Genomic DNA, 57,671 nt, shown 5'->3' on the forward strand with positions numbered 1-57,671 from the left:
TATCGCGTCACATTTAAATGATACTGAACCGTTTGAACCAAATGTCTTGCGGTATCTAAATAGGCTATCAGATTATCTTTTTATGTTGGGTCGCGGTTTATCTGCACATTTAAACGTTGAAGAAATAAAATGGATTCCAGAAAAAAAATAAAAGTAACAAATTGTTAATCAGCAGAATAACAATATATCCAAAAAATAATTTATTAATAACTAGTAAAAAACTTGGATATATCATTTTAAAATTTATTTTTGCAAAAAATTAAAATTAATACCACTAACATGTATTGGACTTTAGAATTAGCATCTTACTTAAGTGATGCACCTTGGCCAGCTACCAAAGACGAATTGATCGATTACGCAATTAGAACCGGAGCTCCACTAGAGGTTGTAGAAAATCTACAGTCTATGGAAGAAGAAGGCGGTGAGATTTACGAATCTATCGAAGAAATTTGGCCAGACTACCCAACGGAAGAAGATTACCTCTGGAACGAGGACGAATATTAAAATATTAACGTAATAACATTAAAAAAGTCTCATTTGAGGCTTTTTTTTTACTTAATTTTGAACTTGAGTGACAGCATTACTGATTATGTTGTTGATTATAGTTCATTCTGTCATGTTATTCCGCTAAAATACCTTTGGTATGGTTATAGCATAGATTAAAAAAAATAATTTACCGTATGAGTTTTTTAAATTCTGTTTTAAAAGTTTTTGTAGGCGATAAGGCTAAGAAAGATGTCAAAGAGCTACAACCTATCATAGATAAGATTCATTCTTTCGAAAAAGAACTTGCTAATCTGAGCAATGATGAAATTCGAAATAAAACCCTTTCTTTCAAAGCACAGCTTAAAAATGACACACAAGTCATTAATGATAAGATACAAGCCCTTGAAGTTGAAGTAAAAAACTCAAAGGATATTGATAAGAACGAAGATATCTACGCAGAAATTGACGGACTGAAAAAAGAAGCTTACGAAATTTCTGAAAAAACCTTAAAATCAATTTTACCAGAAGCTTTTGCTGTGGTAAAAGAAACTTCTAAGCGTTTTGCGAATAATACAACCATAGAAGTTACTGCTTCTGAATATGACCGGCAACTTTCTGGAACTAAGGATTATGTTTCTTTAGAAGGAGATAAAGCCATCTGGAAGAATTCTTGGAATGCTGCAGGTAAAGAAGTTACTTGGGACATGGTACATTATGATGTGCAACTTATTGGAGGTATTGCTTTGCATGAAGGTAAGATTGCAGAAATGCATACGGGAGAAGGTAAAACCTTAGTGGCTACTTTACCATTATATTTAAATGCCTTAACCGGTAACGGAGTACATCTAGTAACTGTAAATGATTACTTAGCCAAGCGTGATAGCGCGTGGATGGCTCCTATCTTTCAATTTCATGGTATTACCATAGAATGCATTGATAACCACCAGCCAAATTCTGACGGAAGACGTGCTGCTTATAATGCCGATATTACCTATGGTACCAACAATGAATTTGGATTTGACTACCTAAGAGATAACATGGCGCACACGCCAAGTGATTTGGTGCAACGTCCTCATAATTTTGCTATTGTTGATGAGGTGGATTCTGTTTTAGTGGATGATGCACGTACACCATTAATTATTTCTGGTCCTGTGCCCAAAGGAGATATTCAAGAATTTGATCAATTAAAACCTAAAGTAAATGATATTGTTTCTTTACAAAAGCAGTATTTAACTGGCGTTTTAGCAGAAGCAAAAAAGCTAATAGCCTCGGGTGATACAAAAGAAGGTGGTTTTCAATTATTAAGAGTACACCGTGGACTACCAAAAAATAAAGCATTAATTAAATTCTTAAGTGAAGAAGGCGTAAAGCAATTACTTCAAAAAACTGAGAACTATTACATGCAAGATAACAACCGTGAAATGCCTAAGGTAGATGAAGAGCTATGGTTTGTTATTGATGAAAAAAATAATCAGATAGAGCTTACTGAAAAAGGGGTAGAACACATTTCTGGTGAACAAGATCCTACCTTCTTTTTAATGCCAGATATAGGCGGAGAAATTGCTAAAATTGAAAATCAGCATCTTGATGTTGAAAAAGAAGCGGAGCTTAAAGAAGAACTTTTCAAAGAATTTGGTGTTAAAAGTGAACGTATACATACATTAAATCAACTATTAAAGGCCTATACTCTTTTTGAAAAAGATGTAGAATATGTAGTAATGGAGAATAAGGTAATGATTGTTGATGAACAAACAGGTCGTATCATGGACGGTCGTCGTTACTCAGACGGTTTACACCAAGCAATTGAAGCTAAAGAGAATGTAAAAATTGAAGCAGCAACGCAAACCTTTGCTACGGTGACTTTACAAAACTACTTTAGAATGTATAATAAGCTTGCCGGTATGACAGGTACAGCTATTACAGAAGCAGGAGAATTTTGGGAAATCTACAAACTAGATGTTATGGAGATCCCTACCAACAGACCTATTGCTAGAGATGATAGAAACGATTTGATTTATAAAACAAAACGTGAAAAATACAATGCAATTATAGACCAAGTAACAGAGCTTTCTGCTGCAGGTAGACCGGTCTTAATTGGTACAACTTCTGTAGAAATTTCAGAACTTTTATCACGTATGCTTAGTATTCGTAAAGTACCACATAATGTACTGAATGCTAAAATGCATAAAAAAGAAGCAGATATCGTTGAAGAAGCTGGTAAGGCTGGTATTGTTACGATCGCAACAAACATGGCTGGTCGTGGTACTGATATTAAATTATCAGATGCTGTTAAAAAATCTGGTGGTTTAGCCATTATCGGTACAGAACGTCATGATTCACGTCGTGTAGACCGTCAGTTAAGAGGTCGTTCTGGTCGTCAAGGAGATCCAGGAAGCTCTCAATTCTATGTCTCTCTTGAAGATAACTTAATGCGTTTGTTTGGCTCTGATAGAGTTGCTAAAATGATGGACAGAATGGGCTTAGAGGATGGCGAAGTTATCCAACATTCCATGATGACAAAATCTATTGAGCGAGCGCAGAAAAAAGTGGAAGAGAATAACTTTGGCGTACGTAAAAGATTATTAGAGTATGATGATGTAATGAATGCACAACGTGAGGTTGTTTACAAACGTCGTCGTCATGCCTTACAAGGAGAACGTCTAAAGGTAGATATAGCCAATATGATCTATGATACTTGCGAGGTTATTGCAGAAACCAACAAAAACGCAAGTGACTATAAGAACTTTGAATTTGAATTAATTAAATATTTCGCTATTACCTCTCCTTTAACAGAAGAAGAGTTTTCTAAGAAGAGCGTACAAGAAATAGCTTCTTTATTATATAAGAACGCCTACCAACATTACCAAGATAAAATGGAGCGCAGTGCTACTGTTGCTAACAGGGTAATTAAGAATGTGTATGAAGATGAGGCTAATAAATTTGAACGTATTGTAGTTCCTTTCTCTGATGGAATTAAAACGTTTAATATTGTTACCAATTTAAAAGAAGCATATGAAAGCGAAGGGAAGCAATTAATTACAGATTTTGAAAAGAACATCACCTTAGCAATTGTTGATGATGCTTGGAAAGTTCATTTACGTAAAATGGATGAATTAAAACAATCTGTACAACTTGCTGTTCACGAACAAAAAGACCCTTTATTAATCTATAAGTTTGAAGCTTTTGAATTATTTAAAGGGATGATTGAGAAGGTAAATAAAGAAGTTGTAGCATTTTTATACAAAGGAGAAATCCCTAATGGAAATGACACAAACATTCAAGAAGCCAAAACAATTAGTGAGCCTAAAGAAAACTTAAACGTTAGTAAAGAGGAAGTTTTAAATAGCGATGAGCTTGCTGCACAGAACCGTGCTGTAGGTCAAAATCAAGGAAGCAGACCTTCCATTACGGAAACAATTACGCGTGAAGCACCTAAGATTGGGCGTAATGACCGTGTAACTATTAAAAGTGTAATGTCTGGAGAAAGCAGAACTGTAAAATTTAAACAAGCAGAGCCACTTCTTTCAAAAGGAGAATGGGTAATTACAGAGCATTAATTTTTATATAAATCATATTCTAAAACGACAGCTTATTAAGCTGTCGTTTTCGTTTTTAAACAAATTTCATTTAGAGTTTTACATAAGATTCTTTGTATTTTGATGGTATTATAGAGAAAATACTTATCTTAATGCTTGGAAATTCCACCTGTTAAGGAAAATTATTAGCAGTAAAACTAAATAAATGGCTCACCAACAACGCCTTAAAACCAAAAAAAACCTCATTTTAAGAGTAAATTACATTTCCTCTGCCCTATCATTAGTGTTTGGTTTCATGTGTATTTACTTCCTAAACATTACAGAAGTAATTCCGTACGTGTTTTTTTTATTTTCATTATTAAACTTAGCAAACACCTTTGCCTTTAAAAAACACCAGAACTTATCCTTGATGTATAACGTTACATCACTCGTAACTCTGTTTAGCTGTATTGTTATTACCTTATTTAGTGGAGGTATAAACAGCGCATTTATTTTTGTCTTAGGTTTAGTTGCTTTTGCCGGCTATGTAACCACAAAACGCTATGGAGAGGTTTACCTTTATAGTGCTTTCATTATTGTTACCTTAATCTATTTTCAATCTATCTTAAGTCTTCCTTTTGTTAGGAATGTAGTTCCCGAAGCTTCGCAAGATCTTTTTAATTTTATTAGCATTCTATTCTCCTTATATATACTAGGTGGTGTATTTGGTAAGATATTAGTAAAAACACATTATAACTTATACCGATCTAAACTCGAAGTTGAGCAAAAAGTACGTGAGAAAGAAACACTTATTAAAGAGGTGCATCATCGGGTAAAAAACAACTTACAAACCGTATCCAGTCTTCTAAGCTTACAAGCTAGAAACATGAAAGACGAGGAGATGAAGAAAATGATTAAGAGTAGCCAGAATAGAGTAAACTCCATGGCTATGGTTCATGAAATGTTATACATGCGTGAAGATTTATCAAAAATTGAATACAAATCTTATGTAGAAGAATTAAGTGATTATCTTGTACGATCTATAAAAGGCACCGATAATAGAATAAAAGTAGCTATTGACATTATTGATATAAATCTTGGAATAGATACAGCAATACCCTTAGGGCTGCTTATTAATGAAGCCATTACAAACTCTTTAAAATATGGTATTAAAGATAATGGTGAAGGAGAGATCAGTATCGCTCTTAAGAAAAGTCAAGATGAAAAAGATTATGTTTTAAATATTGGTGATAATGGTGATGGCTACGAAGAGAGTATTACACCACAAACTACTACATCACTTGGATTAAAACTTATTTACAATCTTACAAGACAACTGCAAGGTTCTATATTAAAAGATTGTACTAAAAAAGGAACCAACTATATTATAACCTTCAAGGAAATTGGTCAAAACTTCCAACCAATCGGATAAGCCATTTACTTTCTAACGCTTATTTACCTTCACTTTTAAAGGCTTTAACATTTTAGCCGTATTTTTCGTAGCTGCCATTATAGCAACAACAATAGATAAAGAAAATACTAGTACTACTATAGATACCATCATAATTACGCTAATTTAGATTTGTTTGCTTTGGTATAAAAAGATAATTCTTTTTTTACTTTATAATTTCTATCCATATATAAACGCGCAATTTTCGTTTCATTACTATTTAAGGTAGTTTCTACAGTTGGCGTCACTAAAACAACGTTTGCTGTTTGTGTAGCTACTTTTGCTTCTTGTGCTTGAGCAAATAGACCTATAAAAAGAACAAATAAAATAGTTAAAATAGATTTCATGACTTGGGTATTACACTGTAAAGGTACTACCAACTTCAAGTGCATTTCGTCGATTTTCGCCCAATACCATGTATCTATCGGTGACTGTAAATTATCTAGATGTAAAGAACTTTTTGTTCGTCAACGGTAATTCAACTAAAAATAACTCATCGTAATAATAGGTACTTTATCGGAATACTACCCTCTCCTGCAGCACTAATCAAATTTATAATAGAATAATAAATAGTTTTTTCATTTATCCCCTTTTAATAAGAACCTCAAGTAAGAGTCTCAAATTTTCAACATCAAGAAACTATATCTGTTAGATTAAAATCCATGTAGCAGTGCTATAAGAAGTAAATCAGATTAATTATCGAATAACGAATACAAACACGATCTTAAACAAAAAAAGATTCCTTATTAGGAATCCTCAGAACAAAAGTTCCTATAAAATTTAATTTTCTAATATATGGACGGTACTATTTTTTACTTCCAAGAAGCATTTGCTTCATTCTTGAAGCCGTCGCTATATTCATTCTAATAATATTAAAGAACGTAAATGCTATTACTACTATTAATGATACTTCCATAATTATGCTAATTTAGTTTTGTTGGCTTTTGTATAGAATGACAATGCTTTTTTTACTTTATAATTTCTATCCATGTATAAACGAGCAATTTTTGTTTCATTACTATTTAAGGTAGTTTCTACAGTTGGCGTCACTAAAACTACATTTTCTGTTTGTGCAGCAACCTTCACTTCTACTTTAGCATCTTGTGCTTGAGCAAATAGACCGATAAAAAGAACAAATAAAATAGTTAAGATAGTTTTCATGACGTATGTTTTATACTGTAAAGATACTACCAAGCCAAAGCGTATTTCGTCGGTTATCGCTCGATATCGTTTATCTATCGACGAATGGATCATATTGTTATGTGAACAAAACCGGAAGAGATATACGGTATAAAACTAGACTTCTATCATCGTATTTATTGGTATTTAAACGATGCTTTAAAACTCAAATAATGGCCGACTAGTACCAAAAAATCAGGTTTATTAGCCATTTTATCGCATTGAAATACGATATACGCTTAGTAGCGTTAAAATAACTACATAAGAGTTACATCTCATGGCGTACTACTTTAAAATAAAGTAGAAAGATAAAATTGCGTAAAGTTGAAGCGCTTATAAAAAAGTTGGTAAGTTAATGAACGCTGGTTCATTGATTGTAAAAAAAATCGGGACGAATAAAAAACCTTTAATTATGCTAATTTAGTTTTGTTGGCTTTTGTATAGAATGACAATGCTTTTTTTACTTTATAATTTCTATCCATATATAAACGAGCAACTTTTGTTTCCTTACTATTTAAAGTAGTTTCTATAGTTGGCGTTACTAAAACAACATTTTCTGTTTGTACAGCAACCTTCACTTCTACTTTAGCATCTTGCGCTTGAGCAAATAGACCGATAAAAAGAACAAATAAAATAGTTAAGATAGTTTTCATGACGTATGTTTTACACTGTAAAGATACTACCAAGCCCAAACGTATTTCGTCGGTTTTCGCTCGGTATCGTTTATCTATCGACGAATGGATCATAACGTTATGTAAACAAAACCGGAAGAGATATGCAGCAATAAAATAGCCTTCTATCATCGTATTTATTGGTATTTTAACGATGCTTTAAAACCCAGTTAATAGCCGACAGTAACGGAGACTTAGGTTAATTAGCTATTTTATCGCATTTAAATTCGATATACACTGAATAGCGTGGAAATAATTACATAAGAGTTACATCTCATGGAGTAATACTTAAAATAAAGTAGAAAGATAAAATTGTGTAACGTTGAAGCGCTTATAAAAAAGTTGGTAAACGCATGAAGAATAGTTGTAAAAAAAGTGGATATGAATAAAGAACCTATAATTATGCTAATTTAGATTTGTGTGCTTTTGTATAAAAAGACAATTCCTTTTTTACTTTATAATTTCTATCCATGTATAAACGAGCAATTTTCGTTTCATTACTATTTAAGGTAGTTTCTATAGTTGGCGTCACTAAAACAACACTTTCTGTTTGTGCTGCAACCTTCACTTCTACTTTAGCATCTTGCGCTTGAGCAAATAGACCGATAAAAAGAACAAATAAAATAGTTAAGATAGTTTTCATGACTTGGGTTTTACACTGTAAAGGTACTACCAAGCTAAAGTGTATTTCATCGATTCTCGCCCAATACCGTTTATCTATCGGTGAATGTAAATTATCTAGATGTAAAGAACTTTTTGTCCGCTAACGGTATTTGAACGATTATTCTGTCACCGTAATTATTGGCATTTAAACGGTATTCCTATGACCCTATTTTTAATAGAAGATTAGGATCAGGACAATTATTGCTATAAAACTCCAAATCATTACCATTACATACCCCTGGATAGTCTCCGAAATAAGCTCCAATAGAATTTATAATTTGAAAATGTAGGTGTGGTGCATAATTAACATTGATATCTGGAGTCCCTAAATAACCTATACAAGCTCCTGCTTTAAAACGAGCTCCAACTTCTAGATGCCTAATAGTCTCTAAAGACAAATGCCCATATAAGGTATAGAAGGTTACTTTATTAAGGTTATGCTTCAAAATAATCGTAGGACCATAATCTCCCACAGTATCATTATTCTTAAAACTATGAACTATACCGTCTATAGGAGCTAGTACTTTAGTACCTGCAACACACCAATAATCTATTCCTAAATGAATATTTCTGGCGGTATGTTGTTCTTTAGAAAAGCTAGACTTATCAGCATACAGATTTCTTTTTTCTAAATACCCGCCATGAGCAACTTTGGCATTGTTTGCAGAAAGGATCGAATCTATATACTGTTGACATTCATTTGGATCCGTAATAGCGATATTATTTAGTAATTGATTGGTCGTAGATAAATCTAAGGCACAATATTTAGCCAAAGGGATACTTTCATCCAGAATAGGAATACTTGTTTTAGAATATTCTATTAATACGTTCTCTAATTCACTCATATCATTAACTACAAAAAGCCTATTTTAACCCAAGAAGTAATAATTTAATAATTAATTAACAACTTGCACAAGAGGTTATACGTAAGTAAATTTAAAGGTATCCCACTAATAATAAAAAAACAATATGAACTATTTGAAAATTACTTTTATTGGACTCTTAGCGCTAGCCACCACCAGCTGTCAATCTAAGACAAGAGAAACTAAGAATACTCCTATAACTACTGAGGCTTCCGCTCAAGATTTGTCTTCTTATGAAACTGCCTATTTTGCAAGTGGTTGTTTCTGGTGTGTAGAAGCTATTTTTGAAAGTGTAAAAGGTGTTAAAGAGGTTGTCTCTGGTTATTCTGGAGGAAAAGAAAAAAATCCTACCTATGAGGCCGTTGGTTATGGTAGAACAACACATGCAGAAGCCGTTAAAGTTTATTACAATCCTAAAGAAGTAAGTTTTGAAACCTTAGTAAAGGTATACTTTGGCTCTCATGACCCAACAACTGTAGACGGCCAACGTCCTGATATGGGAAAACAATATAGATCAATTGCCTTTTATAAAGATGATCGTGAGAAAAAAATTATTGAAGCTTATATGGCTAAATTAAAAAATGATAAGATCTATAATAAGCCATTAGCTACAGAGGTTACCAAATTTGAAATCTTTTATGATGCAGAAGATTATCATCAAGATTATGAAAAAAAACACCCTGACAATTCTTACATAAGAGGTGTATCAGTGCCAAGATTAAAGAAATTTCAAAGTAAATTCCCAGAGTTAATAAAGAAAAATTCTCATTAAACTATTCTAAAACTACGGTACTATACTTAGCATTGATTCTTAGGTTTTTAGTCGTGTTTTTCGAAATATGATAGCCTCTACTCAAGGTTGTCCTATCATTTTTGGTTTTCACTAAATGTAGTATACTAGGTGCTATTAATTTAGAATTCTCCCCATTTACAGTAATTGTAAATGGGGATATTGGTAGTTCACAACGAAGCGTTCCGTTTTGCACAGAAACATCTATAGCTGAGAAATCTTTATTTATTTCATGAATAGCTAAAGATCCAAAATTATTTTCCGCAAAAATATTCTGCAACAAATGCCCTATAATAACTTCTGATGATGTTGCACTTAGAGTAATATTCTTAGCGGTATTTATAGACACCTTATCAGAATAACTCACTTTTAGCTTGCCATAATTCCAATTTTGAATATTGATTGGCGAATATGAAGCATCAATTTGTGTTTGAGCACCATCAATACTATTTGCGTATAAACCGGCATAGGCAAAAGTTCCTTGAATATTTTTAGTATTTTCTGCAAGCTTAACTTCGCCATGACGTACATTTAATTTAAGAGTTACTGACTTAGGCATTTTTATTTTAATGTACTTTTTTACTTTTATTTTAGAATTACTACCCTGTGCATTAGATGACTGGTAGTATACATTAGGCATCGTTAAGTAGCTAAATGATGCCGAATCATTAAGAATAGTATCTATTCTTCTACCTGTAAATTGGTGCTTTTTATGTTGCGATTTGTCTTTCAACGCTTCAAGCAGCGCTCCTCTCCTCTCTTCATACTCTGCCTTACGCTCCTCTAAGAGTTCCTTCCTTTCTTCCAATTCACCAAAACGTTCCGCACGTGCAGCGGTCAATCTTGCCCTGCGCTCTTCATAAGCACTTTCTCTAGCACTCATCATTTCCTGTCTTATTTTTTCTGCCTTATGCTTTTCGGATTCTACCTTTTTTTCCAATTCTTTAAAGGCTTTCCTATCTTTTTCAGAAAAGCCCTCATCAAGCTCTTTTTGCCACTTTTTCATATAAGCATCTCCCTCTTTTTTAAAGGCTTCAAAATTAAATTCTGGAACATTTATTCTAGGAATTTCAGGGAATTCAAGAGAATCTAGCATAAATGTCAGTTCTTCTATTTCTGGCAATTCTTCTATTTCCGGTAATTCGAATTCATTAAAATCCCATGAACTTTTAAATCCGCCTGGAGCATGAAGCGTCGTCCAAGAATTCTGCGCTCCCGAAGCAATGTTTATTTGACGACTATTCCCCGTAATATTTAATTCATTTTGCTTGAAATACTTTTCCATATCTTTTGGAGAAGCCCCTTCTATAGCGATTACTACTTCAATTTCTACTTGGTCTTTGTTCCATGTTTCAAACTCAATATCCGTATGTGATGTATTGAGTTTTATAATGGCATCCTTATTTACATTATAATTTTCAATATACGTTTTAGTTTGCTTTTGTGCCGCTGCAGAAGCCACGGCAAAGAGAAACACTACTAGTAACTTATATGCTGATTGCTGTTTCATTTTTTGATGATTTTAATTCGATTAATGTATCTTTTAGTTTTTGCAACAACCGTAAACGCAACTGTAGATTTTGAATTAATGCAGAAATAGTTTGATCATTTGGCCCTATGGTATTTAGTTCTTTATTCAAACGCTGATATTCAACATTTAATTCCGCCAATCGTTCCATGAATCCATCTACAAGATCCTTATTCTCCTGAGAAACCTCTAACTTTGCCAACTCTAAATTAATGGTAGCCAAGTAGTAATTCTCTACTTTTTTAAGATCCGGAGATAAATCTCCTAAGGATATTTCTTGAACATCAGTTTTTGAAGCTGATTTTACTAAGGTGGTACCTTCCTCAGGTAGCCCTACTTCTTTGTTTACAAAGAAATATACCCCAATGCTGATCAAGATAAACAGTGCTGCTGCAATTTTCAGAAAAAAGAGTATAGGTCTAGGTTTACGTTCTGGAAATTCTTGATGCAAGCGTTCTGAAAAGCGCGCTCTATGTCCAGAATTTAGCCTAGGCTTCTTTTGCTCTTCGGCATCCTTACAAAGCGTTCTAAGATCTTGATTCATATTCTTTCTTCTTTAATTTATCTTTTAAATAAGCTTTACCTCTCATTAATTGCGTTCTACAAGTGGTTTCTTGAATACCTAAAACCTGAGCAATTTCAGCATGATCATATCCTTCTAGTAAGTAGAGCAGTAACACATACCTATATTTCTCAGAAATAGTATGTATAGCCGTCCGCACTTCTTCTATCGTAATTGACGCTTCTATGTTCCAATCTTCATCTTCAACCACAAGTATCCTATTTTCTTCTAACGGAACATGCTCCGTGCGCTTTGCTTTTAGAAAATCTATACACTTATGAACTACAATTGTTTTTAACCATGCACCGAATGTTACCTCTCCTTTAAATTGATGAATTTTTTGAAAAGCTTTAATAAATGATTCTTGCAAAACGTCTTCTGCATCATCACTATTTCGTACAAATCTCATCACTACGCAAAACATACCATCACAGTACTTATCATAGAGTTTCATTTGCGCTCTACGATCGTTAGCCTTGCATTGCTCAATTAAATCTGTTTGGAATTTTAACAATTTTTCCAAGTTAGTTTATAGTTGTTGTTATCTTAAAGACGATGACTTTATTGCAGTGTTGCAAAAAAGTTTAGATTTGTTTTATAAAATTTTCTGTTTTGATTCAAAATACAATTAAAAATGACAAAATTGAGCTGACGGTTCTTGATTTTGGTGCTATTATTCAAAAGATAATCGTAAAAGATAAATATGGGACCCCTACAAATATGGTGGTGGGTTTTGATGAACCAGAAGATTATTTAAGCAACCCTATGTTTTTAGGTGCTTGCATAGGGCGCTATGCCGGAAGAATCTCTCAAGGGGGATTTTCACTAGATGGTAAAACATACTCTATTCATGAAGAAGACGGCGTTCATTTACATGGCGGAATTGCGGGTTTTAACACAAAAACATTTGAGGTAACTCATATGAATCACGGCACGAAACCTTTCATCCAACTTTCTTATGTAAGTGAACATTTAGAAGAAGGTTATCCCGGAATTTTAAACGTAACCGTTACTTATACGTTAGATGATGATGCACTAATCATAACACATGAAGCGAGCACCGACCAAAAAACAGTAGTTAACTTAACCAATCACTCCTATTTTAAATTAGATTCTACAGAAGAGGTAAATCATTATACCTTACAATTAGATTGCTCAAAGGTTTTAGCTACTCATGACAATCTTATCCCTACTGGAGAATTAATAGAGGTATCTAAAACAAAATATGATTTTTTAGAACGTACACCACTAGCAAACACACGACTAGATACTCCATTTGTAATTGATAAGCGTCATGAAATTTGCGCATCGGCCTATTCAGAAATTTCAGGTATTACGCTGGAAGTAACAACCAACCAACCGGCAGTTGTAATTTACACTCCGGAAACAACAGGTTCTATCTGTTTTGAAACTCAAAATTATCCTGACGCTCCCAATCATCCTAATTTTCCATCAAGCGTGCTAACACCTGAAGACACCTATTATAACCAATCTACTTTTAGATTTAAAGTATAAAAAAAAGCCCGTATTAACGGGCTTTCCTATTATAATCTGATTTATCAACCTGCGTTATTCATCTAAAAGCAAATTAAGATTTACGGTGATATTATCTCTTGTAGCTTTACTGTAAGGACAAATTTCATGAGCGGCATTGATTAACTCCTCTCCTTTTTCCTTATCTACTGTTGGTAAATATGCGTCTAAGGTAGCCTCAATATTAAAACCGTCCTCATCTTTACCAAAACCAATAATCGCAGTAACACTAAAATCTCCTAAATCATCTACTCCATTGTCCTTAGCTACTGCTTGAAGGGCACCAGCAAAGCAAGTTGAATATGCGGCCGCAAATAATTGTTCTGGATTTGTATATTTCTCTTCAATAGGATCTCTTCCATTTGGCATTTTCACATCTAAATCAATCAATCCGCCTTCGGTTGTTACATGACCAGATCTACCACCTGTATTTGTTGCACTTGACTCAAATATTGTTTTCATTTCAATTTATTTTAACGTTTAAGACCATAATATACTAATAGAAGAAACGCTTACGAAAAATGAATTATTAAATTTGTGTGAATGTTTCACAAAAAACCTTATTTTCCTAAAAATCACGTATCATCTCTTTGAAAAAAAACAATAAAATATCTGCATTTGAAGAAAAAGAAGGAATACATCTTACCGATGTTTCTAATGAAGCCTCTATTGCTAAAATAAAAAACTTTAGAAAAAGACAACCTTCAGTAGCTTCTCTAATTCAAGGAATACGAGATGGAGATAAAACAGCCTTAAGCAGAGCCATCACCTTAGTAGAAAGTAAAAATAAAACGCATTTAGTGCAAGCAAATCAAATTATTGAAGCTTGTATTGCAGATAAAAAAAACACCTTACGTATTGGCATCACAGGAGTTCCCGGTGTTGGTAAAAGTACTTTTATTGAAGTCTTGGGTAAATATCTTACGAATCAAGGAAAAAAAGTAGCTGTTTTAGCCGTAGACCCTACAAGCTCTTTGAGTAAAGGAAGTATTTTAGGTGACAAAACTAGAATGGAAGTTTTGGTAAGAGATGAAAATGCTTTTATAAGACCCTCTCCCTCTGAAGATTCTTTAGGAGGTGTCGCTAGAAAAACAAGAGAATCTATTATTCTATGTGAAGCTGCTCATTTTGATGTTATTCTAATTGAAACTGTAGGAGTTGGCCAAAGTGAAACAGCAGTTCACGGTATGGTAGACTTTTTTTTACTCTTAAAGCTTGCCGGAGCAGGAGATGAATTACAAGGTATAAAAAGAGGTATCATGGAAATGACCGATACCATTGTGATTAATAAAGCGGATGGCAAAAATAAACAAGCTGCGAATCTAGCAAAAATAGAATTTACTCGGGCGCTACATTTTTATCCTCCAAAAGAAAATGGTTGGGTGCCTAAAGTACTACAATGTTCTGCTTTAGAAAATGAAGGTATTTCTGAAGTATGGCAGACCATTCTAAACTTCAAAGATGCTACTGCTGACGCTATCTATGACAAAAGAAAATACCAGAATAAGTTTTGGCTTCTACAAACCATAGAAGATAATTTAAAAATGCAGTTTTATGAAGATACTGCAATACAACAGCAGCTAGAACAACTTACTACACTGGTAATGAACGCCAAAGTGTCTCCGTTTGTTGCTGCTGAGCAATTGCTGGCCTTACATCAAAAAAAACTTAAATAAAAAGCATAAATTTGCAGCTTCAATTTAATTACTATGACTGTTTTAACTGATGCGCTTCTTTCTATTGTTGTTCCTTTATATAACGAAGAAGACAATGTTGTTTTGCTTACGGAGAAAATCCATGAAAGTTTGGTTGGTTACAACTATCAAATTATCTACATCGATGATTTTTCTAAGGATGCCACACGCATGGTTGTTAAAAAAATGAATGATCAAAAAGTTCACTTAATAGAATTGAAGAAAAATTATGGCCAAAGCTTGGCATTGGCTGCAGGTATAGATTATGCCGAAGGAGATTATATTATCACTATGGATGGTGATTTACAAAATGATCCAAGCGATATTCCCGAGATGTTGTCTTATGCTATTGAAGGCGAGTATGATTTAATTACTGGTATTCGTCAAAAAAGAAAAGATTCTCTAGTTAAGAAAATCCCTTCTAAGATTGCCAACTTTTTAGTAAGACGTGTCACCAAGTTAGACATTAAAGATAATGGTTGCGCTTTAAAAGTTTTCACAAAAGATATTGCGAAGGACTTAAATTTGTACGGTGAAATGCATCGTTTTATTACGCTATTAGCACATTTAGAAGGCGCACAGATAAAGCAAGTTCCTGTAAAACACCATGCTAGGCATGCAGGAGTTTCTAAATATGGTTTAGAAAGAGTATTTAAAGTTATTGCCGATATGATGTTGTTATTATTCATTCGTAAATACTTTCAAAGACCCATTCACTTATTTGGAATATTTGGTGTTTTACTAATGCTTTTAGGGGGCTTAATTAATATCTACTTATTAGTGATAAAATTAATGGGCGAAGATATTGGAAATCGTCCTCTTTTAATTTTTGGTTTGATGTTTATTCTTGCTGGGATACAACTATTCACTATAGGAATTGTTATGGAGTTATTAATTAGAACCTACTATGAATCTCAACAGAAGCGACCATACCGAATTAAAAAAATTCTTGTAGGTGATAAAGCCCAATAAAAAAATAGTTACAGCACTTAAAATTAGTATAAGTGCCGTATTACTCTATTTTGTTTTTACAAAAATTAATTACACAGATGTTTTTAGTACGTTAAAAAAAACGAACCCATACTACTTAGGCTTGGCTGCGCTTTTTTTTATTATTTCTAAAGTAGTTTCTGCTTATAGAGTCAACCTCTATTTTCACTTATTACATGTATTCTTGACTCCTTTAAGTAATTTAAAACTGTACGCTTTAGGTATGTTTTACAATTTGTTTCTACCAGGAGGTATTGGTGGCGATGCCTACAAAGGATACATAATTAAAAAAGAGTTCCCAGTAGACACTAAAAGAATTGTAGCTGTATTGGTATTAGATCGTTTAAGCGGTTTGTTATTACTTTTTATATACGCATGCCTACTTATTACTTTTCTAGATGTAAGCTTCTTAAACGCTATTGAAATCTATGCTGTAGCTGCAATAGTTTTAAGTATCGTCGTTTTTTATCTGCTTACTAAAAAGTTTTTCAACTATGTGCTTCCCATTTTTTGGAAAACATTTGGGTATTCTGCTTTGGTGCAATTAGCACAATTAATAAGCGTCTTATTTATATTAAAAGCATTGAATTTTGAAAGTAATACGGTAGCCTATCTCTTTATCTTTCTTATATCGTCTATTGTATCTGTAATTCCGTTAACCATTGGCGGAATAGGAAGTAGAGAATTAACTTTCTTCTATGGAGCAACGCTCTTAAATTTAGATGAGAACACTTCTATAAGTATCAGTATGGTATTTTTCTTAATTACAGCAGCCGTATCTTTTATAGGAATATATTACCACTTTAAAAGACCTAAGCTACAAACCAAGTCTTAATTCACAATATGAATCAAATATTTGTGCTTAATTACTTTCTTGCGTGTCGCAGGATTTAAAAACCTACCCTGAAGTCTAGTTATTCTAAAATCATCCACTTCATATTGTTGATCCCAGTCAAAACCAATATCTCGAAGTTGCAGTAATTCTTCTTCCGAAATATACACCCATGAATCTTCACTATCTTCCAAAGCATCTACTTTAGTGATTTGAACAGGTTTCTGATTGTAAAAATCTAAAGACCATGTGTGTTCTTCCGTTAGTTTAAAAATTTTATCTACTGGAATATCATTCTTAGAAATTACTTTTGCCATAGCAGAACCAGCTTGATATTCTAATAAATTAGGGTAAAAGTGAAAATTTAAAACTGAGTTAATCAATACAGAAGCTAGCGCAGCGATAGTAACAATCCTAATGGCATAAGCTTCTCTTTTTAGTGTGAAATAGACGCCAATTACACCCGCTACAGCAAACAAAATATAGGATATAAGAGACTCAAATTCGAACACGTAAAAGCAAAATAAGGAAACTACCACGAAGATAAGGCCGAATATAAAATACTGAACCCCTAAAATAATTTTTATCGTTTTATCCTGAGAGTGTACATTTAAACTATGCAAGTATGAGGCAGTAAGTATCGCAAATAAAGGAATTATAATGTTTAAATAATGCGGCAATTTAAATTGTGCAAAACTAATTAGTATAAAAATTAAGGTAATACCTCCTAAGGTTAGAAATTCATATTTAGGCTTATAGGCAAACTTGAGTTTTATAAATGTCTTTACTCGACAATAATAAGCGACCAAACCTATTACCGTCCATGGTAAAAATACCCACAAAAAGGTATGAAAAAAGAAAAAATAATCGCTACTGTTTTTTCCAATTCCTTCACCACTCATGCGTTCAAAACTTTGTTCCCAAAGAATAAAAAATATACCGCTCCTATTGCTACGGCCACGAATAATTTTTTCTGGATGTAGATCAAACTGAAGGTAATATGCATATAATATTGGTCCAATAGTTATTGCAAAAACTACAATAGCCACAAGAACACGCCAGTTTATAAATTGCATCCATTTGCGGGTATATGCCAAATGGCATAAAATAGGTAGTCCTAAAACAACCAAAGCTATTTGGCCCTTTGTAGAAAAAGCTATCCCAGCCCCAAAAGCTCCTAAGACAATATTTAAAAGAGAATTTTTATTGATATAACTAGTTAATTGCCAGAGTGCAAAAATTGTAAACCCCGTTAAAACAGCATCTGTTCTAACATCTATTACAGATAAAACAATAGTTTGAGAGGTAAGAAAAATTAGTGCGGCAGTTTTACCTACATACTCATTATACAACAATTTACCAAGACCGAAGCAACTATAAGCCCCTAAGAAAATGGCTAGCATTCCTGGAATTCTGTACGCCCAATCATGAAGCCCAAAAATTTTAAAAGATAATGCCGCAAGCCAATAGTGCATGTGTGGCTTATCTAAGTACTCATTAGTTCCTTTTATTAAATTTATAAAATCGTTTTCTTGAACCATTCTCATGGCCATTACTGCAAATTGCGCTGAATCATTTTCAAACAATGTAGAAAATAGTCCCGCAATATATACGACACTTATAAGAAACAATAAAAGCCAATACCTTGTATTAGATATCATAAACTAATCTTCTGAGTTGCAAATATATACAACTTTATAAATAACCAACTAAAAATGAAACCAATTACACCACCTGTTAGTACATCTAATGGAAAATGGACTCCAATATAGATGCGACTGTATGCCACTAAAAACGCCCAAAAAAGTAGTAAATAACCTATGAATTTAAATTTTTCTTTTAATAACGATCCTAAAAATAGGGCAATCGCAAAAGAATTAGAAGCATGAGCAGAAAAATAACCATATTGACCTCCACAAGATTTTTTAACCAAACGCACCAAATGCCCAATCTCTTCATCGTGGCAAGGCCTTAAACGTTTAAAACCATACTTAAATAGATTTGCAACTTGATCTGTAACCGTTATCATTAAGGCAACTACAACGAGTAAAATAAGTGTTTTCTTTAAACCGTAAGATTTATAAAAAAGAAAAGCTAATACTAAATAAAGCGGAATAGAACTCAATTTATTGGTAATAAACAGCCAAAAGGCATCCCAATTTGTAGTTCCTAAATGATTTAATAAGAGGAAAAGATTTTTATCGTATTGTAAAAGCTCTTCTAGCATCTGAATTATTCTTCGTAACGAGCTACCTCTCTATCATAAAAAGCTGTTGCCTGTTCTATAAGGTTCTCAGCTTCAGATTCTAATTCGTTCTCATCGTCTGCCGTAAAATCTTCTAGCCACTCTACTTCATCGTTCTCCAGATTAATGATAAACCTTGGATACTCTGTATGTATTACGAATATTGCGGTTGGGTAATCTGTATTATCGCCTAATAAGAATTTAGGAAACTCCATAGTTATTTTTTTAAGGGTGTTAAAAATACAATTATTTGATTGAAATTGATCAACTTATAGCTTTTAAAAGAAAATTATACTGCGGCTATTTTCTTTTTTGTTTGGGTATTAAATCTAATATATAACAAGATTGCAGAGGCTGTTAAGCCTGCTAATAAACCTATCCAAATACCTGTACTTTTTAATTCTGTATACAAGCTCAAATAATAGCTTGTTGGAAACCCAATCATCCAATAGGCAACAAAGGTTATAATCGTAGGCACTTTTACATCCTGCAAGCCTCTTAAAGCTCCTAATATGACAACTTGTAATCCGTCTGATATCTGAAAAATAGCGGCAACAACTAAGAGCTGCGCTGCTATAGAAATCACTTCCATATTATCTACCTGATTGGCAACATCATCTACATTTAAGTATATAGTGGGTAGCCACTGATTAAAAATAAAGAAGATTGCTGCAAATACAATCTCCAACAAAAATGTTAAGAAAAATATCGAAATTGCTATACGCCTTAATGATTTAAAATCAGACAATCCTTTTTGGTTCCCTACCCGTATCATAGCGGCAACACCTAATCCCATTCCTACCATGAATGTCATACTAGAAAGGTTTAATGCTATTTGATTTGCGGCCTGATGATTTTTTCCAAGTACGCCACTCAACCAGACGGCAGAAGTAAAAATTCCAACTTCAAAAAACATTTGTAAAGCCGAAGGAAAACCAAGGTTTATAATTTTACTCATGACTTTATCCTCCAACTTGGCAAAATTAAAGCCTGTAACGTAGTCATGAAATTTCTTTTTACTACGTAATAGAAGCCAAATAAATAAAACCATAATCACCCGAGAAGCCAGCGTACCTATTGCTGCACCTACAATACCCATTTTAGGAAATCCTAGATTACCAAAAATTAAAAGATAGTTTAGTGTTATGTTCACCACGTTTGCTATAATCGTAGCATACATAGGATATTTAGTCTGAGACAGACCTTCGGAGAATTGCTTAAATGCTTGAAATATAATTAAAGGCACTAATGACAAGGCCACTAGATCTAGATACGGTAAGGCTAATTCTACGACCTCTGGAGGTTGCTTCATTAAATACATAACCGGTTTGGCTAACATAATGACCCCAAATAAAAGCAAGCCTAAAATAGTACATAGTATTAACCCATGTTTCAAGGCGCTTTTTCCGTCTTCTTTTTTTCCTGCAGCATCTGCTTCTGCCACTAAAGGGGTAATTGCCGTAGAAAATCCAATTCCTAAAGACATGGCTACGAAAACAAAACTATTTCCAAGAGATACCGCTGCCAATTCTGCCGTACCCAACTGCCCTACCATGATATTATCTGCTAGTTGCACAAAAGTATGCCCCAGCATTCCCATAATAACAGGAACCGCAAGAGTCAGATTGTATTTAAATTCTTTAGTATATTGCTGTAACAAAGGGCTATTTATTTATTGGGCGGTAAAGATACGTGCTTCCTTTTTCTAATTCTTTGAATTAAAATTCTTTATTTAAATTTTAATGTTTTTTAGCTTCTTCCCAGAAAACATCCATCTCTGCCAAGGTCATATCCTGTAATTCCTTACCCAAAGTTTTTGCTTTACTTTCCAAATATTGAAATCTTCCTATAAATTTCTTATTTGTACGTTCCAAGGCATTTTCTGGATTTATTTTTAAGAAACGTGCGTAGTTGACCATCGAGAAAAATACATCTCCGAATTCTGCCTCCATCGCATCGGCATCTTTCTTTTCTACCTCTACTTGCAGTTCTTGTAATTCTTCTTGCACTTTTTCCCAAACCTGCTCTGGTTTTTCCCAATCAAAACCAACTCCAGCAACTTTATCTTGTATTCTACTTGCTTTGACCAAGGCAGGCAATCCTTTAGGAACGCCTTCTAAAACGCTAATTTTCCCTTCTTTTAGCTTTAGTTTTTCCCAATTCTGTTTAACTTCCTCTTCATTTGCTACTGTTACATCGCCATAGATATGTGGGTGTCTATGAATTAATTTATCACAGATTTCATTAGCCACATCGGCAATATCAAAATCATTGGTCTCACTTCCAATTTTTGCATAAAAAATGATGTGTAGCAACACATCTCCTAGTTCTTTTTTTACTTCTTGTAAATCATTCTCCAGGATAGCATCTCCTAATTCGTAGGTTTCCTCTATAGTTAAATGTCGCAAGGTTTCCATGGTCTGCTTTTTATCCCACGGACATTGCGCCCTTAATTCATCCATTATCGTTAGTAAGCGATCAAATGCTTCCAATTGTTTTTTGCGCGAATTCATTATACTATGTTCTTTATAAGGTACTTACTCTGGCTTTTACTGTATTGTATTCTTGAACCATGTCTTCAATAATATTTTTTGCGGGTTTAATATCATGAATTATAGCAGATACCTGACCTATCTCTAATTCGCCCTCCTCCATATCGCCTTCAAACATGCCGCGTTTTGCACGCGCTCTTCCTAACAAAGTTATCAAGTCTTCTTTGGTTGTACCTGCTACATACTTGGCTTGTATATCTTCATAGAATTTATTTTTAAGCAGACGTACAGGAGCCAGTTCTTTTAATGTTAAATGTGTATCTCCTTCCTTAGCTGCAACTACGCTATCTTTAAAAGATTGGTGAGACGATGCTTCTGTACTCGCTACAAAACGACTCCCTACTTGCACCCCATCTGCTCCCAAAATCATTACCGCTAACATAGCATTTCCAGTAGCAATACCACCAGCAGCGATCAAGGGTATTTTAATTTTTTCTTTGACGGAAGGAATAAGTGTTAATGTTGTGGTTTCATCTCTCCCATTATGACCACCAGCTTCAAAACCTTCGGCTACAATGGCATCTACACCCGCTTCTTGTGCCTTTAAGGCAAACTTTACGCTACTTACCACATGTACTACGATAATGCCTCTTTCTTTTAAAAAAGAAGTCCATGTCTTCGGATTACCAGCAGAAGTGAATACAATTTTTACTCCTAGTTCTATAACGATATTCATTAGTTGATCTAGATCTGGATACAGCATAGGGATATTCACCGCAAAAGATTTATCTGTTGCTTTTTGGCATTTAATAATATGCTCACGCAAGACCTCTGGATACATAGACCCCGCACCTATAACTCCTAGACCACCCGCATTAGAGACAGCAGAAGCCAAACGCCAACCGCTAGCCCAAATCATCCCTCCTTGTATAATAGGATATTGAATATCAAATAATTCTATTAGTCTGTTTTGCATCTTTTATGAAATTACACCTGAACCTATTAGATCATCTTTTAAATACCAAGCTACAAATTGACCTTCGGTAATTGCGGATTGTTTTTCTTCAAAATCTACATACATTCCCCCTTCAACCTTATACAAGGTTGCTTTTTGCAACTCTTGGCGGTAACGTATACGTGCCAGCACTTGCATAGAATCATCCGTTTGAAGCGCTAGATCTGTTCGCACCCAATGTAATTCTTCATTTGAGACAAACAAAGTTCTTCGGTACAAGCCTGGATGAGTTTTACCTTGCCCTGTATAAATGACATTTTCATCAACATCTGTTTCTATTACGAACAAAGGTTCTTTAGTACCACCAACATCTAATCCTTTACGCTGCCCTTTGGTAAAATAATGCGCCCCTTGATGGTTTCCTACAACTTTTCCGTCTGTTACTTGATAGCTTGGCTTTTTAGAAAAATAAGCCAATTCTTCCTGCTTAGAAGAAAACTCAGAAGGCGCTGCATCAAATTGCGAAATCGTAGAAGGTACTTCTACAATCACCCCTTTTTGTGGTTTCAACTTTTGTTGTAAAAAATCTGGCAACCGCACTTTACCTATAAAGCAAAGCCCTTGCGAATCTTTTTTATCTGCCGTAATCAATTCATTTTCCGCAGCTATTTTACGCACCCCTGGCTTTAACAACTCGCCTATAGGGAAAAGTGTTTTTGCCAACTGCTCTTGTGATAACTGACACAAAAAGTATGATTGATCTTTATTAGGATCTTTCCCAGCCAACAATTGATACGTTTCTGAACCATCCTTATTCTCAATGGTTCCTTTTCTACAATAATGGCCTGTTGCCACAAAATCTGCACCCAATTGCAGCGCAATTTTCATGAAAACATCAAATTTTATTTCTCGATTACAAAGAACATCAGGGTTTGGTGTACGCCCTTTAGCATATTCATCAAACATATAATCAACGATACGCTCTTTGTATTCTACACTCAAATCTACCGTCTGAAAAGGTATTCCTAATTTTTCAGCAACAATCATCGCATCATTACTGTCTTCTAACCAAGGACATTCATCTGATATGGTTACCGTATCATCATGCCAATTTTTCATAAAAAGACCAATCACCTCATACCCTTGCGCTTTTAATAAATACGCGGCAACACTAGAATCAACACCACCCGAAAGGCCTACAACAACTTTTTTCATTTTTTAAATAAATAGGAGCACAAAAATACAAAATTAGATGCTCAAAAACACGTACTCGCAGGCTCAGTTCCTAATTTCATTTCTGTTCCTTTAATTTAAAAGAGACAAGAATCCGATTAAACAATTCATGTTATTTTGTTAAACTTTTATTAAAATTAGTTAAACAAACGCAACCTTTTCAAAAACTTCTATCTTTATATTGTTTAACATTTAACTCATAACATTAAACAATAATTTAAAATTAAACATTTATGAAAACAAATTTCAAATTCAAATCCGTATTTTTCGCCCTATTCTTATTGACTTTTATTGTAGCTTGCGATGATGATGATTCCGATAATCCTGTAGTACAAGAATCTACTACTATAACAGCACTAGCTATTGCAGATCCAAACTTATCTAGTTTAGTAGCTGCACTTACTGCTGCAGATGGCGGATTACCGTCTGTATTACAGGGCGATGGACCATTTACCGTATTAGCACCAACAAATGAAGCGTTTGATGCCTTTTTGGGTGACAATTCTTTAGAGGACATCCCAACCGATGTATTGACACAAGTATTATTAAATCATGTCATTAGCGGTAAGATTGAAGCTGCAGACTTAGCTGCGCTTACTGCTGAAGGAAGCTACTATGCTTCTACGCTAGCAGATGGAGCCAAAGCAGATACTAACATGAGTATTTATTTTGAAACAGAAGGCGCAGTTACCTTTAATGGAATTTCTGAAGTTATCGATGCAGATATTCAAGCAAGTAATGGTGTAATTCACAAAGTGGATGCTGTTATTACACTACCTTCAGTTGTTGATTTTGCATTGGCAGATGATCGTTTTTCTTCTTTAGTTACTGCTTTAACAGCCGATTCATCATTTGAATATGTAGGCGCTTTAAGCACAGCAAATGGTACTGCACCAGCACCGTTCACGGTATTTGCACCAACTAATGATGCCTTCACTGCGCTCTTAACGGATTTGGAATTAACACAATTGAGTGAAGTTCCTGTGGCAACACTACAAACAGTTCTAGAATTACATGTAGTTCCTAGTGCCAATGTAGTTTCTTCAGAATTAGCAAGCTTAGACGGTCAGGCAGTAGCCACACTAGGAGGTAGTGACATTACTATCAGTGCATCACCAGCTGGGATTGTAGGACCAGGGGAAGATACTACTCTAAATCCTATCGTCATTGCAGATGTACAAGCATCTAATGGAGTAATACATGCTATTAGCAGGGTTATTAGATAATACTTTAGATACCTTATTGGTATTATATAACAATATAGCAAAGAGGCTTACTAATATAATTAGTAAGCCTCTTATTTTATACCCTATATTTTTATGTTACAACACCAAAGGTTTATTTAATATACAGAAATGGGCATTTGGCAACTATTATTTTAAAAAACTTAGTCTTTGTCGCATCTTTGAAGTCCCAAATCTTACCAAACAAACCGCAATAAAAAAGCTCCTAAGCAAGTATAAACTTGACTAAGGAGCTTTTTTTATTTGTAACAAATCTAGCTTACTTTTTTCCTGTATTTTTCTGAGCTTCTGCCTGTTCCATCATCTCACGCATTTTACGTTGGAATTTATTTTCTTTCTTAGGCTTCTTCTTATTCTCTTGAATTTGTGCATGTATTTTTGCATCATCAATAATGAAATTCTTGATCGCTAACATAATAAATATAGTAATTAAGTTAGAGATAAAGTAATACAAACTCAATCCACTAGCATACCCGTTGAAGAATACTAACATCATTAATGGAGAAAGATACATGATAAATTTCATGTTTGGCATTCCCGGTTGTTGTGTCATATTCTGTCCTGTAGTCATCATCATATAAAAGAAAATTGCAATAGATGCTAGAATTGGAAACAAACTAACATGATCACCATACACAGGTATTGTAAATGGCAACTGCGCTATTACATCATAAGACGATAAATCATCTGCCCATAAAAATGGCTTTTGACGTAAGGCAAAAGAAGTTGGAAAAAAACTAAACAGTGCATAAAAAATAGGCATCTGAATTAATGCTGGAATACATCCACTTAATGGACTTACCCCTGCTTTGCTATTCAGTTTCATGGTCTCTTGCTGCTTTTTCATAGCATTGTCTTTGTATTTCTCATTGATCTCTGCAATTTCAGGTTTTAACACCTTCATTTTAGCTTGAGATAAATAGGATTTATACGTTACTGGAGACATGGCCAAACGTACCATTATAGTCATAATGATAATCGCTATCCCTGCAGGCAACATTCCACTTAAAAAAGTAAATAACGGAGTAAACACATACCTGTTAATCAACCCAAAGATTCCCCAACCAAAAGGAATAGAATCTTCTAAATTTAATTCTTTGTATTGCGCCAATACCTTTACATCCGTAGGACCATAATACCAGTTCATTGCATAGCTTAATTCACCTCCTACTAATTTCAGTGGTGCTTCAGAAGCATAATCTTTCATATATTTTTGCGTATGCGACTCATCTTCTACTAAATTCTTAGAAGATAGGTTTGCGGTTGCAAAAGGAGTATCCGTGACTAATATAGAACTAAAGAAATGCTGACGGTATGATAACCATTCCACATTCTCTTCCGTTTCATCATCCTCATCGCTACTATCCGACAATTTACTAATCTTACCATCCTCATGGCTGTAGGTAAGTCTTGTGTATCTGTTAGAGTATTTTATACTTTTAGAATGACGAATTGCTTTTAGTTTCCAATCTAAATTAATTGGCTTTTGAGCATTAATGATACTATTTAATCCTTGAGATTTTATAGAGAAATCTACCAAATAATCATCTGGTTTCATCTCATAACGATACTCTAAAAACTGATTCTGAGAAACCTTAGCTTTCATAGAAAGCACTTGGTTATCACCACTTGTAGTTAAAGAGGGTTCAAAAAATAAATCAGCAGTATTTAAATTGCGATTATCACTAGTAGAAAAATTTAAAGCAAATGAAGCATTACCATCTTTTACTAAGTAAACAGGAATAGAATCATAGGTATTAAAATTTTTCATTTTAGCCTCTATAATCTGGCCTCCTTTGTTGCTTATAACTAAATAAACAAGACTATTTTCTAGAACCGTAGTTCCTTCTGAAGGCTTTGTAAAACCAAAGGCTCCAATGGTACTTTTATAATTTGCTACAGCCGTAGAATCCTGTAAGTTTAATACTGGTGCTTTTTCTATTTCGGTATTTGTTTCAACTTTTTGCTCCTGAGCTTTAGCATCAATTAGCTCTTGTTCTGCTTTTTTTGCGGCTACCTCCTCATCTGATGGCTGATTTTGCCAAAACATAAAAAGTAATATTCCAAAAATTAATACAAAACCAATTATCGACTTAACGTCTAATTTCTTTTCTTCCATTTATCACTATTAAATAAATCTAATGCTATTGTTGCGCATTTCTATTTTGAACCGGTGCAAATATAGCCCCAATTCTATTGTTTGTGCCATAGTGGCAGGTAATCTTATATTTTATGATCTAATGCTGCTTTCACAAAGCCAACGAATAAGGGATGCGGATTTAATACCGTACTCTTATATTCTGGGTGGTATTGTACACCAACAAACCATGGATGGGTAGGAATTTCTACAATCTCTACAAGTCCCGTTTCTTTATTTATCCCAGAGGCTATCATTCCTGCTTTCTCTATTTCTTCCTTGTAATCGTTATTAAATTCATAACGATGACGGTGACGCTCTGATATTTCTGTAGCCCCGTGGTAAATTTTACTAGCAAGACTTCCTTTTTTCAATTCACAATCCCAACTCCCTAAACGCATCGTACCACCTTTATTGGTAATATTCTTTTGCGCTTCCATTAGGTTAATAACAGGATGCTCTGTACTCTCTAACATTTCTGTAGAGGTAGCATCTGAATATCCTAATACGTTTCTAGAAAATTCAATTACAGCCATTTGCATTCCTAAACAAATACCTAAAAACGGAATTTTGTTTTCTCTTGCGTATTGTACTGCTTTGATCTTACCCTCTATTCCTCGCTCTCCAAAACCAGGCGCAACTAAAATTCCGTTTAACCCTTTTAATTTAGCCTCGAAATTTTTATCGTTGATGTGTTCTGAATGAATAGAACGTACATTAACCTTTACTTCATTTACAGCTCCGGCATGAATAAAAGATTCTAAAATAGATTTATAAGAATCTTGTAATTCTACATATTTACCAACCAAACCAATAGTAACTTCATGTTTAGGGTTTTTATGTTTATTCAAAAATTGATTCCATTGATCAAGGTTTGGTCTTGTAGTATCTGGCAAACCTAAACGTTGTAAGGTTACCGTATCTAAACCCTCCTCTTGCATTAAAATAGGCACATCATAAATAGTAGATGCATCTATAGATTGAATAACAGCTTCTCGTTTTACATTACAAAACAAAGCCAATTTATGCTTGATCTCATCAGAAATCTCATGCTCTGTTCTACACACAAGGATATCTGCTTTAATACCGCTTTCCATCAAAGTTTTAACGGAGTGTTGTGTAGGCTTCGTTTTAAGCTCACCAGCAGCAGATAAATAAGGAACTAATGTTAAGTGAATTACGATACCATTGGTATCTCCTAATTCCCAAAGTAATTGGCGTACCGCTTCAATGTATGGTAAAGACTCAATATCACCAACAGTACCTCCTATTTCGGTAATCACGATATCATAATCGCCACTTTTACCTAAAATTTGGATTCGCTCTTTAATTTCATTGGTAATATGAGGAACAACCTGTACTGTTTTACCCAAAAACTCTCCTCTACGCTCTTTTTCAATAACACTCTGGTATATTCTACCTGTAGTAACATTGTTTGCTTGAGAAGTTGTAGAGTTTAGAAAACGCTCATAGTGGCCAAGATCTAAATCGGTTTCTGCACCATCATCAGTCACATAACATTCCCCATGTTCATAAGGGTTTAATGTACCTGGATCAACATTTATATATGGATCTAATTTTTGGATGGTAGTTCTATAGCCTCTGGCCTGTAATAGTTTGGCTAAAGAAGCTGCAATAATACCTTTACCGAGCGAAGAGGTAACCCCACCGGTTACGAAAATATATTTTGTCTGTGACATGAAGCGTTAGGTTGTTTTCTTAACGCAAGCAAAAATACAAATTGCTACCACATATATTGCTTATTGTTTAGGAAAATCTTTCTGAATTTTATAGATAAGACCTTCTAAGCCATTTATTTTAATCTCCGTCATGGCTTTTAATAAGTCTCCTAGCTTACCTTCAGGAAATCCTTTCTGTTGAAACCATATTAAATACGGCTCTGGAAGCGCTACCAAATAGCGGCCTTTATACTTCCCAAACGGCATGCGATAATGCGCTAACTCTATAAGCTTATCTGTATTTGGTTGTATTTCCATGAAAATAACGGATTTAAAAACTTTTAAAAGTGAGGTGTAAACTTATTGTTTTAAAAATAGAAAACTTCAAATTTCAGGAGCAATTTCACGAATACTTTCTTATCATTTATGCAAAAGAATTTTAAAATGATAAAAAGATGTACGCTAATTTTATTAAATGTCTAACTTACATTTATTGATTAAAATACTATATATTTGATTCTTATCACTTAAATATTGGAAAATGGAAAGACGTAAATTCATTGGAACTGCTGCTGTTGGATCATTAGGTATTGTTTCTTGCCAAGCCGCAAGTACCCCTATAAATTCTGAAAAAAAAGATTTTGTTTTGAAAAACAATATTAATCACAGCGTTTGCCATTGGTGTTTTGGTAAAATTCCATTAGAAGATTTTTTAATTACGTTAAATGAACTGGGTGTTAAAGCTGTAGATTTAATGGGACCAAAAGAGTGGCCTCTATTAAAAAAATACAACATTCACTCCACCATGTGTAATGGTGCCGAGATAAGCCTTACTGAGGGCTGGAATGACCCACAGTACCACGAGGTATTAATCAAAAATTATTCTGAAATGATTCCGAAAGTAGCCGAGGCCGGGTACACCAACCTCATCTGTTTTAGCGGAAACCGAAGAGGAATGGACGATAAAATAGGGTTACAAAATTGTATTGACGGACTATCTAAAATAATGCCCTTAGCAGAGAAGCATGGCGTAGTTATACAAATGGAGTTATTTAATCAAGTGAACCATCCTGATTATATGTGTGACACCTCAGCTTGGGGAATTGAACTTTGTAAAGGTTTAGGGTCTGAAAGTTTTAAATTACTGTATGATATTTATCACATGCAAATTCAAGAGGGAGACATCATCAGAAGCATTCAAAATAACCATCAGTACTTTGGTCACTACCACACTGCTGGAGTTCCGGGAAGACATGAAATTGATGAATCTCAAGAGTTATATTACCCAGCAATTATGAGAGCTATTCTTGCTACTGGCTATACGGGGTATGTAGCTCAGGAATTTATACCTGAAAGAGAAGATAAAATTGAATCTTTGAAACAAGGATTTCTAATTTGCGATGTTTAAAACATTGCAAATTAGTTGCTCAATAATTTCTGAAGTTTAATCTGCCAAGCTTCTTGCTGGTCTCGGTTACGAGAAAAATTAGTTTCAGAATCATACAGATTCTGAAACTCATTGAGCTCTTTATTGATTTGATTGTAAATGGCTTTTACTTCCGCTTTTGCCTTATCAGTAAAGCTTGCCTTATTCAAGCGTTCTAAAAATTTCCTGGCATATAACTCTGTAATATCAAAATGCAACTGCTCATGCTTCAAAATTACATCATTACACACCTCTGGCCGGTACCAAGATTCCTTAGGATAGAAATGTGATTTTACTTCAAAATTTATTTCCAGAGCAGCATCATTTTTACGAAGCGTAGAAAAACTATAGGTTAACCCGCTTGCCGTTACCGCTGCAGCCCTAGTATTCGTAGGCTCCCCTTTAAAATCTGCCCAACTTAATTTGACATCTGGATTCCATAAAATGATGTCTTCATCTTGCGCTGAAAGCGGCAAAACAAAAAAGAATAAAAACGCGGATAAAATTTTTATAAATCCCAATGATATGTTATTACTTTTTCAATATCTGGATGCAAACTAAAATGAACAGGACAGGTATTTGCTGTATGCTCTAATATTTTTCTGTTTTTATCAGAAATAGCATTTGGCAAATGTAGCTCTACTTCTATCTTAGAAATTCTTCTAGGATCTATTGCCATATGTTTTGTCACTGCCGCTGTAGCACCCTTTAAATCTACCTCTAGGCCATTTGCTTTAATACCCATCATAGTCATCATACAACTTGCTAAGCCTGTTGCAACAGTATCTGTGGGCGAGAATGCTTGCCCTAATCCATTATTATCAACAGGAGCATCTGTTGTAAATTTATTTCCGGAAGCCATATGCTCACAGCTATTACTTAATGCTCCTAAATAGGTAACTTTTGATGTCATCTTTTAATCTAATTGTTTAATCCACATTTCGTCATACGCCATGATATAACTGGAATGATTGCGGTATCCTGCAGCGCCCTCTCTTGTGTAATTGAATTTATTTGCACTATACTTTGTTTCCCCAACAAATTTTGAAGCTTCAAAAAGATTTTGTTTGTATGCCAATTTTAATAAAACATCAAACGTAATATCAAAACCTCTACGTGCAAATTTATCTGGAGATTTCCCTTTGTTCATTCTCTTATAAGCAGCCTCAAAAGAATCAGCCTTATCTTCCCCATCAACAGAAGGATAAGTGAATGATAAATACGAAAGGTGTGTATGATTTATTTTATCACTGTCAAAAGCTTTTCCTTTATTCGTGGTAAATACACGGATTTTTCTTTTATCAGTAATAGAAGCATTCAATACAGATACTACACTGTTAATAGTGTTTAACTGATCTGTTTCTAAGAAAACCCAATTCTCTTGACTGGAAGAGAGTAAAGCTACAATCTTATTTTTCATTGCATATTTCTCTACCAACTGTAAAGACTTTGCATTTGGAAATTCTTTAAGAATCACTTCTTTTGTTGCTTTATGCTCATCATCAGCAATAACCACTATATTTTCTGTTCCTACATTCTCTTTTACATAAGAAAACATATGCTTCATCAAATCACTATCAGAAGGCACTGTATAAAATACATTAGAAAGACTAATATCGCTTTTAGCTGGCAACGGTGCTATCACTGGAATTTGGTTTTGCCCTACACGAACCGCAACCTCTTGTAAGGACTGAGAATCTAAAGGACCTATTATAGCATCCGCATTTTTAAGTTCTGGCTTAGCCAATAATGCTCTAGTTTTTTCAACACTTTTCTCGGTATCAAAAACAGATACATTCACATTTAATCCTAATTTTTTAATAGAATCTAATGCCACCAATGCCCCACTATAGAGCCCTAGGCTATAATTAGCATCTTTTCTTTTGACAATAGCATCACTAGCAGCTGTCTTATTACTCACATCTATCATATCCAACCTAAACGGTAATAATAACACCAAGTTGGGTTTTGTTGCTAAATTCATTTTACTAACAAGATCTACATTCTCGATAATTAATGAGTTTTTTACTTCAAAATCTCCATCACTATCTTTCGGAATTTTTAAAACCATTCCTGCTTTCAAACCATTTTGCAGCTCCGGATTTAAAGCCAATAATTCTTTGTACGAAAGTCCTAATTTTCTATTTAAAGAATACTCCCCTTCACCTTGTTTTACTTCATAGAAATTAAAATTCTCCGTATCAACCGACTTTTTATCCGTTTTTTTCTGAGGTATTCTAATCACCATACCTTCTTGCAAGCCTCTATCTTTGACTTCAGGATTTAAGGCTTTAATTTCTGCTTCGGTAGCTCCAAATTCTTTTTCAATACTATAGAATCCTTTTTTTGCCGGAACGGTGTACGAAATAAATAACTGAGAAGTTTGATCTGCAATAGTACTACCTGCTTTTTTAGGCAAACGCAATTCCTGACCCGATGCCAAATAGGTATCTTCTTTTGATAGGTCTGGATTAAGCACCAATAAACTATCAATAGTAATACCGTATTTGTTTACGATAGACCATCTGGTTTCTTTTGGTTTTACTGTATACATTTCAAAAAGATCACTATTAAAAGGATTCTCCTCAGGCTTCATCTTTTTGAATTTAGGAATTTTTAACGTCATTCCTTTTTTCAATTGCACAGAATACAATTCTTTATTGTATTTCTTGATAGCATCCTGGCTAACATCAAATTTTTCTGCTAGTCTAAATAGATTATCTTTTCTTTTAACCTTATAAGAAATAAAACTTGTAGGCTCTTCTTGCACAAGTATAACCTCTCCTGCTGTAGCACCACCCGCTGTCTTGACAGCAACTCCAGAAGATTCTGCTGCTTTAGCATCTAAAGGAATAATTAAAATGGTACTGGGTTTTAATTCCGCTACATTTTTTATTTCTTTATTTAAGCTTAGAATACGCTCTGGTGTTGTTTTATACTGTGTAGAAATACTATGAATAGTTTCTCCTTTTTTTACAGCATGTGTTGTAAATTTCTGAGCTACTGCCGAAAAGCTTACCAACATAAACAATAGTGTTGGTAAAAAGTATTTCGCGAATGGTCTCTGCATCTTTCTTTATTTTCTTTAGTATTGATCCTCTATAATTGAAGCTCCAAAAATTACACTTGTATAATCCTGTTGCTTCAATAAATGTTTACTTCAAATTATTAGTACTCTAATTTTCTATTCTTATTCCCACTCAATAGTTGCTGGTGGTTTTGAACTAATATCATACACCACTCTATTGACACCTCTAACTTTATTTATAATATCATTAGATGTCTTTTGCAAAAACTCATAAGGTAAATTTACCCAGTCAGCAGTCATACCATCCGTACTTTCTACAGCACGTAAAGCTACACATTTTTCATAAGTTCTTTCATCGCCCATTACTCCTACACTATTTACAGGTAAAAGCATGGCTCCAGCTTGCCAAACTTTATCATAAAGTCCCGCTGTTTTTAAGCCGTTAATGAAAATAGCATCTACCTCTTGTAAAATAGCCACTTTTTCTCGTGTAATATCTCCTAAGATTCTGATGGCTAAACCAGGACCAGGAAAAGGATGTCTACCTAACAATAAAGGGTCTAAGCCCATACTAGCTCCTACTCTTCGTACTTCGTCTTTAAACAACATACGTAACGGTTCTACCACACTTAATTTCATAAAATCTGGTAATCCCCCTACATTATGATGACTTTTAATAGTTGCCGATGGTCCACCCGTTGCTGATACAGATTCAATAACATCTGGGTATATTGTACCTTGGGCTAACCATTTTGCATCCTCTACTAAATGAGATTCATCGTCAAATACTTCAATAAAAACACGTCCAATTATCTTACGCTTCTTTTCTGGATCACTCTCTCCTGTCAACTCATCCAAAAAGCGTGCCGAAGCATCTACGCCTTTAACGTTAAGTCCCATTCCTTCATATTGCTCCAATACACTAGGGAATTCATCTTTACGCAATAATCCGTTATTTACGAATATACAGTGTAAATTTTTACCAATTGCCTTATGCAATAGCATTGCAGCTACAGAAGAATCTACCCCTCCTGAAAGCCCTAAGATGACTTTATCCGTACCTATTTTTTCTTGTAATTGTGCAACGGTAGTTTCTACAAATGAATCTGGCGTCCATGTTTGGGCCACCCCTGCAATATGTACTAAAAAGTTTTCTAATAGTTGCTTTCCATCTTTAGAATGATAAACTTCTGGATGAAACTGAATTGCATAAGTCTCTTCTCCTTCTAATTTATATGCGGCATTCTCTACATCATTAGTACTCGCCAAACGTGTAGCGTTTGCCGGCAATTCTTTAATTGTATCTGAGTGACTCATCCATACTTGACTACCAACATTGATAGCATCAAAGAACGGTTCGTCTGTTTTAATAAATGATAAATTAGCTCTACCATATTCTCTGGTATTTGAAGGCGCTACATTACCACCTTGAAAATGTGCTAGGTATTGCGCTCCGTAGCATACTGCCAACATCGGTTTTTTACCTTGTATTTGTGATAAATCAGGATGTGGTGCATCTTCTGCTCTCACAGAAAAAGGAGAACCAGAAAGTATCACTGCTTTATAGGTTGATAAATCTTCAGGAAGTTTATTGTAAGGCTTAATCTCACAAAAAATATTAAGCTCTCTAACTCTTCTAGCTATGAGTTGTGTGTACTGAGAACCAAAATCTAAAATCAGGACGTTATTTTGCATCCGCAAAAATAGTAAAATGTAAATTTTAGAAAAGGTTCTTTTCGTTATATTTATATAAAAATTTCCAACACCCTTTTTTTAAGCCTCTTATCTGCCTTTTTTATCAGACAAAAAACATCTTTAAACTAAAAATTCTTCATATGACAACAGCAGTATTTTCCGAATTAAAAGATGAGTTACAAAAAGGTGTAACGGAGTATGGACACCCTTTTAGATTGGGCACCCTAGGTACTGTGGGCCTAGACAAAATGGCCCGTTTACGAACTGTAGTACTACGCGATTTTTCTGAAGACTTAGAACTGAGTTTCTTTACAGACAAACGATCTAAGAAAGTAACTCATATTATTGAAAACCAAAAAGTTTCCATTTTACTCTATCATCCTGAAAAAAGAATTCAATTAAAGATTGAAGGCAATGCATTCATAATTAAGAACGATAAAAAAATAGCTAAGTATTGGAATCAAGTTAATGACAATGCTAAAAAAGACTATACCACAACAATAGCTCCTGGTAGTGCTATTGAAAATTTGAAGGACATAGATTATTTAAATAACGAAAACCATTTCTGCATCATTACTATTGAAGCGCATAAAATTGAATACTTAAAACTAGACCAACCCAATCATATAAAAATTAGATATTCTAGAGAAGACAACCATTGGAAAGGCGAATTTCTAGTACCTTAATGCATCGTAGCCAATATATCTAAAATATCTTTTTCCGTAGTATCTGGATTGATGAAGCAAAAACGAGCGACCGTTTCAAATTCATCTCCATTTTTCCATTTTGTAGGAGTAACTAATGCAAATCCTTTTCTGTGATTCTCATAGGTCCAGTTTCTATAGTCATCAGGAGTCCACCCTTTTCTTCTAAAAAGCACACAAGACAAGCTAGGTTCCCGAACCAATTCTACATGCTCATCTTTTGTAATAAACGCTCCTGCGGTATTAGCTAACGTAATTCCACATTCTACAGCCCACTTATATTTTTCTACACCATGCATTGCTAATGAAAACCACAAAGGCAGCCCCCGCAATCTTCTTGTTAGCTGTATTTGATAATCGGACGGATTAAATCCGTGTGCACCTTCATCTTTGAAAATTTCAAGATATGATCCTTCTTGCGAATGTGCAGCCTTTGCAATTTCTGGGTTTTTATATAAAATAGCACCACAATCATACGGAGAGAAAAGCCATTTGTGAGGATCTATCGTGATACTATCTGCTTTTTCTATCCCCTTAAACAAATGACGCACTGAATCTGCTAACAACGCACCACCACCATATGCACCGTCTACATGAAACCATAAATTTTGATTTTCACAAAAATCTGCTATACCGTCTAAATCGTCTATAATTCCTGCATTTGTGGTCCCAGCAGTCGCTACTACCGCAAATACACGCTCTTGCTTCTCCTTTGTTAATTGTTGAAATAAACCATTTAAATCTCCTGCATCCATTCTTTCTTCAGAAGGGACTAAGAGTATTTCTGCATCCATAACTTTAGCCATGGCTTTTACAGAAGAATGCGCTCCTACAGAAGCTATAATAATTCCTTTTCTATCATTATTTATCGGATCTTGTCTCCAGTTTTCACGCGCAGCTACCATTGCGGATAAATTTGCGGCTGTTCCTCCACTCGTAAAAACTCCGAAAGATCCTTCTGGCATGCCGGTTAAAGAAACCAACCAATGCATGGCTTCATTCTCACAAAAAATACCTCCTGCTCCTTCCATCCAATAAGCACCATGAATACTGGAGGCAGAAGTCACCAAATCAAACATTATAGCTGCCCTGGTGGGTGATGCCGGTACAAATGCTAAATGCCTAGGATGATCTATAGGCACTGTTGCTTTCACTAGAACGTCACGAAATAATTGAAATGCTTTTTCACCACCAATACCTTCAGAAGTAATTGTTTCCCCTACCAAAGCCTTTAACTCTTCTTCTTTTTTTGGTTGCCCAAGTTCTGGAGATGTTTTTGTAATTCTATTAATTACATACTTCATGACATCCAGAGTCATTTCAACTAATTCTATATCAATGTTGTGCATTTTGAAATTTTTAATTGTTGCTGGTTATTTACTCCGAGCATTTTAAAAAATAGATTGCCTGTTTACGTCTTCCAAAAGCCAAAATACTATCTTGAGGATTTTGATTCTTTAATTGCTCTTTACCAAGCTCTACCTCTACCGTTGTTTTTCCTTGCAATTTAAATTCTGGTAAAGAAAAATCATCCATGGCATATATTTCTCTACCCGTATTTAATAATCTGATGTTTCCTGCATAGGTAACATTAGGAAGGACCCAAATATCTTTAGGGTATTTTGAATTTAAAATTTCTGATATTGGTTGAAATCCAAAATGTACATCGGAAGGAATATTAAATATTTTTTCAACGGGTGTTCTTATCGTCTGAATCCCTACAACTACCAAAAACAAAATAAAAGTTATACGCTCTATTTTTTTAACATTCTTAAAATCAATCACCTTCATCAGTAAAGGTAAAAAAGGCAATAACAACGGCAGAAACCAACGTTCTTCGGTTTTATTAACGCCCATCATCACAAAAAATAAAAATATAATGATGATCTGTGCAATCATCATTTTAAACAACCAATCTTGTTGAGCAAATTTTAAATCTATTTTTTTTCGCCATTTTAAAAGAAAAATCAACACAAATAATGGTGCAATAATTATAATAATGTTTTTAACCATCGCAATAATAGGCGATAGAACTGGAATACTATTCTTGCCTTCCATAGACGTTTTTAAATCTACACTAGACTGAAGTTCTTGTAGGTAATTTTGATTTCCTAAAAGCCAATTAAAATGAGGTGCCGCAATTAATAGCGCTGGAAAAATCACCATCAAAATCCGCGGATTGAGCAGCACTTGCCTTACCTCTTTATCAATTAATATAGTTACTCCTAAACCACCTAATACAAAAACATAATTATACTTACTTAAAACACCCAAACCAATTACTATACCTAATAAAAGATAATTAATTAACGATTTTTTCTGAATTAATTTTTGGATAAGAATATAGGTAATAATGATAAGTAAGCACAGAAGGGAGGTATGCGATAGTCTTCTAAACGTAAAATCTATAAACACCGGAACTAGCGCTAATGAAAATACCACCAAATTTGATTTAGACTCAGATTTTAAATAAGATAAACTAAACCTAAATAAACATACTAAAATGAAGGCAAAAATAATAGCTCTCACTATGGAAAAAGAAAGTATTTGAACTCCTAAAATAGCATTAACTCCATATTGCAACCAAGTATATAGTGGTGGCTGATCATCATAACCCCATCGCAACCACTGCGAAAAATAAGCCTGTTCTGCATCTTCCAACTCCATGGCGCTCTTCATAAGAGATACCGCTATTATAGCAATAAAACTTACCATAGCAATAATACGGTTTCTACTGAATAACGTATTTGTGATCATAGGTTAATTAAATTCAAGAATCGTAAACTCTTGGCTTAATGGCTTCAAATTTTCTACCAAGGCAGGAATTAATTGATCCCCATATTCTAAATAGAATTGCGAAAAATTTTGTTGACGCTCTTGTAGTGATTTGTTCGGGAATAAATCATTTTGTATTTCCGTTATTCGAATCACATGATCTTTTAGTTTACGTTTCTGTGCTTTCAGCAAGCGTTTTTCAAGATTCTCTAATCCTTTTACTTGCTTTACCTCTTGTGCCTTTACGGCTCCTAAAAAACTTTGATCTGTTTGTGTAGCTAAATCATATAGCGCTTCAAACTGAACTTTCAGCAATTCTTTCTGAGGCGAAAAATCAACATCAATATTAGATATGGCTCTAATCTTTTTATTAATAAAGGTATTCTGTTTCAAAAACAAATCTGAAATATTCAAATCTAACTTGGCTATCTTTTCGCTTTGCTTTCCCGTAACCAATAAAGCTGAGTTTCGCAGAAGTAACATAGGAAAAGTAACACCAACGGTATCAAAATAAGCTTTAAGCTCCAACCAATAAGCAAGCTCTCCCCCTCCGCCAATATAACACAAGTTTGGAAGTATTACTTCTTGGTATAACGGTCTACAAACTACATTGGGAGAAAAGCGTTCTGGACGATTTTCCAATTCTGTTAATACCTCATCTTTTGTAAACGCAATGTTAGTATCATTTACGAAGTAGACACCTTCCTTTTCTATGATTCGCTCACGAACACCATCAATAAGATAAAAATAATTAATTTCTCTAGGATTCACCTGAATGCCATAATTCTCTGGCAAAGCATTTAAGGCCTCTATAGTAGTACTTACCGCTTTAAATGATTTCTCTTCTACTAAATCTGATTGAACGTAAGGTTTTAATAAGCGTTTTAAGGCCGCGTCATCTCCATCAACAATAACCAATCCGTAGTCTTTGAACAATTCATTTGCTAAAAAACGTGTGGCCTCCGTTAAATTTGCATGATTTAAATAGGCATTTGCAAAAAGAGTCTTGAGGTACTCTGCATTTTTACCACCTCCTAGTTCCGCAGCTAATGTTTCACTCAATAATTCTAGTCCTTTAGTATCTAAACGGCCTACACCACCAGATGCATCTTTATTCCACTGAATTTTCTTCCCGTTTAGGGTAAAGTAATTAATTTCATCAAAATCATGATCTTCCGTTGCCATCCAATAGACAGGAACAAAATTATACTGGGAATGCTTTTTTTGTAATGCCTTGGTAAGGTTTATAGTTGCAATAATTTTGTATAAAAAATACAAGGGTCCCGTAAACAAATTTAATTGATGCCCAGTAACTATAGTAAATGTATTTTCTTCTTTTAAACTAGCTATGTTCGCTTTAGTACCCGCACTAGTTTCAATCTGAGCATATTGGTTTGTTAATGCTTGTGAAAGAATTTCTCTATGGCTACTCGGAAAGTTTTTCTGCTTTTCAATGATTTGCGCTTCAAAGTTTTCAAAAGCTGGAAATCTATTATAAAACGGTTTTAAGGAGTCTACTTCTTCTAAATAATCACACATTATTTTTGAAAAATACCCAGTTTGTTTGAATGGAATACCATCAATCTTCATAATTCTATTTAAAAATGGTTGTAAAGGTAAAATTCTTAAAGCATACCAGAATCTAAAAATACGTTAAGAAGTTAAATTTTCTAGCATAAAATAATTTTTATATCCCTTATATTTCTTCTTTAGAATAATGTTAAATTTGAGTAAAATCAAACGAACACCACATGAAAAGAATTTTAGTCGTACTTTTTTTAACTGCTTACATTGCAACCAACGCTCAAAATATTAAATCTCCCTCAGAATTTTTAGGCTACGAACTAGGCACCGAATTTTCTAGACATCATGAAGTTATAGCATATTACAATTATTTGGCACAAACTGTTTCTGAAAGGGTTTCACTAAAACCTTATGGCAAGACCAATGAAAGAAGACCTTTAATGCTAGCCTATGTGTCTTCTGCTGAGAATATGAAAAATATTGAAACCATACGCACTAATCACCTAAAAAACACAAGAGGGGAAGGCAATACTGAAATAGCCATTGTATGGTTAAGTTACAATGTACATGGCAATGAAAGTGTAAGTACTGAAGCTTCAATGCAAACCATTTATGAGCTTTTAACCAAAAAAGCATCTTACTTAGAAAATACCGTGGTTATCATAGACCCCTGTATTAATCCGGATGGCCGTGATCGTTATGTGAATTGGTATAATGAAAACAGAAATACCCCAAACAATGTTGATCCAAAAAGCAAAGAACATCATGAGGGTTGGTTAAATGGTAGAGCTAATCATTATATGTTCGATTTAAATAGAGATTGGGCCTGGTTAACGCAGGTTGAAAGTCAACAACGTTTAAAAGTATACAACCAATGGCTACCGCATGTACATGTAGATTTTCATGAACAGGGCGTAGATTCTCCTTATTATTTTGCCCCTGCGGCAGAACCTTATCACGAGGTAATTACTAATTTTCAAAGAGACTTTCAAGTGACTATTGGTGAAAACCATGCTAAATATTTTGATGAAAACGGGTGGTTTTATTTCACTAAAGAAGTCTTTGATCTTTTCTACCCTAGCTACGGTGATACCTACCCATTGTATAATGGAGCAATTGGAATGACTTACGAACAAGGTGGTAGCGGCCGTGCCGGATTAGGTATTTTAACTCGCAGCGGGGATACCTTAACGTTAAAAGATAGGATTGCACACCATTTTACCACAGGCATATCTACTGTAGAAGTTGCATCTGGGAATGCAAAAAAACTGAATGAAGAGTTCAAAAAATTCTACACCAACAAAAATTTTAAATATAAAAGTTACGTATTAAACGGTGATAATGACAAGATAAAAGCTTTAACCCAATTACTAGAACAACACGAAATTGAATACGGATGGTCTGATGCTACTACGGTCAAAGGATTTGATTACGGTAGCGGTAAAACAAAAAGCAGCAAAACAAAAAATGAATCATTAGTCGTCTCTACGGACCAACCAAAAGGCACTTTAGTCAAAGTTTTATTTGAGCCTAATGCTAAATTGAGTGACTCTTTAACTTATGACATCACAGCATGGTCTTTACCTTATGCATACGGACTAGAAGCTATTGCTTCTGAAACCAAAGTGAACTCTACTAAAGCCGGCAGTATTTCAGATACATCAAACACTATAATTACAGAAAATACATATGCTTATATAGGTACTTGGAATGGCATGAACGATGCTCGTTTTTTAGCCAATCTTTTAAAAGAAAATATTAAAGTAAAATTTTCTAAAAAACCTTTTAGCTTAGAAGGACAAAAATACGATAGAGGGAGTTTAATTATTACGAAGTCTGACAATCGGAATAAAAAAGATTTTGCCATCAAACTTTCTGAAATTTCCAAGAAACACGCCAAGCAATTGACACCTACTTCTACAGGGTTTGTAGATCGTGGTGACGATTTTGGGTCTAGCTCTGTACACTTAATAAAGAAAAATAATATAGCAGTTCTTACCGGAAAACCAACAAGCACTTTACAGTTTGGCGAAGTATGGCACTTTTTCGAGCAACAATTAAAATACCCGGTTACGGTATTAGAAAGTGATTATTTAAATGCCGAAGATTTAGAAGAATATGATGTATTAATCCTCCCAGATGGTTGGTATGGAAGTTTTATGAATAATAACATCCAGAAAGAATTGAAGGAATGGGTGAAAAATGGCGGTAAACTAATTGCTATGGGTGGTGCTATTGAAGGACTCGAAGGCAAAAGTGGATTTAGTATAAAAAGTAAAAAAACAGAAAAAGACAGTACTTTAATTGAACATCTAATTACGTATGAAAACTCTGAACGAGAAGGGATTAAGGATTTAATTACGGGTGCTATCTTTAAAACAAAAGTAGACCATACAAACCCTTTAGCCTTTGGCTATGGTGATAGTTATTTTACGTTAAAATTAGGAGATGATTCTTTTGAATATTTAAAAGAAGGCACCGCAGTGTATTTAGAAGAAGAAACAACTCCTGCTGCAGGATTCGCAGGTAGTGAAGCTAGAAAAAGAATAGCGAATACCCTTGTATTTGGCACTGAAAATTATGGCCGTGGTCACGTAGTTTATATGGTAGACAACCCTTTGTTTCGAGGATTTTGGGAAAACGGAAAATTGTTTTTCGCAAATGCCTTATTTATGGTCGACTAACCAAACCCTATTTCAATAAAAAAGAGCGTTGCAATGCAACGCTCTTTTTTATTGAAATAGAATAATTTTTAATACCTAGCGGAATCTAGATTAGATTCTTCGCCGTCTTTAGTGATTAGTTTCACTTCATCAAAGCCCATCAGTTTAAATTGCTCAAACTGCGTCGCGGCGTCTCCAACTACGATATAAGCCATTTTATCTTGATTAAGCAACTTATTAGCTAAGGCTTTATGATCTTCTAAGGTCATAGTACGAATAACATCTTCTTCTTTTTCTATATAGTCTGACGCTAAACCATATTCACTCATCTCTTGTAACATTCCCAATAATGATCTTTGAGTTTCAAAACGACGTGCATTTGATTTAATTAGAGCATTTTTAGTAAAGTCTAGGTCTTCTTTAGAAATACCTTCTTTATACTTTGCGATCTCATCTTTAAAGATCTTAACAGATTCTCCTGTAGTATTTGTACGTACGCTAGATGATGCTGTAAATGTTCCTGGAACCTTACTTCCACTAAACCCAGAACGAGCACCATAGGTATACCCTTTTTCTTCCCTTAGAATTAAGTTTACATTCCCTGAAAATGATCCTCCTAATTTATAATTCATTACTTCTGCAGGGAAGAAATCTTTATCTGTTCGTGAAAGTCCAATATTACCAATACTAATAACAGACTGTTTTGCATCTGGTATATCAACAAAATATAAAGAAGCCTTATCTCTAGTGTTTACGATAGGATATTCTGGAATAGTCACCTCTTTTGCTGCCCAACTAGTTTCTAATTCTTTTAAGGTTTCTAAAACAGTAGCCTCATCAATTTTTCCAACAACATGCATACTACTAATAGATGGTGAAAAATTATTCGTATAAAAAGTTTTTAAATCAGCTATAGTAATCGCTTCTACCGAAGCCGCTGTACCACTGGTTGGGTAGCTAAAAATATGATCCTCTCCATAAAGTATTTTCTTATACACTCTATCTGCTACGGTATTAGGATCTGCATCTGAACGTTTAATCCCATTAATCGTACTCGTTTTAATACGCGAAAATTCTGCCTCATCCCATCTAGGTTCCAAAAGAATTTCTTTTACCAATGCCATAGTTTTATCAAAATTACGAACCAAGGTGTTCCCTCTAATAATAATTGCTTCATTGGTCGTATACATGTTTATGCTAGCTCCAAGCATTTCAATTTCTTCCTCTAGTTGTTCTGGAGTCTTATTTTTAGTTCCTTCCATTAGAATATCTGTCATTAGATTTGCGACTCCATTCTTCTCCATGTCATCCAAAAGATGGCCACCATCTATTCTCAAACTAAAATTAACGGTTGGTATTTCGTTCTGCTCAATACCGTACACTTTAAGTCCGTTTCCTAGAGTAGATGTCCAACTTGCAGGCACATTTAGCGTCGGAGTTTCACCTTGATTGGGTGCTATAGAACGATCTATTTTAGAAGGCGTTTTTACAATTTCTTCAGAAGTTTCTTCAATAACTTTGGTAACATTCTCTTTAATTTCCTCTTCAACGACAGCTGCTTTTGTAGAATTTTCTGCAATTAATTCCATCTGCCCCTTAGGAACAAAACTAGTAATAACAAAAGGCTTATCTTTTATATACGTTTCATATACTCGCATGACATCTTCTTTGGTCACCTTTTTAATGTTTTCAATATCCTTCTCTATAAATCCAGGATCACCAGCAAATGTATTGTATTGCGCTAATTGAAATGATTTTCCTAAAACACTACTGATACCATTATAGAAATCTGTTTCTAATCCTGCTTTAATACGTTCTACATCCCGATCTGTAATACCATCTTTCTCAAAACGAGCAAAGGCTTCGAACATTCCTTTTTCAATATCATTTAAACTCTTACCACTATTAGCTGTTACGGTTACATGAAATTCTCCAGCAAGTACTTGAGAATTATTATAAGCATAAAAACGTGAAGAAAGTTCTTTCTCTTTTTCTAACACCTTATACATAGGTGCTTTTTTTCCATTAGAAATCAATTCTGATAAAAAGTCTAAGGCATATGCGTCTTCTGTATATTGGTAGGTAGTGGGCCAAACCATATTTAACTGGGCCGTATTAGCGAAATTATCTTCATGATATAATCTCACCGTTTCTGCAATAGTGACAGGTTGAGGCTCTAGAGGCGCTACTTCTTGCCTTCTTTTAATCTCCCCAAAATATTTCTCTACTAAAGCCTTTGCATCTTCTTTTTCAAAATCTCCTGCTAAAACCAAGGTCGCATTATTAGGCCCATAGAATTTATCATAAAATTCTTTTACATCTTCTACAGTAGCATTTTGTAAATCTTCCAATTCTCCAATTACCTGCCAGTTATAAGGGTGGCCTTCTGGATATATATTCTTATCTAACACCCAACCTTCATGCCCGTAAGGATTGTTATCTACCCGTTGTCTTTTTTCATTCTGTACTACTTCTTGCTGATTATTAAAAGCCGATTCGGTCACTGTATTAATCAAATACCCCATACGATCACTCTCTAACCAAAGCACCGTTTCCATAGCATTCTTAGGTACCACTTCGTAGTACACCGTACCATCTTTCCAAGTACCTCCATTTAGGGTTCCACCAGCATCCTGAATTTTTTTAAAAAATTGATCTTGAGGAACATTTTCCGATTCTTGAAAAAGCATATGCTCAAAAAGGTGTGCAAATCCAGTTCTTCCTGTTTTTTCTCGGTTAGACCCTACATTGTATTGAATAGCTACAGAAACAATAGGGTCACTTTTATCTTGATGTAGAATTACATCAAGTCCGTTTTCCAATTCATACTTTTCAAATTCCACAGATAACGTTGCTGCATCTTCTTTTGGAACTTCTTGTTTTTCCTTACATGAAGTAAATGTTAATGCTGCTGCAAATACACTTAACATAGAATAATTAAAGAGTTTTTTTGTTGTCATTATAATAGTTTTTAGTCTCTCTAAAGATACAATTACAAGACCTCTAAATTCAAAATATTCTGTTAAAACACGCAATAAGCATCTGAAAACAGGCGAGTTATGAAACAAAAAAAAGCGAACCCTTTTGAGGTTCGCTTTTTTACTATTATATAATTTATAGACTATTTAGCCACATTCACCGCTCTAGTTTCGCGGATTACGGTTACTTTAACCTGACCAGGATACGTCATATCTGTCTGTATTTTTTGAGAAATTTCAAAAGATAATTCTGCCGCTTTATCATCAGTTACCTTTTCTGATTCTACAATAACACGTAGTTCTCTACCTGCTTGTATTGCGTATGCTTTTTGCACACCACCAAAACCAAAGGCTATTTCTTCTAAATCTTTAAGACGCTGTATATAGGAATCTAATACTTGTCTTCTTGCACCAGGTCGTGCGCCACTAATAGCATCACACACCTGAACAATTGGAGCAATTAAGTTTTTCATCTCAATTTCATCATGGTGAGCTCCAATAGCATTGCATACATCTGGCTTTTCTCCAAACTTCTCTGCCCATTGCATTCCTAAAATAGCATGCGGAGTTTCCATCTCTGCCTCTGTGTTAGGAACTTTACCTATATCATGTAATAAACCAGCTCTTTTAGCCATCTTGGTATTTAAACCAAGCTCTGCTGCCATTACACCACAAAGTTTTGCAACTTCTCTTGAGTGTTGTAGTAAGTTTTGCCCATAAGAAGAACGATATTTCATTCTACCTACCGCTCTAATTAATTCAGGATGCAATCCATGAATTCCTAAATCGATAACCGTGCGCTTTCCTATTTCTACAATTTCTTGTTCTATTTGCTTTTCAGTCTTTTTAACGATCTCTTCAATACGTGCTGGGTGAATACGCCCATCTGTCACCAATTTATGAAGGGACAATCTAGCTACTTCTCTACGTACAGAATCAAAACAAGAAAGAATAATTGCCTCTGGCGTATCATCTACTACAATCTCTACTCCTGTAGCTGCCTCTAAAGCTCTAATGTTACGTCCTTCACGACCAATAATTCTACCTTTTACATCGTCTGACTCAAGGTTAAATACAGACACACAATTTTCAACAGCCTCTTCTGTTCCTATACGTTGAATTGTGTTTATAATGATTTTCTTAGCCTCTTGTTGGGCTGTTAATTTAGCCTCCTCCATGGTAGACTGCATGTAGGACATGGCATCAGATTTTGCAGTTTCACGAAGTGATTCTAAAAGCTGCCCTTTAGCCTCTTCTGCAGATAAACCGGAAATTACCTCAAGCTGTTGTACTTGATTTTTATGCAACTTATCTAATTCTGACTGTTTCTTATCAAAAAATTCATTCTTATAAGAAACCTCTTTAATCTGCTCTTCTAATTGATCGCTAAGTTTTTTATTTTTTGCTAATTCACTACTAATTTGAGACTCTTTATCTCTTGTTCTTTTCTCAGCTTCACCAATTTTTTTATCCTTGGTGTTAATTACTTTTTCATGCTCTGCCTTTAATTCTAAAAACTTTTCTTTAGCCTGAAATATTTTATCTTTCTTAATATTCTCTCCTTCTACATTGGCATCTCTTAATACCCTTTCAGCCTCTTTTTTTGCACTCTGTATGGTTTTAGAGGCTTTCCCTTTTTCCATAAATTTTGCAACAGCAAAGCCAATCGCTACACCAACCAACACTGCTATTATCCCTATTGTTATACCATCCATAATTTTAACTATTTATATAAAAAAACCCACATTGGGTCGAAGTTTTGTACAAACTCCAAAAAAACAAGTTTAGGGCTAACAAATTGCTCAAGGGTCCTGGACTAGCAGGCATGCTTTTACAACTTAAACTCACCCTTTTTAAACAATTTAACGTTGAGTTTGTCAAAAATAATCACCAATGTGGGTAGTAATTTTATTTATTTTAAAGAACGTATTTACTTTATTTTACACTTAGCTTTTCAGAAACCAATTCATCTAAGGCCTTTAATTTTGCCGTGACTTCCGTGGTATCTTCCATTTGTTCAATACTGCGTTGTTCTATCTTAGAAGCAAATTGCAAAGCACACATGGCCAAAACATCTTGCTTGTCTCTTACTGCATAATTACTCTCAAAATTCTTTGCAAGCTGCTCTATATTTTTAGCCGCTTTACGCAAACCTTCTTCCTGACTAGGATCTATCGTTAAAGGATAAACTCTATCAGCAATAGAAAGTTTTATTTTGAGCTTTTCCGCCATGATATTGTTACGTATTATTCAGACAATTGTGCGATACAATGATCTAATTCTCTGATTAATGTATTTATTTTAAGCTTAGCTTCCGTTTTATTCGTATTACTACCCAGCATCGAATTTGCTAGCTTAAGAGAATTATATTTTTCCTCCCAAACAACAAGCGTATTATTAGCGTCGATTTTTTCATTTTCTACGTTAGCAACCTCTTCTTGTAATTTAATGTTCTCTTGCTGCAAAAGTTCTAACTTGTGCAGTAACTTACTAATTTTGTTTTCTAAAGAGTCTACTATATCTACTAATTCACTCATGTGCAAATAGCAATGCATTTTACACAAAGTTAACACACATCTTAAGACTTCCCAATTCTTTTTTTAAATATTATTTTTTTTGCGTCTTTTTTACAAAAAAGTATGATCCTTCATTTTTTAACACAACATTGTTTTCACGTTTTAAAATGTATTAATTACTTTCGTACCACAAGTTATCTTAATTATGAAAGCAACCATATTTGGTTTAGTATTCCTATTTATTAGTACAGCATTTTCTCAAGAAAATTTTCCTCAAGATGCATTTAGATCTCCATTAGACATTCCGCTGGTATTGGCAGGAACTTTCGGCGAATTAAGAAGCAATCACTTTCATAGTGGTATTGACATAAAAACACAACAACGAGAAGGTCTAAAAGCTTATGCTATTGCTGACGGAACCGTTACGAGAATAAAAGTATCTTTATGGGGCTACGGTAAAGTAATTTATATTGCACATCCTAATGGATATACTTCGGTTTATGGACACTTGCAAAAATTTTCTCCTAAAATAGAAGAATACATCAATAAAATACAATACAAAAAACAAGCATTTGAAGTAGAAGTATTTCCTGATTTTGGCGAGCTTAAAGTAGATCAAGGAGAACTTATTGCCTATACCGGGAACACAGGAGGCTCTTCGGGACCACATTTACATTTTGAGATTAGAAGTAGTGTTTCTGAAAAACCAACGAATCCGTTATTATACGGTTATGATATTAAAGACAATACTGTACCGGTATTATCAGGACTTTATGTTTACCCATTAAGCAAAGACAGCCAAGTAAACCAAAGTGCTAATAAATTAGAATTAAAATTTTCTAAGCAAAGCGACGGGAGTTTTCTTGCTGAAAAAGTATATGCTACAGGAACCATTGGTTTTGGCATCAATTCTTTTGACAGGCAAGACTTAGCTGCCAACCAAAATGGCTTATATCAAGTGCAGCAACTAGTCAACGGAAAGGTCTACACCGATTATGACTTAGAATCTTTTTCTTTCGGAGAAACGAGGTATATTAATACCTTAATAGATTATCAGCATTTTGGAAGATACCGTCAGCGCATTCAAAAATTGTTCAAAACGCCACGTAATACCATGAGTATTTATAACGAAGTTTATAATAATGGCGAGATAGATGTGGCAGAGGGACTTAGTTACAATGTTGAAATTTTAATGAAAGACATTGAAAATAATACCACCAAAGTGGTAATCCCGGTAGAAGGAAAAAAGGAAGTTTTAAAAATCTCAAAAAAAGAAGATAAGACTGCGAATTATTTAGTAGCCAAAAAACCGAATACTTATGATTTGGAAGGAGCACAAGTTTATTTCCCTTCCAACACTTTTTACGAGGATTTTTATATCGATTTAAAAAAAGGAGCAGATACGGTTACCATTCATAATAGCACCGTTCCTGCACATCAGAATTTCACCATTACTTTTGATGCTGCTAAATTTTCCCCAGAAGAACGAAAACAATTATTTATTGCTCGTTTAGATAGCAGACTGCGCCCTAGTCATATGACCACATACAAAAGAGGTAATACCTTTTCTACACGTACCAGAAATTTAGGAACTTATACTATTGCAAAAGATAGCGTTGCCCCGAAGATCCGTGCCACCAATTTTAAGGAAAAACAATGGTTAAGTAATTACAAATACCTGAGTTTACAAATTACGGATGATTTAAGCGGAATAGACAGCTACTCTGCTACCTTAAATGGAAAGTGGATTCTTATGGAATATGAACCAAAAAAGAATACCATTACCTATAACTTTGATGCTAATATCCTAGATCAAAAAGAGTGTAACTTAGAAGTTGTGGTAACAGATAATGTAGGAAATAGCACTACCTTTAAGAGTTCATTCTACAGAAAATAGATTTTGAAATGTATTAAATTCTTTTGTTTACTTTTATTTCCAGTTATTCTACTCGCCCAAAAAGCAGTGATTACTGGGGTTATTTTAGACGCTACTAATGTACCTCTTTCAAACACTAATGTCCGTACTGCTACAAAAGGAACCATCTCTGACGAAAATGGCTTTTACTTTCTAGAGGTTGATGCTGATCAGCAAATCAACATTAGCTTTTCTCATGTTGGTTATAAAAATGTGATTTTAAAAAAAGTACTTCTTAGTACAAATGAAACTTTTGAATTTAATCCGGTTTTAAACACCGCTATTACTCAAATAGATGAAATAACCATTACAGCTTCCGGAAGAAAAACCGTAGACGCTATCACCACAATTGAGCCCGAAATTATCCGACTGCTACCAGGGGCAACTGCAGGAGTAGAAAATGTATTAAAGCTATTACCAGGAGTGTCCTCTAACAATGAGTTAAGTACACAATACAATGTACGCGGGGGTAATTTTGATGAAAACTTAGTCTATGTAAATGAAATTGAAGTATACAGACCATTTTTAATACGATCTGGTCAGCAAGAAAGCTTGAGTTTTATCAATAGTGCTATGATTCAGAATGTAAGCTTTTCGGCGGGAGGTTTTCAAGCAAAATATGGAGATAAACTCTCATCTGTTTTAGACATCACCTATAAAAACCCAGTTTCTTACGGTGTGCAGGTAGATGCAAGTTTATTAGGCGCCAATGCCACTATAGAAACCAGTGGAAGAAATAAAAAATTAAGTACTATAACCGGTGTGCGATACAGAGACAATAGTTTACTGATAAACTCACAAGAAACAGTAACGAATATTAATCCGGTAGCTTTTGACTTTCAAACCTATGAGAGTTATACAATTTCAAAAAAAATAAATATTGGCTTTTTAGGGACGTTTTCGGTAAATGATTATCAAAATAAGCCTAGCGCAAGAACTACAAATTTTGGCACCTTAAATGATCCCAAATCATTGACGATTTTTTACGCAGGCCAAGAACACAATCAATATAATACGGCATCCGGTGCTTTAAAAGTTACTTACCATCTCACTGAAAACACAACACTTAAATTTATCCCATCACTATACCATACTGTAGAAGAAGAATCTTCTAGTATTATTGCTCAATACCAGTTGGGCGACTTAAATTCTGATTTAGGCACAGTGTCTAACACCAAGAGCTTAGGCACACAACTTAATAGCGCTAGAAACACCTTAGATGCCTTAATCTTTAACCTAGAACACAAAGGTATTTACCATAAAAATACCAGTAAATTAGAATGGGGCACAAAATACAGTCACGAGGATATTAGGGACCAATTAAGGGAATCAGAATTCTTAGATTCTTTAGGTTTCTTAGTAAGACCCAATACGAGCGAGTTTACCAATAATGAGCCCGACACACCTTTTAATACTCCTATAACTGCTTTAGAAAGTGTAAATGCCACCAATTACGTTCAGACAAATAGATTATCTGCGTATCTACAGTACAGCAAACAGGTTGATTGGCAATCTAATGCACTATACTTAAATATAGGAGCAAGGACGCAACATTGGTCTGTTTCTGGTAAAAATATAGCGCGCAATGCTCAAACAGTTTTCAGCCCTAGAGCACAAATAGCATTTAAACCCAACTGGGAAAAAGACATGTTTTTTAAAATTGCAGCTGGTGTATATCACCAACCGCCATTTTACCGTGAGTTTAGAGATTTGAATGGCAGAGTAAATCCAAATGTAAAAGCACAGAAATCTATCCATACCGTCCTTACCAATGAATATAGCTTTATGCTTTGGAATAGCCCTTTTAAACTTGTAAGCGAAGCCTACTACAAAGATTTAAGTAATGTAAATACATATACTGTTGAAGATGTACGGATACGCTATGCCGCAAACAATAATGCCAAGGCCTATGTGTATGGTACAGAATTTAGATTAAATGGCGCCTTTGTACCTGGAACAGAATCTTGGGTAAGTCTTGGTTACATGAAAACAGAAGAAAACAGCGACAATCGCGGATATATCGCTAGACCCACAGATCAACGCATAAAAGTAGGCGTTTTATTTCAAGATTACATTCCTTCTATACCCCATGTAAAAATGTATTTAAACTTGGTATACAACACGGGTCTCCCTGGCGGTTCTCCAAACAATGCAGACCCGTATTTATTTAATAGTAGATTAAGAGATTATAAACGGGCAGATTTAGGAATTTCCTATACTTTTGTTGACGAAAACAAACAAGCATCCAAAAATAGTTGGCTTAGTGGTTTTAAAGAACTGTCTGGCGGATTTGAATTATTTAATTTATTCAACAACCAGAATTCGATAACGAACACATGGGTTCGTGACATAGACACAAAACAACAATTTGCAGTGCCTAATTATTTAACAAGTCGGATTTTAAATTTAAAAGTTCGCATGCGATTTTAGAACCAGTACAATGAAAAAATTAAGTATCATACTCGTATTATTTATCACACAGTTTTCTTTTTCTCAAAAAGATATTTATGAAAGTCCTAAATTTAATGAGCTTTCTAAAGATCATAAGGAATTAGCCATTTTACCTTTCTTTACAAATTTAGATTTAGAAGAAACTTTATCGAAAGAAGAAAAAAAGGCTTTGGAACAAAAAGAAGGTTACGCAGTACAAGATGCTCTTGAGATTTACTTTTCACAACCTAAAAAGAAAAAGAAATTTACGGTAGAGTTTCAGAATACTAAAAACACCAATGCTATTCTTGCTCAGAATAACATTAACTATGATAACATTGATATCTATAGCATCAAAGATTTATGTAAGATTTTAAATGTTGATGGGATTATAAGCGGAAATACACATTTAAATATTTTATTATCAGATGGCATTCCTACGGAATTTAGTTTTATGGACTATATTTTAGGTGAAGCCGATTATGGCCGAATCGGTATTAAGATAAGTGATGGCGAAAGCGGAAAACTGTTATGGCGATACGAAAAGAAAATCAATAAAAAATCTGGTAAGAATACCCGAGATTTAATTGATCTAATGATGAAACAGGCCACAAAAAAATTCCCTTACGATACCGAAAGAGTTAAAAACAAGAAGCAGAATTAATTTTCGGCAAAAGCTTTTAGTTCTCCAATAACATAATCTAAGTCGTCTTTAGTCGTATATTTCGAAAATGAAAAACGAATTGACGGCTTTTTCATTTCTTCAGGACTCAAAATCTCCGTAAGTACGTGTGATCCTAAATCACTACCAGACTGGCAAGCACTTCCTTTAGAACAAGCTATACCTTTAATATCCAACTGAAATAAAAGCATCAGAGATTTTTGCGCATCAAAAGGTAATCTAGCATTAACCAAAGTGTAGGTACTCTTTTCTAAATCTCCTGAGTGTCCATTAAATTGAACTTCTGGCAAAGCTTTTTTAAGTTGCTCTATAAAGTAAGATTTCAAATCTGTAACATAGGCCTTTTCTTCCGCTAGATTATCATATGCACATACAAACGCTTCTTCTAAACCAACAATATTATGAAAAGCTTCGGTACCTGCTCTAAAACCACGCTCTTGTGACCCTCCAAAAATCATAGGTTTTAAACCAGAATTTCGCCTAACAAAGGCAAAACCTATACCTTTTGGTCCATGAAATTTATGTGCTGCTGCTGTTAAAAAATCTGCAGAGACCTGCTGAACATCAAAAGGTAAATGCCCTAAAGATTGCACGGTATCTGAATGAAACAGCGCATTATTAGCCTTACAAAGTGTTGCTATTTCTGCTAATGGAATAATATTCCCTATTTCATTATTTACATGCATTAAACTTACCAATTTCTTGGCATCATCTTTTTGCAACAAAGCTTCTAAATGTGATAATTTAGGATTACCATAGGCATCTAAATCTACATAAGATACGGTAATCCCGTATTCCTTTTCAAGCTCTTCTACGGTATGAAGTACCGCATGATGCTCAATTTTAGTAGTTATAATTGTGGTTACTTGTGCATCGCGCACAGCGCAACGCAAAATCATATTATCAGCTTCCGTACCTCCAGAAGTAAATATAATTTCAGAAGGATGAGCATTGATGTATTTAGCAATAGTTTTTCTGGTTCTCTCTATAGCTGTCTTTGCCGTACGACCAAAACTATGGGTAGAAGAAGGATTACCATAGCATTCTGCCAAAGCATCCTGCATTTTTTTGATAACAGATTCTCTAACCTGTGTTGTAGCCGCATTATCTAAATAAACTTTTCGCATTCTCTAACATCTAATAAGGGGTGCTAAATTAAAAGAATTAAATTTTATTACACCCCAATTAGGAAATAATTAGCGTGATAAAAAAATGAATTAATTCGCTTGAAAAAAAAGTTCCCCTTGTAATTTTATTGCTTTTCATAAAATGAACATAAACCACTAGGTAATTAGCAATTAAAACTTGTAAATTTGAAGCAGGATAATAAATTAAAATTTGGTAATGAAGAAGCTATATATTGTTTTTATATTCATATTCATCTCTTCTTGTGATGATGGTGATTTACAAATTGAATCTTTAGATTTTGATGACGTAAGTGTACAAACCTGTACTGCTATTGATATTGCACAAGCTAATACACTTTTCAAAATTAATGATGATGAGTCTTTAATTCTTATTTTAGGCGCTAATGTTTTAACCCAAGAAGAAGGTTCTATTACTGTAGAATTAACAAGTTCTACAAGCTCTACCATTGTTTACAGGTTATTTTCAGATACCGTAACTAGTGATTATTTTTGTGATGACATTCCTCCAAGCACCCCAACAGTACTTGACGAAATTACAGCTACCGAAGCTACACTTACCATTACCACTACGTCTACAGGAACTGTAGATGCTCCAGAATATGAGCATAACATACAACTGAATACCATTAGTTTAATTACGAGTAGCAATCAACGAATTACAGATTTAGCGGTTGAGGAATTTGGAACTGTTACTTCCAACTAACTGTTTTGATAAATATAAATTTCAGTAGCACCTAACCCGTACTTCTGATAATCTGCATCGTAGTATTTTACAGCATCATATCTACCAAACAAGTAATGTAGTTCTTCTTTAAGAACTCCTTGTCCTACCCCGTGGATAAATACTACTTTTTGTATTTTTTTCCGAATAGCAAATTCCAATTGTCTTTTAGCGGTATCCAATTGTATGTTTAACATATCATAGTTAGACATGCCTCGTTGCGATGGGACTAGATTATGGATATGCAAATCTACTTCCATCTTGGGAGCGCTTCGTTCTTTTGGCTTAACAAGCTGAGAATTTCTTTTTTTAGGGATTGCTTTTTCAGATTTAATTTTTGCAATTTCAAAGTTAGAAACGGTAAGATTACGATCGTCTATAATTTTAATTAGCTCTGATGGTTGGTATATCAGCAGAAATCCATCATCACTTAAAACCGTAATTTTATCACCCTTCATTTCTTTAATGATACCTGTGATCGTATCATCCATAGCTTCTACCCTATCATCAATTTTAAAAGACATATTATAATTCTTTTGATTTTTCCTCAGGTTCTTTCCAAGAAGTACTGGTCTTATAGGCACCAAACATTATGAAAACAACACCAATAGCTAAGGCATATTCTTTCACGATAAACCTAGGGCCATACCCCATAATGAGAGCCCCCATTATAATTAAGATAAAATAAATGATTTGTTTTATTTTCATTGGTTAAAAATAATAGTAATTTTCGGCAAAAGAATTCAATTTAAAGTAAAAAATGCAGCTGGCAACTTATATTTTAAAATTAGACGAGTACATGCTCCCGTGTTTTAGTAAAAAAATATTGGGTGTTGACTGTCCTGGCTGCGGTATTCAACGCTCAGTTGCGTTAATTCTTCACGGAGAATTTGGAGCTGCTTTTAAAATGTACCCTGCCATTTACACCCTGTTATTGCTTTTTGGTTTTTTGCTTTACAGCAGCTTTTATACCGTAAAATATTCAAATAAAATAACAATAACTTTAACAACTATTACAGTATTTTTGATTTTGATTAATTACATTTTAAAATTCACATAACTAACAACTAAACCTTTTTTTAAATTATGGAACAACAAAAATTACCTAATGCAACAATGATAATCGTTTTAAGCATATTTGGTTATCTATGCTGCTGCCTTGCAGGAATTGGAATTATCCCATCAGGTATCGCTTTTTTTATGGCAAATAAATCACAGAAAATATATGAAGAAAGTCCAGAATTATATGATAACTACGGAACTATTAAAACTGGTAAAATTGTTGCAATTATTGCATTAGTTTTAAACGTTCTTATGGTTATTAGATGGATTTATGTTATTGCAACTGGTGGATTTGACACAATTCAAGAGCAATACGATGAAATGATGAGACAAATGGAAGCTGCACAATAAGAACTTATGCATCAACAATCGTTACCCGGATCTAGTGAAGCCCTAACTTATGGGATTCTATCTATTGTATTGACCCTATTTTGTTGTGGTCCCTTTGGTGCTATATTTAGTTTCCTTGGACTTTCAAGTGCTAAAAAAGCGCATCGGATTTATGCGGAAAGCACTGGTGAATACACAGGGTATGAAAATTCTAAAACAGGGAAGATATTATCTTATATCGGTTTGGCTATAGCGGCCATTTACCTTTTGTTTTTCCTTTTATACTTTGGCGTTATTATTGCTTTTATCGTTGCTGCAGCAGCAGACGGAAATTTTTAATAAGAGAAAACACTTTAAATCAAAAAATCCCGAGGCAAAAGCTTCGGGATTTTTTTTATTAAACAGTGAAAATATTATTTTTCAAACTTCTGAAGTGTATTGGTAATAATGGCAACACAATCTAACAATTGCTCTTTAGTCATAACTAAAGGCGGTGCAAAACGAATGATGTTTCCATGCGTAGGCTTAGCTAAAAGTCCGTTTTCTTTCAAAGCCATACAAATATCCCAAGCCGTTGAGCTCTCTTCTGTATCATTAATTAAAATAGCATTTAACAACCCCTTACCACGTACCGCATTAACGATAGAACTAGTAGGAATAAACTTGTTTAGTTCTGCTCTAAATAATTCTCCTAAATCAAAAGCATTCTGCGCAAGGTTTTCATTTTTAATAACCTCTAATGCTGCAACGCCAACCGCCGCTGCTATAGGATTACCACCAAAGGTAGAACCGTGATTTCCTGGCTGTATTACCCCCATAATAGCATCATTAGCTAAAACGGCAGATACTGGATACGCACCACCAGATAATGCCTTTCCTAATATTAAAATATCAGCTTTTACTTCTGGAGTACCACTACAATGCTTGTCTGCACAATCGCAATTACCACAAGTAGCCAAAAGCCTCCCTGTTCTTGCTATACCAGTCTGTACTTCATCTGCTATAAACAATACATTGTGCTTTGCACAAAGTGCTTTAGCGTCTTTCAAATAATTCTCGGAAGGCACATAAACCCCTGCTTCTCCTTGAATTGGTTCTACTAGAAAGCCTGCAATATTTTTATTCTGCTCTAAAACTTCCTCTAAAGCTTTTAAATTATCGTATTCTATTTTTAAGAATCCGTCTATGTAAGGTCCAAAATTCTTACGAGCAACAGGGTCATTAGAAAATGAAATAATTGTAGTAGTTCTTCCATGAAAGTTATTCTCACAAACCACAATCTGTGCTTGATTTTCTGGAATTCCTTTTTTCTCATAAGCCCATTTTCTACAAA

At 34.3% G+C, this 57,671-nt stretch carries 54 protein-coding genes and 1 other RNA gene (2 of these 55 only partly in view); 20 read left to right on the forward strand and 35 right to left on the reverse strand.

Features of this window, described 5'->3' with window-relative positions:
• The 4 genes from BLQ19_RS13685 to BLQ19_RS13700 all read left to right on the forward strand — a co-directional run.
• Positions 1-151: the 3' portion of a cob(I)yrinic acid a,c-diamide adenosyltransferase gene (locus BLQ19_RS13685; protein WP_074538717.1), read on the forward strand. 422 nt of this gene lie to the left of the window's left edge; the window shows 151 of its 573 coding nt (coding positions 423-573); its start codon lies beyond the left edge, outside the window; the stop codon is at positions 149-151.
• Between the two features lie 128 nt (positions 152-279).
• Positions 280-504, forward strand: a complete 225-nt coding sequence (locus tag BLQ19_RS13690; protein ID WP_013551418.1) for a DUF2795 domain-containing protein — start codon at positions 280-282, stop codon at positions 502-504.
• A gap of 176 nt (positions 505-680) precedes the next feature.
• Positions 681-4,043, forward strand: a complete 3,363-nt coding sequence (secA, locus tag BLQ19_RS13695) for a preprotein translocase subunit SecA (RefSeq protein ID WP_074538718.1) — start codon at positions 681-683, stop codon at positions 4,041-4,043.
• Between the two features lie 388 nt (positions 4,044-4,431).
• A complete protein-coding gene (locus BLQ19_RS13700) occupies positions 4,432-5,433 on the forward strand; it encodes a sensor histidine kinase (protein ID WP_254788374.1) in 1,002 nt (333 codons plus the stop codon).
• A gap of 134 nt (positions 5,434-5,567) precedes the next feature.
• On the opposite strand, the gene BLQ19_RS13705 is transcribed toward BLQ19_RS13700, so the two are convergent.
• The 5 genes from BLQ19_RS13705 to BLQ19_RS13725 all read right to left on the reverse strand — a co-directional run bounded on the left by BLQ19_RS13705 (position 5,568) and on the right by BLQ19_RS13725 (position 8,809).
• Positions 5,568-5,798 (reverse strand): hypothetical protein, encoded by a 231-nt coding sequence (locus BLQ19_RS13705; protein ID WP_024479944.1) that lies wholly within the window; start codon positions 5,796-5,798, stop codon positions 5,568-5,570.
• Between the two features lie 571 nt (positions 5,799-6,369).
• A complete protein-coding gene (locus BLQ19_RS13710; protein WP_024479940.1) occupies positions 6,370-6,612 on the reverse strand; it encodes a hypothetical protein in 243 nt (80 codons plus the stop codon).
• Between the two features lie 428 nt (positions 6,613-7,040).
• Positions 7,041-7,283, reverse strand: coding sequence for a hypothetical protein (locus BLQ19_RS13715; protein WP_074538720.1), 243 nt, complete (start codon positions 7,281-7,283; stop codon positions 7,041-7,043).
• 418 nt (positions 7,284-7,701) lie between these two features.
• Positions 7,702-7,944, reverse strand: coding sequence for a hypothetical protein (locus BLQ19_RS13720; RefSeq protein ID WP_025614507.1), 243 nt, complete (start codon positions 7,942-7,944; stop codon positions 7,702-7,704).
• Between the two features lie 178 nt (positions 7,945-8,122).
• The gene (locus BLQ19_RS13725) at positions 8,123-8,809 is read right to left on the reverse strand and encodes a peptidoglycan DD-metalloendopeptidase family protein (protein WP_074538721.1); all 687 of its coding nucleotides are present in this window, start codon (positions 8,807-8,809) and stop codon (positions 8,123-8,125) included.
• A 124-nt stretch (positions 8,810-8,933) separates the two neighbouring features.
• On the opposite strand from BLQ19_RS13725, the gene msrA reads away from it, so the two are divergent.
• On the forward strand, positions 8,934-9,599 hold the full coding sequence (gene msrA / locus BLQ19_RS13730) for a peptide-methionine (S)-S-oxide reductase MsrA (protein WP_074538722.1): 666 nt from the start codon (positions 8,934-8,936) through the stop codon (positions 9,597-9,599).
• 1 nt (position 9,600) lies between these two features.
• Here msrA and BLQ19_RS13735 read toward each other — a convergent pair whose 3' ends face one another.
• Genes BLQ19_RS13735 through BLQ19_RS13745 form a run of 3 tightly spaced genes read right to left on the reverse strand, consistent with a single transcriptional unit; the run spans position 9,601 to position 12,230 of the window.
• Complete coding sequence (locus BLQ19_RS13735) at positions 9,601-11,127, reverse strand: hypothetical protein (protein ID WP_074538723.1); 1,527 nt, start codon at positions 11,125-11,127, stop codon at positions 9,601-9,603.
• Positions 11,105-11,689 (reverse strand): hypothetical protein, encoded by a 585-nt coding sequence (locus BLQ19_RS13740; protein WP_074538724.1) that lies wholly within the window; start codon positions 11,687-11,689, stop codon positions 11,105-11,107. Before BLQ19_RS13740 ends, BLQ19_RS13735 begins: the two co-directional genes overlap by 23 nt.
• Positions 11,673-12,230 carry an RNA polymerase sigma factor gene (locus tag BLQ19_RS13745; RefSeq protein WP_074538725.1) on the reverse strand — a complete coding sequence of 186 codons (558 nt, stop codon included), beginning with the start codon at positions 12,228-12,230 and terminating at the stop codon, positions 11,673-11,675. The genes BLQ19_RS13740 and BLQ19_RS13745 overlap by 17 nt, the downstream gene beginning before the upstream one ends.
• 89 nt (positions 12,231-12,319) lie before the next feature.
• Between BLQ19_RS13745 and BLQ19_RS13750 the strand changes: the two genes are divergently transcribed.
• Positions 12,320-13,222: an aldose epimerase family protein gene (locus BLQ19_RS13750; RefSeq protein WP_074538726.1), complete on the forward strand. Its 903-nt coding sequence runs from the start codon at positions 12,320-12,322 to the stop codon at positions 13,220-13,222.
• A gap of 54 nt (positions 13,223-13,276) precedes the next feature.
• Here BLQ19_RS13750 and BLQ19_RS13755 read toward each other — a convergent pair whose 3' ends face one another.
• Positions 13,277-13,702: an organic hydroperoxide resistance protein gene (locus BLQ19_RS13755; RefSeq protein WP_074538727.1), complete on the reverse strand. Its 426-nt coding sequence runs from the start codon at positions 13,700-13,702 to the stop codon at positions 13,277-13,279.
• A gap of 122 nt (positions 13,703-13,824) precedes the next feature.
• On the opposite strand from BLQ19_RS13755, the gene meaB reads away from it, so the two are divergent.
• The 3 genes from meaB to BLQ19_RS13770 are packed head-to-tail and all read left to right on the forward strand — an operon-like array spanning position 13,825 to position 16,759.
• A complete protein-coding gene (gene meaB / locus BLQ19_RS13760) occupies positions 13,825-14,916 on the forward strand; it encodes a methylmalonyl Co-A mutase-associated GTPase MeaB (protein WP_083332252.1) in 1,092 nt (363 codons plus the stop codon).
• A gap of 33 nt (positions 14,917-14,949) precedes the next feature.
• Complete coding sequence (locus BLQ19_RS13765) at positions 14,950-15,906, forward strand: glycosyltransferase family 2 protein (RefSeq protein ID WP_024479930.1); 957 nt, start codon at positions 14,950-14,952, stop codon at positions 15,904-15,906.
• On the forward strand, positions 15,890-16,759 hold the full coding sequence (locus BLQ19_RS13770; protein ID WP_074538729.1) for a lysylphosphatidylglycerol synthase transmembrane domain-containing protein: 870 nt from the start codon (positions 15,890-15,892) through the stop codon (positions 16,757-16,759). Before BLQ19_RS13765 ends, BLQ19_RS13770 begins: the two co-directional genes overlap by 17 nt.
• Here the strand turns inward: BLQ19_RS13770 and BLQ19_RS13775 are convergent.
• From BLQ19_RS13775 to mnmA, 7 genes are all read right to left on the reverse strand, one after another.
• Entirely contained in the window at positions 16,756-18,417 is a 1,662-nt protein-coding gene (locus tag BLQ19_RS13775) for an ArnT family glycosyltransferase (RefSeq protein WP_074538730.1), read from the reverse strand. The genes BLQ19_RS13770 and BLQ19_RS13775 overlap by 4 nt on opposite strands.
• A complete protein-coding gene (locus tag BLQ19_RS13780; protein ID WP_074538731.1) occupies positions 18,414-18,983 on the reverse strand; it encodes a phosphatase PAP2 family protein in 570 nt (189 codons plus the stop codon). Before BLQ19_RS13780 ends, BLQ19_RS13775 begins: the two co-directional genes overlap by 4 nt.
• A 5-nt stretch (positions 18,984-18,988) precedes the next feature.
• On the reverse strand, positions 18,989-19,216 hold the full coding sequence (locus BLQ19_RS13785; protein WP_013551396.1) for a DUF8828 family protein: 228 nt from the start codon (positions 19,214-19,216) through the stop codon (positions 18,989-18,991).
• Positions 19,217-19,290: 74 nt separating this feature from the next.
• Positions 19,291-20,661, reverse strand: a complete 1,371-nt coding sequence (locus tag BLQ19_RS13790; RefSeq protein WP_074538732.1) for an MATE family efflux transporter — start codon at positions 20,659-20,661, stop codon at positions 19,291-19,293.
• 79 nt (positions 20,662-20,740) lie between these two features.
• On the reverse strand, positions 20,741-21,514 hold the full coding sequence (gene mazG, locus BLQ19_RS13795) for a nucleoside triphosphate pyrophosphohydrolase (RefSeq protein WP_029448505.1): 774 nt from the start codon (positions 21,512-21,514) through the stop codon (positions 20,741-20,743).
• Between the two features lie 13 nt (positions 21,515-21,527).
• Positions 21,528-22,469, reverse strand: a complete 942-nt coding sequence (locus tag BLQ19_RS13800; RefSeq protein WP_074538733.1) for an NAD(P)H-dependent flavin oxidoreductase — start codon at positions 22,467-22,469, stop codon at positions 21,528-21,530.
• A gap of 3 nt (positions 22,470-22,472) precedes the next feature.
• The gene (gene mnmA, locus BLQ19_RS13805) at positions 22,473-23,663 is read right to left on the reverse strand and encodes a tRNA 2-thiouridine(34) synthase MnmA (protein WP_074538734.1); all 1,191 of its coding nucleotides are present in this window, start codon (positions 23,661-23,663) and stop codon (positions 22,473-22,475) included.
• Positions 23,664-23,914: 251 nt separating this feature from the next.
• Here mnmA and BLQ19_RS13810 point away from each other — a divergent pair, with 251 nt between their 5' ends.
• Positions 23,915-24,907 carry a fasciclin domain-containing protein gene (locus BLQ19_RS13810; protein ID WP_074538735.1) on the forward strand — a complete coding sequence of 331 codons (993 nt, stop codon included), beginning with the start codon at positions 23,915-23,917 and terminating at the stop codon, positions 24,905-24,907.
• Positions 24,908-25,184: 277 nt separating this feature from the next.
• On the opposite strand, the gene yidC is transcribed toward BLQ19_RS13810, so the two are convergent.
• From yidC to BLQ19_RS13830, 3 genes are all read right to left on the reverse strand, one after another.
• Positions 25,185-27,044, reverse strand: coding sequence for a membrane protein insertase YidC (gene yidC / locus BLQ19_RS13820; RefSeq protein WP_024479921.1), 1,860 nt, complete (start codon positions 27,042-27,044; stop codon positions 25,185-25,187).
• Positions 27,045-27,148: 104 nt separating this feature from the next.
• Complete coding sequence (gene pyrG / locus BLQ19_RS13825) at positions 27,149-28,762, reverse strand: CTP synthase (protein ID WP_029448499.1); 1,614 nt, start codon at positions 28,760-28,762, stop codon at positions 27,149-27,151.
• A 60-nt stretch (positions 28,763-28,822) separates the two neighbouring features.
• Positions 28,823-29,059 (reverse strand): DUF3820 family protein, encoded by a 237-nt coding sequence (locus BLQ19_RS13830; RefSeq protein WP_024479919.1) that lies wholly within the window; start codon positions 29,057-29,059, stop codon positions 28,823-28,825.
• A 223-nt stretch (positions 29,060-29,282) separates the two neighbouring features.
• Here BLQ19_RS13830 and BLQ19_RS13835 point away from each other — a divergent pair, with 223 nt between their 5' ends.
• The gene (locus BLQ19_RS13835; protein ID WP_074538736.1) at positions 29,283-30,149 is read left to right on the forward strand and encodes a hydroxypyruvate isomerase family protein; all 867 of its coding nucleotides are present in this window, start codon (positions 29,283-29,285) and stop codon (positions 30,147-30,149) included.
• Positions 30,150-30,160: 11 nt separating this feature from the next.
• Here the strand turns inward: BLQ19_RS13835 and BLQ19_RS13840 are convergent, their stop codons facing one another.
• From BLQ19_RS13840 to guaA, 4 genes are all read right to left on the reverse strand, one after another.
• Entirely contained in the window at positions 30,161-30,688 is a 528-nt protein-coding gene (locus tag BLQ19_RS13840) for a DUF922 domain-containing protein (protein ID WP_029448495.1), read from the reverse strand.
• Positions 30,676-31,080: an OsmC family protein gene (locus BLQ19_RS13845; protein ID WP_024479916.1), complete on the reverse strand. Its 405-nt coding sequence runs from the start codon at positions 31,078-31,080 to the stop codon at positions 30,676-30,678. The genes BLQ19_RS13840 and BLQ19_RS13845 overlap by 13 nt, the downstream gene beginning before the upstream one ends.
• Positions 31,081-31,083: 3 nt before the next feature.
• Entirely contained in the window at positions 31,084-33,237 is a 2,154-nt protein-coding gene (locus BLQ19_RS13850) for a LysM peptidoglycan-binding domain-containing protein (protein WP_074538737.1), read from the reverse strand.
• Between the two features lie 120 nt (positions 33,238-33,357).
• Positions 33,358-34,890: a glutamine-hydrolyzing GMP synthase gene (guaA, locus tag BLQ19_RS13855; RefSeq protein ID WP_074538738.1), complete on the reverse strand. Its 1,533-nt coding sequence runs from the start codon at positions 34,888-34,890 to the stop codon at positions 33,358-33,360.
• Between the two features lie 140 nt (positions 34,891-35,030).
• Here guaA and BLQ19_RS13860 point away from each other — a divergent pair, with 140 nt between their 5' ends.
• Entirely contained in the window at positions 35,031-35,576 is a 546-nt protein-coding gene (locus BLQ19_RS13860; RefSeq protein ID WP_074538739.1) for a pyridoxamine 5'-phosphate oxidase family protein, read from the forward strand.
• Here the strand turns inward: BLQ19_RS13860 and BLQ19_RS13865 are convergent.
• Genes BLQ19_RS13865 through bshC form a run of 3 tightly spaced genes read right to left on the reverse strand, consistent with a single transcriptional unit; the run spans position 35,573 to position 39,959 of the window.
• Positions 35,573-36,943, reverse strand: a complete 1,371-nt coding sequence (locus BLQ19_RS13865) for a pyridoxal phosphate-dependent decarboxylase family protein (protein WP_029445797.1) — start codon at positions 36,941-36,943, stop codon at positions 35,573-35,575. The two genes, BLQ19_RS13860 and BLQ19_RS13865, sit on opposite strands and share 4 nt — an antisense overlap.
• Positions 36,944-36,971: 28 nt before the next feature.
• Complete coding sequence (locus BLQ19_RS13870; RefSeq protein WP_074538740.1) at positions 36,972-38,351, reverse strand: ArnT family glycosyltransferase; 1,380 nt, start codon at positions 38,349-38,351, stop codon at positions 36,972-36,974.
• A gap of 3 nt (positions 38,352-38,354) precedes the next feature.
• A complete protein-coding gene (gene bshC, locus BLQ19_RS13875) occupies positions 38,355-39,959 on the reverse strand; it encodes a bacillithiol biosynthesis cysteine-adding enzyme BshC (RefSeq protein WP_074538741.1) in 1,605 nt (534 codons plus the stop codon).
• Positions 39,960-40,120: 161 nt separating this feature from the next.
• Here bshC and BLQ19_RS13880 point away from each other — a divergent pair, with 161 nt between their 5' ends.
• On the forward strand, positions 40,121-42,577 hold the full coding sequence (locus tag BLQ19_RS13880) for a M14 metallopeptidase family protein (protein WP_074538742.1): 2,457 nt from the start codon (positions 40,121-40,123) through the stop codon (positions 42,575-42,577).
• Between the two features lie 68 nt (positions 42,578-42,645).
• Here BLQ19_RS13880 and BLQ19_RS13885 read toward each other — a convergent pair whose 3' ends face one another.
• The 5 genes from BLQ19_RS13885 to BLQ19_RS13905 form a co-directional block, all read right to left on the reverse strand.
• Positions 42,646-45,516 (reverse strand): M16 family metallopeptidase, encoded by a 2,871-nt coding sequence (locus tag BLQ19_RS13885; RefSeq protein ID WP_074538743.1) that lies wholly within the window; start codon positions 45,514-45,516, stop codon positions 42,646-42,648.
• Between the two features lie 161 nt (positions 45,517-45,677).
• The gene (gene rny / locus BLQ19_RS13890; protein ID WP_074538744.1) at positions 45,678-47,249 is read right to left on the reverse strand and encodes a ribonuclease Y; all 1,572 of its coding nucleotides are present in this window, start codon (positions 47,247-47,249) and stop codon (positions 45,678-45,680) included.
• A gap of 50 nt (positions 47,250-47,299) precedes the next feature.
• Positions 47,300-47,408: non-coding RNA, 6S RNA (gene ssrS, locus BLQ19_RS13895), on the reverse strand.
• Between the two features lie 61 nt (positions 47,409-47,469).
• Positions 47,470-47,766, reverse strand: a complete 297-nt coding sequence (locus BLQ19_RS13900; protein WP_024479906.1) for a cell division protein ZapA — start codon at positions 47,764-47,766, stop codon at positions 47,470-47,472.
• 14 nt (positions 47,767-47,780) lie between these two features.
• Positions 47,781-48,071 (reverse strand): coiled-coil domain-containing protein, encoded by a 291-nt coding sequence (locus tag BLQ19_RS13905; protein WP_024479905.1) that lies wholly within the window; start codon positions 48,069-48,071, stop codon positions 47,781-47,783.
• Positions 48,072-48,255: 184 nt separating this feature from the next.
• Here BLQ19_RS13905 and BLQ19_RS13910 point away from each other — a divergent pair, with 184 nt between their 5' ends.
• Genes BLQ19_RS13910 through BLQ19_RS13920 form a run of 3 tightly spaced genes read left to right on the forward strand, consistent with a single transcriptional unit; the run spans position 48,256 to position 53,059 of the window.
• Positions 48,256-49,947, forward strand: coding sequence for a M23 family metallopeptidase (locus BLQ19_RS13910; RefSeq protein WP_074538745.1), 1,692 nt, complete (start codon positions 48,256-48,258; stop codon positions 49,945-49,947).
• Between the two features lie 3 nt (positions 49,948-49,950).
• On the forward strand, positions 49,951-52,395 hold the full coding sequence (locus tag BLQ19_RS13915; RefSeq protein ID WP_074538746.1) for a TonB-dependent receptor: 2,445 nt from the start codon (positions 49,951-49,953) through the stop codon (positions 52,393-52,395).
• A gap of 10 nt (positions 52,396-52,405) precedes the next feature.
• Positions 52,406-53,059: a hypothetical protein gene (locus tag BLQ19_RS13920; protein WP_025614478.1), complete on the forward strand. Its 654-nt coding sequence runs from the start codon at positions 52,406-52,408 to the stop codon at positions 53,057-53,059.
• On the opposite strand, the gene BLQ19_RS13925 is transcribed toward BLQ19_RS13920, so the two are convergent.
• Positions 53,056-54,204 (reverse strand): cysteine desulfurase family protein, encoded by a 1,149-nt coding sequence (locus BLQ19_RS13925; RefSeq protein ID WP_074538747.1) that lies wholly within the window; start codon positions 54,202-54,204, stop codon positions 53,056-53,058. The two genes, BLQ19_RS13920 and BLQ19_RS13925, sit on opposite strands and share 4 nt — an antisense overlap.
• Positions 54,205-54,421: 217 nt before the next feature.
• Here BLQ19_RS13925 and BLQ19_RS13930 point away from each other — a divergent pair, with 217 nt between their 5' ends.
• The gene (locus BLQ19_RS13930) at positions 54,422-54,928 is read left to right on the forward strand and encodes a hypothetical protein (RefSeq protein ID WP_025614476.1); all 507 of its coding nucleotides are present in this window, start codon (positions 54,422-54,424) and stop codon (positions 54,926-54,928) included.
• Here BLQ19_RS13930 and BLQ19_RS13935 read toward each other — a convergent pair.
• Together BLQ19_RS13935 and BLQ19_RS13940 are read right to left on the reverse strand one after the other, a co-directional pair.
• Positions 54,925-55,470 carry a DUF8465 domain-containing protein gene (locus tag BLQ19_RS13935; RefSeq protein ID WP_025614475.1) on the reverse strand — a complete coding sequence of 182 codons (546 nt, stop codon included), beginning with the start codon at positions 55,468-55,470 and terminating at the stop codon, positions 54,925-54,927. The genes BLQ19_RS13930 and BLQ19_RS13935 overlap by 4 nt on opposite strands.
• A gap of 1 nt (position 55,471) precedes the next feature.
• Entirely contained in the window at positions 55,472-55,654 is a 183-nt protein-coding gene (locus BLQ19_RS13940; protein ID WP_024479898.1) for a hypothetical protein, read from the reverse strand.
• 91 nt (positions 55,655-55,745) lie between these two features.
• Here BLQ19_RS13940 and BLQ19_RS13945 point away from each other — a divergent pair, with 91 nt between their 5' ends.
• The 3 genes from BLQ19_RS13945 to BLQ19_RS13955 are packed head-to-tail and all read left to right on the forward strand — an operon-like array spanning position 55,746 to position 56,677.
• Positions 55,746-56,006, forward strand: coding sequence for a DUF2752 domain-containing protein (locus tag BLQ19_RS13945; RefSeq protein WP_310733893.1), 261 nt, complete (start codon positions 55,746-55,748; stop codon positions 56,004-56,006).
• 26 nt (positions 56,007-56,032) lie between these two features.
• Positions 56,033-56,359, forward strand: a complete 327-nt coding sequence (locus BLQ19_RS13950) for a CCC motif membrane protein (protein ID WP_025614473.1) — start codon at positions 56,033-56,035, stop codon at positions 56,357-56,359.
• Between the two features lie 6 nt (positions 56,360-56,365).
• Positions 56,366-56,677, forward strand: a complete 312-nt coding sequence (locus BLQ19_RS13955) for a CCC motif membrane protein (protein WP_024479895.1) — start codon at positions 56,366-56,368, stop codon at positions 56,675-56,677.
• A gap of 74 nt (positions 56,678-56,751) precedes the next feature.
• On the opposite strand, the gene rocD is transcribed toward BLQ19_RS13955, so the two are convergent.
• Positions 56,752-57,671: the 3' portion of an ornithine--oxo-acid transaminase gene (gene rocD / locus BLQ19_RS13960; protein ID WP_074538748.1), read on the reverse strand. Its footprint extends 361 nt past the window's final position; 920 of the gene's 1,281 nt are visible here — the last part of the coding sequence; the start codon falls outside the window, past its right edge — the gene reads right to left on this strand; the stop codon is at positions 56,752-56,754.

Source organism: Cellulophaga baltica (assembly GCF_900102165.1).
GTDB lineage: Bacteria > Bacteroidota > Bacteroidia > Flavobacteriales > Flavobacteriaceae > Cellulophaga > Cellulophaga baltica.

Excerpts from the sequence above, each read along its gene's own strand:
- BLQ19_RS13690 (WP_013551418.1), top strand. The coding sequence starts at position 280 with ATGTATTGGACTTTAGAATTAGCATCTTACTTAAGTGATGCACCTTGG.
- secA (WP_074538718.1), top strand. The coding sequence starts at position 681 with ATGAGTTTTTTAAATTCTGTTTTAAAAGTTTTTGTAGGCGATAAGGCT.
- BLQ19_RS13700 (WP_254788374.1), top strand. The coding sequence starts at position 4,432 with ATGTATAACGTTACATCACTCGTAACTCTGTTTAGCTGTATTGTTATT.
- BLQ19_RS13705 (WP_024479944.1), bottom strand. The coding sequence starts at position 5,798 with ATGAAATCTATTTTAACTATTTTATTTGTTCTTTTTATAGGTCTATTT.
- BLQ19_RS13710 (WP_024479940.1), bottom strand. The coding sequence starts at position 6,612 with ATGAAAACTATCTTAACTATTTTATTTGTTCTTTTTATCGGTCTATTT.
- BLQ19_RS13715 (WP_074538720.1), bottom strand. The coding sequence starts at position 7,283 with ATGAAAACTATCTTAACTATTTTATTTGTTCTTTTTATCGGTCTATTT.
- BLQ19_RS13720 (WP_025614507.1), bottom strand. The coding sequence starts at position 7,944 with ATGAAAACTATCTTAACTATTTTATTTGTTCTTTTTATCGGTCTATTT.
- BLQ19_RS13725 (WP_074538721.1), bottom strand. The coding sequence starts at position 8,809 with ATGAGTGAATTAGAGAACGTATTAATAGAATATTCTAAAACAAGTATT.
- msrA (WP_074538722.1), top strand. The coding sequence starts at position 8,934 with ATGAACTATTTGAAAATTACTTTTATTGGACTCTTAGCGCTAGCCACC.
- BLQ19_RS13735 (WP_074538723.1), bottom strand. The coding sequence starts at position 11,127 with ATGAAACAGCAATCAGCATATAAGTTACTAGTAGTGTTTCTCTTTGCC.
- BLQ19_RS13740 (WP_074538724.1), bottom strand. The coding sequence starts at position 11,689 with ATGAATCAAGATCTTAGAACGCTTTGTAAGGATGCCGAAGAGCAAAAG.
- BLQ19_RS13755 (WP_074538727.1), bottom strand. The coding sequence starts at position 13,702 with ATGAAAACAATATTTGAGTCAAGTGCAACAAATACAGGTGGTAGATCT.
- BLQ19_RS13765 (WP_024479930.1), top strand. The coding sequence starts at position 14,950 with ATGACTGTTTTAACTGATGCGCTTCTTTCTATTGTTGTTCCTTTATAT.
- BLQ19_RS13775 (WP_074538730.1), bottom strand. The coding sequence starts at position 18,417 with ATGATATCTAATACAAGGTATTGGCTTTTATTGTTTCTTATAAGTGTC.
- BLQ19_RS13780 (WP_074538731.1), bottom strand. The coding sequence starts at position 18,983 with ATGCTAGAAGAGCTTTTACAATACGATAAAAATCTTTTCCTCTTATTA.
- BLQ19_RS13785 (WP_013551396.1), bottom strand. The coding sequence starts at position 19,216 with ATGGAGTTTCCTAAATTCTTATTAGGCGATAATACAGATTACCCAACC.
- mazG (WP_029448505.1), bottom strand. The coding sequence starts at position 21,514 with ATGAATTCGCGCAAAAAACAATTGGAAGCATTTGATCGCTTACTAACG.
- BLQ19_RS13800 (WP_074538733.1), bottom strand. The coding sequence starts at position 22,469 with ATGCAAAACAGACTAATAGAATTATTTGATATTCAATATCCTATTATA.
- mnmA (WP_074538734.1), bottom strand. The coding sequence starts at position 23,663 with ATGAAAAAAGTTGTTGTAGGCCTTTCGGGTGGTGTTGATTCTAGTGTT.
- BLQ19_RS13810 (WP_074538735.1), top strand. The coding sequence starts at position 23,915 with ATGAAAACAAATTTCAAATTCAAATCCGTATTTTTCGCCCTATTCTTA.
- yidC (WP_024479921.1), bottom strand. The coding sequence starts at position 27,044 with ATGGAAGAAAAGAAATTAGACGTTAAGTCGATAATTGGTTTTGTATTA.
- pyrG (WP_029448499.1), bottom strand. The coding sequence starts at position 28,762 with ATGTCACAGACAAAATATATTTTCGTAACCGGTGGGGTTACCTCTTCG.
- BLQ19_RS13830 (WP_024479919.1), bottom strand. The coding sequence starts at position 29,059 with ATGGAAATACAACCAAATACAGATAAGCTTATAGAGTTAGCGCATTAT.
- BLQ19_RS13835 (WP_074538736.1), top strand. The coding sequence starts at position 29,283 with ATGGAAAGACGTAAATTCATTGGAACTGCTGCTGTTGGATCATTAGGT.
- BLQ19_RS13845 (WP_024479916.1), bottom strand. The coding sequence starts at position 31,080 with ATGACATCAAAAGTTACCTATTTAGGAGCATTAAGTAATAGCTGTGAG.
- BLQ19_RS13850 (WP_074538737.1), bottom strand. The coding sequence starts at position 33,237 with ATGCAGAGACCATTCGCGAAATACTTTTTACCAACACTATTGTTTATG.
- guaA (WP_074538738.1), bottom strand. The coding sequence starts at position 34,890 with ATGCAAAATAACGTCCTGATTTTAGATTTTGGTTCTCAGTACACACAA.
- BLQ19_RS13860 (WP_074538739.1), top strand. The coding sequence starts at position 35,031 with ATGACAACAGCAGTATTTTCCGAATTAAAAGATGAGTTACAAAAAGGT.
- BLQ19_RS13865 (WP_029445797.1), bottom strand. The coding sequence starts at position 36,943 with ATGCACAACATTGATATAGAATTAGTTGAAATGACTCTGGATGTCATG.
- BLQ19_RS13870 (WP_074538740.1), bottom strand. The coding sequence starts at position 38,351 with ATGATCACAAATACGTTATTCAGTAGAAACCGTATTATTGCTATGGTA.
- bshC (WP_074538741.1), bottom strand. The coding sequence starts at position 39,959 with ATGAAGATTGATGGTATTCCATTCAAACAAACTGGGTATTTTTCAAAA.
- BLQ19_RS13880 (WP_074538742.1), top strand. The coding sequence starts at position 40,121 with ATGAAAAGAATTTTAGTCGTACTTTTTTTAACTGCTTACATTGCAACC.
- BLQ19_RS13885 (WP_074538743.1), bottom strand. The coding sequence starts at position 45,516 with ATGACAACAAAAAAACTCTTTAATTATTCTATGTTAAGTGTATTTGCA.
- rny (WP_074538744.1), bottom strand. The coding sequence starts at position 47,249 with ATGGATGGTATAACAATAGGGATAATAGCAGTGTTGGTTGGTGTAGCG.
- BLQ19_RS13900 (WP_024479906.1), bottom strand. The coding sequence starts at position 47,766 with ATGGCGGAAAAGCTCAAAATAAAACTTTCTATTGCTGATAGAGTTTAT.
- BLQ19_RS13905 (WP_024479905.1), bottom strand. The coding sequence starts at position 48,071 with ATGAGTGAATTAGTAGATATAGTAGACTCTTTAGAAAACAAAATTAGT.
- BLQ19_RS13910 (WP_074538745.1), top strand. The coding sequence starts at position 48,256 with ATGAAAGCAACCATATTTGGTTTAGTATTCCTATTTATTAGTACAGCA.
- BLQ19_RS13920 (WP_025614478.1), top strand. The coding sequence starts at position 52,406 with ATGAAAAAATTAAGTATCATACTCGTATTATTTATCACACAGTTTTCT.
- BLQ19_RS13925 (WP_074538747.1), bottom strand. The coding sequence starts at position 54,204 with ATGCGAAAAGTTTATTTAGATAATGCGGCTACAACACAGGTTAGAGAA.
- BLQ19_RS13930 (WP_025614476.1), top strand. The coding sequence starts at position 54,422 with ATGAAGAAGCTATATATTGTTTTTATATTCATATTCATCTCTTCTTGT.
- BLQ19_RS13935 (WP_025614475.1), bottom strand. The coding sequence starts at position 55,470 with ATGTCTTTTAAAATTGATGATAGGGTAGAAGCTATGGATGATACGATC.
- BLQ19_RS13940 (WP_024479898.1), bottom strand. The coding sequence starts at position 55,654 with ATGAAAATAAAACAAATCATTTATTTTATCTTAATTATAATGGGGGCT.
- BLQ19_RS13945 (WP_310733893.1), top strand. The coding sequence starts at position 55,746 with ATGCTCCCGTGTTTTAGTAAAAAAATATTGGGTGTTGACTGTCCTGGC.
- BLQ19_RS13950 (WP_025614473.1), top strand. The coding sequence starts at position 56,033 with ATGGAACAACAAAAATTACCTAATGCAACAATGATAATCGTTTTAAGC.
- BLQ19_RS13955 (WP_024479895.1), top strand. The coding sequence starts at position 56,366 with ATGCATCAACAATCGTTACCCGGATCTAGTGAAGCCCTAACTTATGGG.